This is a genomic window from Streptomyces sp. NPDC102283, assembly GCF_044766265.1.
GTDB lineage: Bacteria > Actinomycetota > Actinomycetes > Streptomycetales > Streptomycetaceae > Streptomyces.
In genome coordinates this window covers 170,976-228,646 of the sequence record NZ_JBIWLQ010000005.1, presented here as the reverse complement: position 1 = coordinate 228,646, position 57,671 = coordinate 170,976, and the positions used below count along the sequence as shown (strand labels likewise).

Here is a 57,671-nt window from a genome sequence, read left to right as displayed (position 1 = left end):
GTTGCGGCCGTGTCGCAGGTCGTCCCAGAAGCTGTCCGGGTCACCGGCCCCGGGGAAGCGCAGCGCCATGCCGATGACGGCGACCGGCTCCTCGGCGTCCGTCGCGCGCGGGTGGGGCCGCGTGCCGGACGCCGATGGGCCGGCGGAGACCGGGGCCGGGGTGGCCGGGGCCGGGGTGGCCGGGGCCGAGCCCAGGTGGGCCGCCAGGCGCGCGATCGTGTGATGCTCGAACAGGGCGGACATCGGCAGCTCACGGGCGAACTCCCGTTGCAGGAGCCGGCTCAGCCGCCCCAGCATCACCGAGGTGACGCCCAGCTCGCGCAGCGGAACACGGTCGTGCGCGGCGTCCACGGCGGCCCCGTCGTCGAGCACCTCGCGGACCGCCCGCCGTACCCGCTCGACCGTGCCGGGGGCCGCGGCCGCCCCCGGTCCCGAGGCGCTCCGGCGCTCCGGCTCCCCGCCGGGCGCGGGGAGCAGCGCGGCGAGGGCGGCCCGGCGGATCTTGCCGCTGGAGGTGCGCGGCAGCTCGGCGGCGGTGAGGCCGACGACGTGACGCGCGACCAGGCTCAGCCGTCGGGCGAGCTCGGCGCGCACGGCCGTGATCACTTCCGGCGCCGGGGCCCCGCCGCCCGTGCCGGCCAGGAACACCGCCAGCGCCTCACTGCCCGTCGCCGGGTCGGGGACGCCGCACACGGCGACGGCCGTGCCGGACACCCCGGGCACGGCGGCCACCACGGCCTCGATCGCGTGGCAGTAGTGGTTCTCGCCGTTGAGGACGACGATGTCCTTCCGGCGCCCGGTCATGACGACCCGGCCGCCGCTGACGTAGGCCAGGTCACCGCTGTCGAACCATGCTCCCGGCGCGGTCCCCCCGGGGAAGGCCAGGGAGTTGGCCTCGTCGTCCCCCAGGTAGCCGGGGGTGATCCGCGCCGATCTCACCTGGAGCCGGCCCACGGTCTCCTCCGGCAGCACGTGTCCGTGGTCGTCCACGACGCGTACGTCGGCGCCCGGTGCCGGGCGTCCCACGCCGACCAGACGCAGGGCGTCCGGCGCCGGGGCGTCCAGGTGCCGGACCCGTCCGTCCGGCCCGAGCGCCACTCGCTGGACGCTGCCGGGTTCCCCGTATCTGCCCCAGGTGATTCCGGTGCAGGTCTCGGACATGCCCCAGCCCGCCACGAAGCAGTCGCCGGGCACGCCGAAGGGCGCGGTGGCGGCCAGCAGAGCGTCCACCACCTCCGGCAGGATCTGTTCCCCGCCGCTGACGAGCGTGCGGATGGCCGACAGGTCCCAGTCGCGGCCGGGCTGTTCGGCCAGGGCCCCCCTGAGCAGTTGGTAGCCGAAGGTGGGCGCCCAGGTGTGCCGTACCCGGTGCTCCGCGCACAGGTCCAGCCAGGACAGCGGGGCCCCGAGCACCAGGGGCGCCGGGACGTGCACATTGGTGCTGTGGGTGTGCACGGGCAGCAGGTGGTAGAGCAGCAGGCTGGCGCTGTGGTCCACCGGCAGCCAGTTGAGCGTGGCTTCACCGGTCCGCCAGCCCAGGGCCTCGCGCGAGCCCTGGACGAAGTCGAGCAGCCCGGCGTGGGTCAGCGGAATGACCTTGGCGCGCCCCGTGCTCCCCGAGGAGAGCAGGAGCAGCGCCGTCGACGCCGGATCGGCGGGGGCTCGCCCGGCCCGGGCGGCCGGCCGGGGAAGGGCTTCCGCCTCCTGGCGGCACCGGTCGGCGTCGAGCAGCCGGACACGGGCGTCGAGCCCCGCCGCCCGGAGTCGCGCCGCGCCGGCCGCGTCGGTCACCAGCCGGGGGCCGTCGAGCAGCGCGCAGGCCTGGACGGTTCGCTCGGCCGTCCGGAGCCGTGCCGCCTCGTCGCCGCCCTCGACCGCCAGCGGCACCAGCCCGCCGCCGAGACACGCCCACAGGAAGGGGAAGAAGTCCGGCAGGGCCAGGCCGTGGAGGACCACCGTGTCTCCCGGCACACAGCCGTGCTCGCGCAGGACGGCGAGCAGCGCGTGGGACCGCTCCAGCAGTTCCGGATAGGGGGTCAGCACCGCCCGGCCGTCCTCGTCCACCGTCAGCACGCCCCGGTCCGGGGCCTTGGACGCGGCTTCGGCCAGCAGCAGGCCGACGTCGGCGGGCACCGGGTGGTCCCGGGTGAGCGCGGGACCGCTGCACAGGGCGGGCGGCGGCGTACGGTCGGTCGGGCCGGTCGTCTCCCGCGGGGCCATGTCGTCCGTCTCCCTCACGGGCCTCACCGGGTCCGGCGCCAGTAGGCGCCGACGCCGTCGATGTCGTGCAGGGGTTCGGTGACGCCGTGCCGGTCCCGGAAGTCGTGCACGGCCTGCCGGCAGACGTCGATGATGTAGTCGTCGACGATCACGAATCCGCCGGGCGAGAGCTTCGCGTACAGGTGGTCCAGGGCGACCGTGGTCGACTCGTACAGATCGCCGTCCAGCCGGATCAGCGCGAGATCACCGACCGGGGCCGAGGGCAGCGTGTCCTTGAACCAGCCGGGCAGGAAACGCACTTGGTCGTCCAGTAGACCGTAGGTGCGGAAGTTGCGCCGTACGGTGTCCAGCGGGACGCCCATGACGTCGTTGAAGCGGTGGGTGCCCAGGGCCACGTCTCCGGGGTGGGCGCCTTCGGCGACCTCCGGCATGCCCCGGAAGGAGTCCGCGGCCCAGACGGTCCGGTCGGTGACCCCCCAGGCCTGGAGCACCGCCCGCATGAAGATCGAGGTCCCGCCGCGCCACACCCCGGTCTCGATGAAGTCGCCCGGGACGCCGTCGCGCAGCACCTGCTCCGCACAGAACTGCACGTTGTCGAGGCGCCGCGCTCCCACCATGGTGTGCGCCTGGCTCGGCCAGTCGAGGCCGGTGCTGCGGCTGACGGGGTCGAAGACGGCGTTCGGGGACCACTCGCTGGGCAGCGGGGCGTCCTCGTACACGACGTTGGTCAGGACCTTCTTCATCAGGTCCAGGTACCGCTCACGATTCGCGTCCGGGCCCATGTCCACCTGTCCCCCGCTCAGTTCCTCGCTCAGTTCCTCGCTCAGCATGCGTGCCATCTCCTCGGGGCGCTCCGTGACCAGGGAGTGCCCCGCGTCGGCGATGCGCCGTACCCGTAGTGGCCGGCCCGCGGCCTCCTGCCACTCCGCGGCGGTCCCTCCGTCGGTCAGCGGGTCCGCGGAGCCGAGGAACAGCGCCAGGGGGAAGCCGAGCGGCTCCCCGGCCGGGTCGTACCGGTATCCGGTGAGCAGCCGCGCGTCCTGTCGGACGAGCCCGGTGAAGTAGCCGGCCGCGTCCGCGTCCGCGGCGACCTCCCGGGGTAAGCCGCCCAACGCCACCAGCCGTTCGGCGATCTCCCGGTCGGAGCCCCAGCCGGCCTCGGGCCCGGCGGCGGTGGAGTGCCACCGGGGCCCCGGACAGGCGGAGAGCAGCAGCCGTTCGGGCGGGTCCAGCCCCAACGCATCGTGGTTCCGCGCCACTTCGTAGGCCAGCAGACCGCCCATGCTGTGGCCGAGGAGCGCCCATCCGCCCGGCGGCGCCGCCTCGCGTATCTGCCGGGCGATGTCACGTATCGCCTCGGCGAAGTCGGTGCACGGCCGCTCCCTGGCCCGGGCACCGCGTCCGGGAAGCTCCAGCGGACGCACCTGGAGAGCCCCCGCGAGGTGCCGGGTCAGATCCTGGAAGACGCCGGCGGTGCCACCGGCGTGCGGAACGCAGAACAGCGTCGCTGTCATGTCGGGCTCCTTCGCAGTTCCCCGTCGCTCAGTTGCCTGGATACGCGGTGCTCATGCCCGAGGTCCGGCCCCTCGCTCGCGATGGGGGCCGGACCTCGGTCGCCGGACTGTGCTCCGCTACACCCGCAGGTGGACGCCGTCGGCGCCGAAGCGGTCCGTCACCGTCCGGACCAGGAGGTCCAGCACCCCGTTGAACTCCTCGGCAGGGCGGGCCGGTTCGCTGTCGAAGCGGAGCAGGTAGGTCACCGAACGCCGGCCCGGGTCGCCGCGGTCCGGGAGGAAGACGTCGGCCACGTCGATGGAACGCACCCACTCCGGTGCGGCCGTGCGGAGGGTCTCCCGTACCTGGTCGTTCGACACGGCGCGGGGCATGACGAAGTCCAGCATCCGCTCGACCGCCGGGTCCTCGCGGAAGGGTGCGGTCGCCACCCGCCCGGTACGCACGGACCACACGTCGAAGTCGAGCTCCACGTAGACCGGACGCTTGCCCCCGAGACCGGCGCGGTGCCGGACGTCGGGGTGCACCTCGCCGCAGACACCCGCCGGCGCCCCGTCGATCAGGAGCAGCGCGCTGCGGTGCGGGTGGAGGGAGTCGGCCAGGGGGTGGGTCCCCGGAAGCCGCTCGACGGTGAGGCCCACCCCGCAGCGGAGCGCGGCCTCCTCCACGACACCGCGCAGGAAGAAGAAGTCCACGGGGCCGGACTTGCCGGTCCACAGGCCTTCCTCGCGCTCACCGGAGGCGATCGCCCAGAGCACGGGGCGCTCCTCGCAGAGCCCGTTCGCGGCGGTGGGATCGCTCCGGAAGGTCCGGGTCACCTCGAAGAGACGGATACGTTCCTGCTTGAAGCGCAGGTTGGCGCCCACCGCGGAGACCGCCTGTGCCAGGCAGTTGTTCTTGAGCATCGAGTACCGGCGGTCCTCGGCGTTGGCGATGCCCACGTGCGCCGCGAGGGGGTGGTCCGCCGCCGGGGAGATGATCTTCAGCGTCTCCTTGGAGTAGAAGCCGTCGGTGAAGGTCTCCATGAACCCGAAGCCGACGAAGGTGTCGCCGAGCACCTGGACGAGTGTCTCCCGGGGCGTGAGCGACGCTCCGTGACTCGCGGGGAGGGGTCGGGCGGGCAGGACGTCGAACCCGATGTGCCGCGCGATCTCCTCGTACAGGTCCTCCGTCTCCTTAACGTCCCAGATGCGGGCGCCCGGGACCTCGTAACGGCCCTCACCCGCCTCCCGGAAGCCGTACGCCGCCAGGCGCTCGGTCACCTCGGCCCGGTCGAGCGCGGTGCCGAGGAACGCCGAGGCGCTCGCCGCCTCCACCGGCAGGACCGGCAGGGTGCCGTTCCACGGCTGGGGCTCGGCGGTGGAACCGCTCCGGACGGCGGCCTTGGACTCGCCGAGCAGGCTGAGCGCGCGGCCCGCCCCCCGGTGGACGGCCGTGGGGTCAGCGCCCCGCTCAAAGCGCTGCGAGGCGGGCGTGGAGACGCCCAGCGCGGTGGCGGCGAGCCGGACCGCCACGGGGTCGAACGCGGCGGACTCCAGGAGTACGCGGCGGGTCCCCGCCGTCACCCGGGAGTGCTCGCCGCCGATCACTCCGGCCACCGAGAGGATCTTCTCCTCGTCGGCCACCACGGCAGTGCCCTCCGCCAGTTCCCGGGGCTCCTCCTCACCGATGGGGGTGAAGGTCTCGCCCGGACGGCTGGCGCGGACCTCGACCATGCCGAGGACCTTGTCCGCGTCGTAGGTCTGGAGCGGCTGGCCGAGCTCCAGGTTGGCCGCCTCGGCCGCGTCCACGACGGCGTGCCCGCTGCGCAACCCCGACGTCGTGAGCCGCTCCGCGCTGTCCGCGGGCAGCTCGGCGGTCGCGTCGAGCACCTCCAGCGGGGTCAGCGTGTACGCGAGGCAGTGCGTCGTGGTGACCGAGACCGATGGACCGTCCGGGCCCACCACCAGCGGTTCCACGGGGACGTCGGAGAGGGTGAGGCCGAGCCGCGCGGCGAGTTCGAGCGCGACGCCGAAGTAGCTCCGGTGGTCTCCCCGGTTGGCGAGGAACTCCAGGGTCACGGACGTGCTCGGGCCGTCCGCGTCGATGGACTTCACTTCCAGGCCCGACTCGTCCAGGGCGTCGCGGAAAGCGGTGGGGTCGTCCTGCAGACCGGGGAGGAAGGTGCGGAGACCTGCGGTAGTCAGTTTCACTCGTGGCCTCGGTGAAGGTAGTTCAGCAGACGTTGGTCCGACCCGTAGAGCGGGCGCACCTTGGTGACGCCCAGCCACTGCGAGGTCATGCGGGTGGTGCCCCAGCCGAAAGCGATGCCCGTGATGCCGTCGCGGTCGTAGCCGAACTCGCGCAGGACGGCGGGGTGGACCATGCCGGCGCCGATGATGGTGACCCAGCCGATGTGGTGGCAGGCCTCGCAGCCGTCGCCGCCGCAGTTGGTGCAGGCGATGTCCAGGCCGAGGGACGGTTCGGTGTAGGGGTAGTACTTCGGCTTGAAACGGAGCTTGACGTCCTCGCCGTACAGCTCTTTCGCTACGAAGCCGAGCAAGCTCTTGAGGTGTCCGACGTTCAGGCCCGGCTCCAGCCAGAAGCCCTCCAACTGGTGGAACATCGCCAGGTGGGTGGCGTCCACGGCCTCGTTCCGGTAGACCCGGCCGGCGGCCGCGACCTTGATCGGGACGTCGCGGCCCTCGCCGAGGACCCGCGCCTGCACGGTTGTGGTGTGGGAGCGCAGCAGCTTCCCCGCGTCCAGCCAGAAGGTGTCCTGCATATCGCGGGCCGGGTGGTGCTGCGGAATGTTGAGGGCGTCGAAGTTGTGGTAGGCGTCCTCGACTTCGGGGCCCTCGGCGCGTTCGAAGCCGAGCTTGCGCAGGACGGTCAGGCAGCGCTGCTCCACCTCGGTGAGCGGGTGCCAGGACCCCACGCGGCCGGCCTGACCGGGCAGGGTGACATCCAGCCACTCCGCTTCCAGCTGCTTGGCCGTCTCGGCCTTGCGGGCGGCATTCACCCGGGCGTCGATCTCGCCCTGCATCTGCTGCGAGAGCTCGTTCAGCCGGGCGGCGTACGCACGACGCTCCTCTTCGGGAAGCCCCGGCAGGCGACGAAACTCTTCCTTGATCAGACTGCGGCGGCCCAGAAAAGAGGTCCGCAAAGTCTCGATCTCGGACTTTTGCGATGCTTTGGACAATTCCTCCAGGAAGGATTGCCGCAAACTCTCGATGTCGGTCAACTCACCCACTCCGTAGTTCTCTGTGCAGCCCACGGCACGACGGGGAGCGGAATCGACAAACCGTCATTTGCCCAACTCCCCCAGGATCTTCGCCAAGCCTCGACCTGCGGCCAGGCTGCCGTAGCGCAGCCTACCAACGGTCCTGATCGCGTCGGCCATCTCGTGAAGCAGCAGTTCGCGGGCCGAGATCAATGAAGGGAGTTCAGCGGTTCGCACCACGAAATCCTGTTCCAGAGAGACCCTTCCGTCCGCGACCCGTATCCGGCTGCCGGCGCCCAGGAGGTCGAGCCGTTCGACGCGGTTCGCCGACCGGGACGTCACCGCGAACACGAACCGGCATCCCCGGGCGAAATTGACGATTCCGACCCCCGTGCCGTCGTCGAATCCCGAAACGCACACCGTCTCGGGCGCCCCGAGCAACTGACAGGCCAGGTCGAGATGGAAGGCCACCGCCCGCAGCGCCGCCTGGGTCTCCGGATTCCTGGTCAGCGGCGCCCAGCGCGCCCAGCGATGCGCCTCCACGGGCCGGCAGTCCGAGACCTCCAGGACGCCGTACGCGAACGGGGTGGCGGGGGAGGCCGTCTCCGCCCCGTGCAACAGGGCTCGGTGAGGGGCCAGGACGCCGATCGGCCGCCCTCCCGCCGCTTGGAGACGGATCAACTCCTCCAGCTCTCCGGCGGTCATCGGGAAGGGCTCGGTCAGCAGCACGGCCTTGCCGGCCCCGTGCAACTGGCGGACCAGCTCCGGCCGGTCGTCGCCCGCCGCGTCCAGCACCACCAGATCGAGCCCGGGCGACGCCACCAGACCCTGCCACGCCCGGTCGTCGCCCCGGTCCAGATCGACGACGTCGGCCAGGCCGAACGCGCTGCTCTCCTCGACCATGTGCGCCGTTTCGGAGAGCGTGGACCACGTGCCGGCGACCGCGGCGGAGAGGGTCGGCTGCGACACGGATCACGACTCCACGGAAGGGGGATCGGCAAGCAGCGTCGGCGGTCGACCGCGTTCATGGCTGCGCCTCCAGCATGGCATTCGCCCACGTGGGGAGGCCAGCACTCGCCCTGGCGGCTGAACGTCATGGCGAGCCCTCGCACCCGGCCGAGCCGTCCCGCCATGTAAGACCACGCGTGCGAGCAGGTGTCCGGGATGTGAACAGCCCACCCCGCATGGCGGCGATCGGCCATGGCCAGCGGGCGCAGCGGCCAGCTATGGACCGGCGGCCGTGGGGCTGGCCAGGATGGTGCAAGACCGTAACCCCCGGGGGCCCCAGGAATCGGTCGGAAGCCATTCGTGTAGCAGTCGACAAAGGACTCCCATGTCTGAGCAGACGGTTTTTGCACCCGGTTCGTGGAAGAAGCCCGACGAGCACTACCTCACCGTTCTCGAAAATCCCTGGTACGCGAATCTGACCCTTCTCCAGGACGTCATCGCGCACCGCACCACGTCTTTCTGGACTGCTCGCAAGGCCCGCTATCTGCACCTCCCCATCACGACCGGATCGATTTCCAGCCCCATGGGGCGAGGCAGCGACAGCAGCCCGGTCAAGGTCGAGCTGGAGGGAAGTCCGACCTATCTCGCCGATTCCATGCAGTTCATGCTGGAGTTCGGCTGCCGGCTCGCCCCCGAGGGCGCCTACTACCTGATGCCCTCCTTCCGTGGTGAGGCGGCCGACCAGACGCACCTCTGCCAGTTCTTCCACAGCGAGGCCGAGATCGTCGGCGGTCTCGACGACGTCATGGAAACGGTCGAGGACTACCTGTCCGACCTCGCGGCCGGTCTCCTCGAGCACGGCGGGGACGCCGTTCGCCAGATGGCGGGCGACGTCACCCACCTGGAAGAGCTCGCCGGCGCCAAGGCGCTCCCGCGGATCACCTTCGACGAGGCCGCGGCCCGTCTCGACTCCGACCCCGCCTACGTGAACGAGCTGGAGCCCGGCTGCCGCAGCCTCACCAGGGCGGGCGAGCGCAAGCTGATGGACCAGTTCGGCGGCTACGTGTGGGTGACCCACCCGGACCACCTCAGCGTGCCGTTCTACCAGGCGTTCGCGCCGGAGGACTCGACCAAGGCCCTCAGCGCGGACCTGCTCTTCGGTATCGGTGAGACCGTCGGCGCGGGCGAGCGCCACGCGGACGGCACGACCCTCGCGGCGGCGCTGGACCTGCACGAGGTGTCCGCCGCGAGCTACGAGTGGTACACGGTCATGAAGGAGCGCCACCCGCTGCGGACCGCCGGCTTCGGCCTCGGCGTCGAGCGCTTCCTCCTCTGGGCGACCCGGCACGACGACATCCGCGACCTCGCACTGCTGCTGCGCTTCAACGGCACCACGATCCTTCCCTGATCACGGGAGGCCACCACGGATCCCCGTACACCAGCACGCCTCGAGAGGACTGCCCAACCCATGAACGACACCACCGCCACCGCCACCGCAGGCACGGACAACGCCGAGCTGATCGACTACTTCCGCAACAAGGCCGACGGCTACGACCGGGTCGACGAGCAGGTGTACTGGCGTCTCTCCGACGAGCTGCTGTGGGAGGCCATCGAGCGCTACGTGCTCCCCGGCATTCCCCAGGGAGGCCGGCTGCTGGACGCGGGCGGCGGCACGGGCCGGTGGACCGACCGGCTGCTCACCGCGCGCCCGGACCTCACCGGAGTGCTCTACGACCTGAGCCCCGACATGTCCAAGCACGCGCTGGCGAAGGCCGGGCGACACGGTTACGAGGACCGCCTGACCGTCGTCAACGGCGACCTGATGAACGTCGCCGAGGACCTGGCCGGGCAGACCTTCGACCTGGTCATCAGCTTCCACAACGTGCTCGGGTTCGTCGCGGACCCGCGCGAGGTGCTGCGTCAGCTGAGCACGCTCATGAAGCCGGGCAGCCAGATGGCCCTGGTCCTGCCGAACCGCTATCACGCCGCCTTCTTCAACGTCATGGTCGGCAACCTCGAAGAGGCTGAGTCCGCGGTCACCCAGCGGTCGGGCCGCTTCACGCCGGACATGCCGCCCATGCACCTCTTCACCCCCACCGAGCTCCAGGGCGACCTGGCCGGGGCGGGTCTGCACACCACCGTCCGCACCGGCTTCCCCGTCCTCGTCTACCCGGGCTACCAGGAGACGCAGCTGGACGGATCGAGCACCGGCGTGATGCGCACCCTGTCCGACCCCGAGCACTACGCGCGCATCCGCTCGATGGAACTGCGGCTGCTCGGCGAGACGGGAATGGCGGAGCGGGGCAACAACCTCCTCTTCGTCGCCAAGCGCGGGGTCTGACCACCCGAGGCCGCCGCCCTTTTCCACCCGTTAGCCCGGGCCGGACCCGGCCCGGGCATCGACCGAGGCAGTCGCATGTCTGAACCCCACACGAGGCCCGCCCAGATGATCCCCTCCGCACCCCTGCGGCCCGGGGACACGATCGGAATCTGCGCGCCGTCCATGGCGCACGCCGCGCGCTACCCACGTCGCAGGGAGCGGGCGCTGGCGCACCTGCGGGAGCTCGGCTACCAGGTGCGCGGCAGTCGCAACTGGCTGCGGGACACCGGGCACACGGCCGGTACGGCCGCCGAACGGGCGGCGGACCTGCACGAGTTGTACGCGGACCCCCAGGTCCGCGTCATCATGACCTCGATCGGCGGCCACAACGCCAACCAGCTGCTCGACCTGCTGGACTACGACCTCATCCGGGCTCACGCGAAGCCGCTGGTCGGCTACAGCGACACCTCCGCCCTGCTGCTGGCCATCTGGCAGCGCACCCGGGCCGGTGTCGTCCAAGGGCCCCAACTGCTCCCGCAGTGGGGCGAGTACGGCGGATGCCATCCGGACACGCTGCGGTCCTTCCGGCAGATCCTGGGGAACGGGAGGCCGGCCGGCCGGATGACCTTCCCGACCGAGCGTGTGATCGAGTTCCTGCCCTGGGACGAGGCCGACGACCGGCCGCGCGAGAGGCTCGCCGCCGACGCGCCCCGCGTCCACGTCCGGGGCCGCGCCACCGGTCATCTCATAGCGGCCAACCTGGAGACCCTCCTCTCGCTGGCCGGGACCCCGTACTGGCCCGACCTGGACGGAGCGGTCCTCCTCCTGGAGAGCACGACCACCGACCTGGCCCCGCTCACCGCCCGCCTCACCCAGCTCCGTCAGATGGGAGTGCTGGACCGCCTCGCGGGCCTCGGCCTCGGGCGGTTCGCCGACGCGGACTTCGACCGCTCGGACGACCTCGCCGAGCTGATCGCCCAGGAGACAGCCGGCTTCGACGGGCCGCTGGTCACCGGTCTTCCCGTCGGCCACACGGACCCGATGCTGTGCATCCCGTTCGGCGCCCGGGCCACGCTCGCGGCCGCGGACACCGCGTGCGAGCTCACCGTTCTGGACAGCGTGGTGACGGCATGACCGGACGCCGGGGGCCTTCCGTGCACCCCCTCGCCCTGCTGACGGGCGCCGTTCTGGCCGGGCTGACCGCGACCCAGTTCGTCCACACGGTGCGGGACCGCAACCGCTGGCCGATCTGCTCCAACAACATGTTCAACCGTCCGCTGCCCCAGCGCGTGGAGCAGTTGAGGGTGCGGCTCAGGGACGGGACGCGCTGGACCGAGCCGCGGTCGGTCTACGGGCTGCTGCCCCTGGAGTTCTTCCGCGTGGTCGACATCTGCGACGCCGTACTCGTCGACAACGAGGACCCGGAGGTCCGGGACAGGTTCTGCCGCCGGGTCGTCGAGCGGCTGAACTCACGGCCGTGGAGGGGCTTCGACGAGATCAGCGCTTCGGAGCGGGCGAGCGACCCCCGCGGATTCACCGGCCTCGAACTGCTGGTGGTCACGGTGGACCTCGCCGACTACTGCCGGGCCACCGACTCACCGCTCCACGACATCGACGTACTCCACCGCTGGGAGGCCCCCTGATGCTGCGCAGGATCACCGACATCCTGTTCCGGCAGGCCGACGCTCCTGCCCGACTGCGGCTGACCACGACCGCGCTGGGCGCCGTCGCGCTGAGGACCTTGTGGCACATGCCGGACGGGGCCTTCCTGGACGAGCACCGCGACACCGTGATGTCCGAGCAGGTCCGGGGCAAGCGGACGTTCCAGCTCAGCCGACGGCAGTACGACGTCCTGCGCGGCTCCGCCCTGGCGGGGATGGCCCTGTGGACCGCCGGCGTGCGCCACCCGGCCGTCCGCGCGGTCGCCGCCACCGGCTTCATCGGCTCCAGCGCCTACGTCGCGCACTTCCACCCGCGGTTCTGGAACTACAACAGCCACCTGAGCCTGTTCGTCCTCGCGGCGGCGGCGGCCGATGTCCGCGAACCGGCGGGCGGGTCCCGATCGGATGCGGTGGAACAGCTCCAGTCCGTGGCGATCGCCTCGATGCAGCTGGGCGCGGCCACCATCTACAGCCAGGCCGGCCTGTCGAAGCTCCTGCACGGGGGCAAGGAGTGGTTCACGTCGGGCAACACGGTACGGGGCTCTCTCGTCCTGCTCGGCACCCCGGCGGGAGTCGAGGTGAGCCGGCACGACCGGCTGATGCGACTGGTCGCGGTGGCCACGGTCCTGGGGGAGACCGCGATGCTGCCCCTCCTGATCGCCCGCTGGGGCGACCGGCGGCTGATCGGCGCGGCGGCTGTCGGGTTCCATCTGTTCACCCGCCGCTATCTGGGCATCTCCTTCTGGCACCTGTGGTGGCTGCACCCGGCTCTCTTCGTCCTCCCGCTGGACGGCGACGAAGCCACCTCCGCCCTGATCCGCCGGCTGGGTCACGCGCTGACCGGGGCGACCGGGGCCGCACGGCCCCACCTCACCGCCACCTCCAAGGGAGTCTGACCATGCGGCAGGAAGGCCTCACGACGTACGGACCGGAAGCGGCCCGGCAGGCCCGGGAGCGGCTGAACGCGTGGGCGAGCGGCTTCGCCGACTGGTTCGAGGCGGCCGGCGCGCAACGGCTCGCCCCTGAGCCGCCCGTCCCGACCACGGACCGGACGATTCTGTTCACCAACTCGGCGGTGGTCCCGTTCAAGCCGTTCATCCGCGGCGACACCCCTCTCGGAGACCGCTGGGTGGCGGTACGGCAGCCCTGTATCCGCAGCCAGAACCTGCGGGCCACCTTCGTGTCCGACTTCCACACCGAGTTCGTCCTGCACTTCGAGATGCTCGGGGCGATGGCTCCCGCCGACCAGCTGACCTCCTTCACCGAGGCGATCGCCGGCTACTTCGGAACCCACCTCGGTCTGGAGGGCGACGGGGTGGCCTTCAAGGTGCACTCGCGTCACCACGATCTGAGCGGCGCGTGGAAGGAGGCGTGGACCGGGCCCATCGGCTACGACGGCGAAGCCGACGGCTTCTACAACTGGACCTTCGGCGACGACGGGATGACCGGCCGGGGAGCCACGTTCTGCCTGGTGCAGCCCGACGGACACTGGCGGGACCTCGGCAACCTGATCGCCTTCGAGTGGAACGGCGAGACCGTCGCCTACGGCTTCGGCATCGGGGTGGAGACCCTGGCGGCCGGGCTCACGGCCGAGCGCTGGGTCATCGACTCCACCGCGGAAGGCCGGATCCACCACGCCAAGACGTCGCAGGAGGCCAAACTCGCGGACCTGACGGGCCTGCTCGTGCAGCTGTACCGGGCCGGCATCGTCGTCTCCAACCGGGCCCAGGGCTACATCATGCGCAAGGCGCTGGTGTACGTGGAAAGACTCGCGGGCCGGCTCGGTGTGGAGGACGAGGTGCTCATCGGCAGGCTGGCCGCCATCGCGGCGGTCGAAGCGCCCGGCACGGAGGTGGAGGGCCAGTTCCGGGACCATCTGGAGCAGCTCCGGCACGAGGCCGTCGTCACCCGCTCGGTCGATCTGTCCTTCTTCTGCGACACCGCGCTGGAGCCCGAGGTGCTCTGCGGTGCGATCGAGGAGGAGTCCCGTCCCGAGCTACTGGCTCTGGAAGCCCGGGTGACCGACACCTGGGAGGGCCCCTCACTCCCGGCCGGGCGCCGGTCGGTGACGCTCGGCCTCACCCTGACCTCCCGCAGCCAACTGGCGCCCGCCGCGCTGCAGGCCCTGCTCAGGGAGGTCGCCGGCAAGCTGTCGGACCGCTTCGACGTGGTGCTTCGCGGCCGGTTCCAGGACGATCCCCCACCGGCCTCGGCGGAGCGGGCCGAAAAGGACTCCGGCGACGGAGCGGTGGCTCCGTGAAGCAGAAGTTCGGTAGGGGCTACTGGATGCTGCTCGCTTCCGTGACGGTCTCCAGCCTCGGTGACGGCATACGCCTCATCGCCATGCCGCTGCTGGCCTATTCGCTGACCGGCAATGCCGTCGACATCTCCTTCATCATGGTGATCGCCGCGCTGCCGGGGCTCGTGCTCGGACCGCTGGTCGGCGTCCTGGTCGACCGGTTCGACCGCCGTTTGATCCTGATCGCCGCGAACCTCGCGCGGGCCGTGCTCGTCCTGGTCTTCGCGGCCGTGATCCTGGCCGACGCCGCCGAGATGTGGCAGGTGTACGCGATGACCGCGGCGCTCTCGATCGCCGAGCTCTTCGCGGAGTCCGCCACCTTCACGATGGTCTCGGCCTCCGTGCCGGTCGAGCGGCTGGAGAAGGCCAACTCCCGTCTGTTCTCAGCCCGGATGCTGACGCAGCAGGTCATCGGTTCGCCGGTGGCGGGCGTGCTCTTCGGCGTGGCGATGAGCGCGCCCTTCCTCGCCGAGGGCGGGCTGTTCCTCGTCGCCGCCGTCGTCACGCTGTTCATCCCGGCGGGAAAGCGGCGGCTTCCGCGGGCGGACGCGGAGGGACGGGAGGACGCCGAGGCGGCCCGGGCCCCGATGACGGAGCAGATGCGCGAAGGGATCCGGATCATCCGGCGGACTCCGATGCTCAGCACCATCCTGCTGAGCGACGCTCTGCTGAACTTCTGGATGCTCATCTCCACCGCCTTGATGGTGGTGTACGCCAAGGGGGAACTGGGCGTCACCGACACCCAGTTCGCCCTGATGTTCACCGTCGCGGCCGTGGGCAGTGTGCTCGGTGGCCTGTTCCTCCCGCCGCTGGTGCGCCGGGTCGGCGTCCGGTGGACCATGGCGCTCGCCCTGGTCGTGACCGGGGCCAGTCGCCTGGCCCTGGGCCTCACCTCGGATCCCTGGCTGGCGATCGCCACGTTCTTCACCGGCGGCGCCTCGTACTTCATCTGGGACATCGCCATCGCCTCGTACCAGCAGCGCGTCACCCCCAACCACCTCCAGGGCCGTGTTCACGCCACGACCGGCAGCTTCCTCTACGGAGCGGCGGTGGTGGCCGCCCTCACCGGCGGTCTGGCCTCGGAACTCATCGGCGTACGTGCCGTCTTCGTGATCGGCGCTGTCGCCATCCTGCTGCTGAGCGTGTACTGGGTGGTCCTCGCCCGGCGCGGCGCGGCCTCCGTCGAGGAGGACGCACAGGAACCGAACGACGCCGTATCCGTTTCCTGACCCGGTCGGCTCCCTGCTCCGCGCGCCGGCCCCGATCGGCCTGCCGGCGCTGATGACCCCGAACCAGAAAGGACCCCAGAGAGAATGAACAGCACAGCGGAGCGGCCCGAGCAGGTCATCGTCTGCAAGTGGAACCACGACCTGATCGCCACGCTGCTGGAGCACACGCCCGAGGTCTACGTCATCCTGGACGACTTCGACGTGGAGCACATGGGCCCCGACTGGGAACTCCTGAAGGGAGCGGCGAAGGTCTACCGGGTCGGCGAGTTCGACTCCCTGGAGGAGATCGCGTCCGTGGCGGCAGACCTGTCCCTGCGAGGGGTGTCCGGCGACCGGGTCGTGAGCTTCACGGAGTTCAGCCAGTACGGTGCCGGCTACCTGTCCACGCTGCTGGGGGACAGCGACGACCCGCTGCACCATGTGGCCTTCCGCGACAAGCGGCTGATGAAGCAGCGCGTCGCCGCCGCGGGGATCGCCGCGGCCAACTGGGTCAGTCTGCCGAACCGTTCGGACGAGCACGACCTGGCCGCGGTGACCGAACGGCTGGAGTTCCCCGTGGTGGTCAAGCCGGTGGCGGGCGCCGGCACCATCGGCACGTTCACCGTCCGGTCCGCCGAGGAGTTGGCGCCGCGCCTCTCGGCGCTCGATCCGATTCCGTTCTTCAAGTCCCGTCAGCTCATCGCCGAGGAGTTCGTGGTCGGCCGTGAGCTCCACGTGGACGCCCTCTGGGACGGGGACGAGCCCCTCTTCCTGGTGGTGAGCGCCTACTTCGTCAATGTGCTGTCGGTCCTCGAAGGGCTGAAGGACGCAACGGCCGCGACCGGTACCCCGCTCGACGGCAGCTACGTGATCAGCCGCGAGGACGCGCCGGACCTCTACAAGCAGGTGCTCGATGTGCACCGCAACGTCAACCGGGCGCTCGGCATCGACCGGGCGGTCACCCATCTGGAGCTGTTCGAGAAGCCGGACGGCGAGCTGGTCTTCTCCGAGATCGCCACCCGGCTGGGCGGCGCCTACGTCGGCTCGATGCTGACCGAGGTCCTCGGCCGGGACGTCTTCCAGGTGGTCGGCGAGGGCCTGGTGCGAGGCTCCCTGCGGGAGACCCGGGGCAAGCACCGGTATGTGGGCGCGGTGCACCTGCGGCCCGCCCGTCCCGGGCGTATCACCGCCCTGCCCTCCGAGGAGGAGATGCTCGCGATCGAGGGTGTACAGCAGGCACAGCGCGTGGCACGCGTCGGATCGGTGGTGGACTTCTCCCATCCGTCCGAGTGGTGCGTCTTCGTGATCCTGGGCGCCGAGACGGCCGAGGAGTTCGACGCGCTCGTCGCGCGGGTGGGCCGTGAGCTGACGGTCGAGGTCGAACCCGTCGACTGAGCCACTCCCGACGACCGTCAAGCCCGCGTCTCACTGTGCGAGACGCCACCCGCTCCTGTCGTATGCACGCCACGACGTTCCCCGGTTCGCGGAAAGCATGGAATACCTCGCCGCATTGGAAGATAATTCCAGGACACAGACTTCGACGGATTGGCGCACTTCGAACGGGGCGAGGGGGAGAACATCACCATGATCAACGGCTGGTGGTAGGAAAGCACTTCGCATCTCGCGCGGGCCGGGTCGGCGGTTTACGAGTCTTCCTCACCGAAGCAATTACCCGTAGAACACGCAGGTGTTCGCGCCGACCCGGAACGCCCTCGTCCGTCAATCGTCCCGGGTGTCCAACAGCCCGGCCTTGGCGAGCTGAACAGCGACCTGGAATCGGCTCTGCACGCCGATCCGGTCGAGCATCGCCGAGATCGTCCGGCTGAGTGTGCGGGGAGAAATGCTCAGCTGCCGGGCGATCGCCTCGTCCTTCGCCCCCATGGCGAGCATGCGGACGATCGCCTGCTCCTGCGAGGTCAGCGAGAGCCGATCGGCGGCCTCGTCCTCGCACCTCTCCTGAAAGGGAGACGCGGAGTGCCAGTGGAACTCGAAGATTTCCGTGAGACAACGCACCATCTCGCAGCTCTGGATCGCGAAGGCGCCTTTCGACGAGTCCTTGGGGTCGATCGGGAGTACCGCGAGGTGCTCGTCCATCAGGATCATCCGAATAGGCAGATAGGGCGCGAGCCTGATGCCGGCGCCGTGGTGCGCGGCTTCCGCCAGATAGTCCCTGACATAGTCGGTGTTCGCTATGTGGTGCGGATACAGCGCCCTGACCTCCACACCGCGGGAGATCACCTCGGCATCGCGGAGAATCATCTCGTCCGCCAGATTCTGCGGCGGCGCCCCGCCCGGGTGCATGGCCAGCTGGCGGCGTTCGATGCCGTCCATCCGCTCCTCGATGAAGGAGTTGACCTCCCCACCGGACAGCAGCAGCTCGACATGGGCTCCCGTGTCGGCCTGATTCCGCACCGGGAAATTGCGCATCAGGACCCGGATCATGTCCCGACTGCAGGCGAGGCGGCTTCTGCTTTCCTCAAGGATCTGCTCCTCGAGCGCGAGCAGTCGGGTCAGCGCCTGCTCGGGCCGTGAGATGGCGTAGCCCGACGGCGTGCCCGGAGCGGGTGCGAGCAGCCCCAGATCGGCGAGCCTGCAGACCGCCTGCTCGACCCGCCAGGGCTCAGCCCCGACCTCGGGGCCCACCGCGGTGGCATCCCAGTCCTGCCGCTTGTTCGCTGTCCAGTACAGCATTCGAGCCAGTTCATCCATCCCACCCCCCTGTTCTCCCATGATTGTTTTCCCCCTGAGGACTCACGACCACGTGGCCGAATTTTTACCGAACTTACACACCCATGTGAACACCCATCAAGCATTGGGGATTCTCGGCTCGTTATGTCCCCATCCGTGCCCGATGTGAGCCGGTACGAATCAGGCCTCCCACGACCGCGTTGCGGCACAAGAGCGACCGAGCGCACCAGGGGCGAAATCGCGCCAGTCCATTCTCTCGAATCAAGAGAAGTCGCGGGGTGTGAATCGGACGGCGTCGGTCATCGGGCGGCGACGGATGTACGGGAAGGCTCCCCCGCCGGCCGCCGGCCGGCTTCCCTGGACAGGAGAAGGGGACGCGCCACCACTTCTCCGTTCTGCCAGCGTGCGCTGGCTCGTTCGCCGTAGCCCCCGAACGGCTGGTTGCCGTCCTCGGCATCGAGGGCGGTGCGCGCACCGCAGTTCTGGGACGTCCCGAGGACCGGGTCGGACAACGCGGGCTCCCCGTACACACTGACGTACATACCGCGTGCCTTTTCCGTCCCGCTCTCCAGCCAGGCACGGACCTCGGACGGTTCCGAGTAGCCGGCCAAGCACAGGACCGGGGAGAAGAGTTCCGGCGGATGGGTCTCCGCCAGGTCCGTGAACTCAAGGACGGTGGGCTCCAACCAGCGGCTGTGCGCGTCGACATGTCCACCGCTGCGGACCTTGTCCCGATGCCTCTCGACGAACTCGGCGGCCGCGTCGAAGGCATCGGCGTAGAAGAGAGCGGGAGAGACGAGGCCGGTCCGCTCCCGGGGAGCACGGGGAACCCGGCCGAAGGCGGCGGACAGCCCTTCCGCGATCTCCCGGTACACCGAGGTGTGGGCGATCAGGAGGTCGGGGCAGAGACAGTCCTGTCCGCCGTTGAAGAGACGGGCCTCGACCGTCGCGCGGACCACTTCCGGGACGTCCGCACGAGGCCCGGCCACCACGGGGTTGGGGCCGGACCCGAATCCGAGTATGGGGATGTCGGCGGGGATCGATTCCCTGATGTGGAGCAGGTTCTCGTAGCGCCCGGTGAAGACCACCATCCCGGCGGCGCGGCACAGTTCCACGAAGTTCCGCTGGGAGACGTCCACCAGGGAGACCGGGCTGTTGGGCAGGTCCCGCAGCAGCTCCTGGAGGGGAATCACCACGTCCCGGGTCCGCGCCGACGGCCGTAGCAACACCTCGTCGCTCCACAGTCCGGGCATCAGGCCGAAGAGAACATACGAGTAGAGCACGTTGTTCGACGGCAGGAAGGTACAGACGCGACCCCCGCACCGGCCGGTGAAGCGCGCCACCTCCTCCCGGCCGCCACGCAACACGTCGACAGCGGAGTTGAGTTCGGCGACAGCACTGTCCCTGGTGGCCATGCCCGTCAGCACGCCGATCAGTTCCTCCGACCGGTCCAGCAGCCACTGTGCCCACGTGGAACACAGGAGATCCACGTGGTCCAGGTCGAGCCCGGGGCCCGTGACCCGGCGGCCGGAAGACGCAGCGTGCACGGTTTCCTCCTCGAATGGGATGACCTGCTGTCAGGCCCGCCGCGTGAAAGCGATGGTCGCCGCACCGAACGCGCAGGCGATGCCGGCCGCGAGGTAGGCGAGGTGGTAACCGGTGAGGTCGTCACCGCTGGTCGCCGCGACCAGGACCATGACCGCCACTCCGACGCTGGCGCCGATCTGCTGGGCCACGACGTTCACCGCCCCGGCGACCGCGTGCTGGTGCGGCGGGACGCCGGACAGCGCGGCGGACGTCATCGAGGGGAAGTTCAGCCCCTGGCCGATGCCGCTGACCACCAGGCCGGGCAGCACGTGCAGCAGATAGTCACCGTCCTGGGGCGTGCTCATCCACAGCGCCGTTCCGCCGCCGATCAGGAGGAGCCCGACGACCATCAGGGTGGGCGGAGCGTACCGGGCCAGCAGACGTCCGGTGGCGTAGTTGGCGGTGAGGAACACCGCCAGCGACATCGGCACCATGGCGAGACCGGACTCGAGCGGAGAGTAGTCCAGCATCCCCTGCAGATACAGGGGCGCGAAGAACAGCATGCCGACCGAGCCCATGTACTGGAGGAACGCCGCCAGGCTGGCTGCCCGTACCGATGAGATCCGGAAGAGGCCGAGAGGAAGCACCGGGTCGACGGTGCGGTGTTCGCACACGACGAAGACCGTCAACGAGGCCACGGCGGCGCAGACCGCGATCCACGCCAACGTGCCGCTGCTGCTCACCCCGACGACCAGCAGGGTGAGACCGAGCGTCCCCGATATCGCGCCGGGCAGGTCCAGCCTGCCACCCCGCCCGACGCCCCGGGGGAGGCCGGCCCGCGTCACGGCCAGCACGGCCGCACCCACCACGACCGAGAACCACAGCACCGACCGCCAGCCGAGGAGCTGGGTCAGCACTCCGCCCAGCAGCACCCCGCCGCTGAAGCTGGCCGCGCCCACCGCGGCGTACACGCTGAGCGCCCGGTTCCGCGCCGGACCCGCCGGGAACACCTCGGTCAGCATGGCCAGCGCGGCCGGACCCGACAGGGCCGCGCCGATGCCCTGGACCGCCCGCGCACCGAGCAGCACCGCGATGTCCGGCGCGAGAGCTCCGGCCAGCGCGGCCACGGTGAACAGGGCGACACCGGCGGCGAACACCCTTCGCCGGCCCAACACGTCGGCGAGGCGGCCCCCCACCAGCAGGAAGCCGGCGAACGTCACCGCGTAAGCGATCATGACCCACTGGAGCGTGGTGTCGGCCAGGTCGAAGCGTGCTCCGATGGACGGCAGGGCGGCGTTGAGCACCCCGAGACCGCTCACGTCCAGTGCGAGCGCCCCCGCCAGCACGCCGAGCGCCAGGCCGGGGCGGTGCTGCGGCTTCACGTCGGTACCGGTCATACGGGCCGGCCCGGGAACGCGCCGACGGCTATACCGGCGGCGTCGGCCCGCACTCCGGGCGCCACGGCCGGGAAAAGCCGACGCGGACTTCCGAATAACGTCCCCCCGACGGCCAAGACCTGCCGTGCGATGGCGCGTTCCATCTGTCCGGTTTTCGCCAGCATGACGGCAGATTCGGCCGACACCGGTTCGTGGTTCACGGATTTCATGCCGAGCAGCTTGCAATGCCGGTCGCCCGCTGTCCAGAGCGCGCCGGAATTGCGCCGATACTCCCCCGCGACCTCGTTGTTCAGAACCGATTGAGTCGCGGATTCCCCTGCGATCCGGGCGATTTTCCGGTACGGGCCCGGGGCGCGTCGGAGTTGTCTCGCGTTGAACGAAGTCGGCCTCCGATGCCCTTGCCGTCCGAACCGTCTCACGGCCGGATGAGGGGGAGCGAAAATCAGTCACCCGAGGGGCTGGATTCGGCCAGCGCACCTTCTTACTCACGAATCACACTTGTCTCGCCATTCGCGGAATGGCACTCTGAGCCCGGCGGGTGAGCGAGCCACTCTCGACCCGCCCATACCGGTCCGCACAGTTCTCGGCTTCGGCTGACGGGCGTAAAGATCTCTGCCTGCCCTGTTCCGGAGACAACGCGGTCACGGATCAGCTCGGCCAGGAGATGGATGACTTACCCCGGCAGCCGGACTGCCGGGAAGTGATCGTGAACCCGATCTCGATCGGGTTCAGCCAGGACGGCTTGACGGGGGTTGAGTCTCAGTGCGCTTACTGACCTTTGGGCAGTCATGCCTTCCTGTTCGGGAGGGGAAGGGCCACCCGGCAGGACACGGGTTCCCTTCTCCCGAGAAAACTTCCTCCTGGCTCCGCGCAGCACTCGACATGGCGTAGCGAATTCTCCCGTTCACACCATCCGCATAGCCGACCGCTCCGGCGAGCCGGCTCGGCCACCTGAGTGCCGTCATCGTTTCGACCTCTTCTCTGTCGCACAGTTGACGGAGTTTCCGCGCCCTTTGACCATCGGCCGCGAGCTCTGGCCGCACCCCATAAACATCCCTGCCGAGGAGCCGAAATGCCCCAGGAGCTCGGAGCGCGAGATCAACGCGCCACAACAGATTTCATTGTTTCTCGCATTGCCGAGCTGATGGGCGTATCCAAGGATGCGGTGGATCGCTATGTTCCGATGCACCAGTACGGTCTGGACTCGCTGAAGCTGACGGCCGTCGCCACCTCGCTGTCCGAGTTCCTCGGCCGGCGCGTGCCGGTCACCTGGATGTGGCAGTACCCGACCGTCGACGAGCTGTCCCGGGCCCTGCTCGACGGTCCACGCGCCGCGGAGACCGCGTCGGCCGGCGATCGCCGGGCGGCCGTGCACGAGCCCATCGCCATCGTCGGCATCGGTTGCCGGTTCCCCGGCGGACCGGATCCGACCGCGTTCTGGCAGCTGCTGTCGGAGGGCCGCGACGCCGTCGGCGCGGTGCCGGCGGCGCGGCGCGAACTCCTGGGCGACAGTGCGCGGTGGGGCGGGTTCATCGACGGCATCGACCAGTTCGATCCGCTGTTCTTCAACATCTCCCCCCGCGAAGCGGTCCAGATGGACCCGCAGCAGCGCCTGATCCTGGAGCTGGCCTGGGAGGCGCTGGAGGACGCGGGGGTCGCGCCCGACAGCCTCATCGGCACCGAGACCGGCGTGTTCATGGCCTCCTGCTGGGGCGACTACGCGGCCCTGGCGCACTATCGCGGCCCCGATGCCCAGATCACCCCGCACACCGCGACGGGCATGCACGACGGCATCATCGCCAACCGCGTCTCCTACGTCCTCGGCCTGCAGGGCCCCAGCATGGCCATCGACGCCGCCTGCGCCGGATCGCTGGTCTCGGTGCACGCGGGATGCCAGTCCATCTGGATGGGCGAGAGCGAACTGGTGCTGGCCGGCGGTGTGAACCTGAGCTTCGTCTCCGACTACTACACCGCCATGGACGCGATGGGCGCGCTCGCCCCGGACGGCCGCTGCAAGTCGTTCGACGCCCGGGCCAACGGCTACGTACGCGGCGAGGGCGCCGGGGTCGTCGTGCTCGCCCCGCTGAGCGTGGCCCTCGAACGCGAGCTGCCGGTGTACTGCGTGATCAAGGGCAGCTCCTCCCAGAACGACGGTCTGAGCAACGGCATGACCGCGCCGAACCCCCAGGCGCAGGAGCTGATGCTCCGCAACGCCTACCGCCGGGCCGGCATCGCACCCTCCCAGGTCGACTACATCGAGTGCCATGGCTCCGCGACGCCGCTGGGCGACCCGATCGAGGCCAACGCCATCGGCGCGGTGCTGGGCGGTGACCGCGGGTATCCGCTGCGGCTCGGTTCCGTCAAGTCCAACGTCGGGCATCTGGAGGCGGCGGCCGGCATCGTCGGCCTGGTCAAGCTCGCCCTGTCGATCCGCAACGGCGTGCTGCCGCCGAGCCTGCACTACGCCACTCCCAACCCGCAGATCATGTTCGACGAGTACAACCTCACCGTCCAGGACCGGTTGACGGCCTGGCCCCGCCGGTCCGACGCCCGCCGCGGGGGCGTCAGCTCGTTCGGCTTCGGCGGCGCGATCAGTCACGTCGTCGTCGAGGAGCTGCCGCGTCCCGAGGGCTCACTCCTCCTGCTGGCCGCGGAGTCGAAGGAAGCGCTGGCCGAGCGGGCCGCGGCGCTGTGCGCGGAGACCGATCTGCGGACGGTGTGCCGGCAGAGCCCCGGCGACGGCGGGTTCCGGCTCGCGGCCGCCGCCCGCGACATGACCGAGCTCAGGGCGCAGCTGGGCTCCCTCGCCACCGGCGCGCCCACGGCCGGGATGAGTGTCGGGGAGCCGGCCGCCCGCAGGCCGCGGGTGGCGTTCCTGTTCTCGGGCAACGGCTCGCAGTGGGTGGGCATGGGCCGGCAACTGCTCGCCGGCAACCCCGTGTTCCGGCGGTCGCTGATGCGCTCGGACAAGCGGATGCGGGAGCTGCTGGGCTTCTCGGTCGTCGACCAGATGCTGGCACCCGACGGCCGGATCGACGACATGGACGTCTTCCAGCCGCTGCTGTTCTCCCTCCAGGTCGCCCTCGCCGACACCTGGCGCTCGTTGGGGGTGGAGCCGGACGTCGTCACGGGACAGAGCGTCGGTGAGTTCGCCGCCTCCCACATCGCCGGGGCGCTCGACTTCGAGGACGCCTCCCGGCTGGCCGCCCACCACGGCCGCCTCCTCCAGCAGCTCGCCGTCGGACGCGGCGACGGCATCGTGGTGATGGCCGACGCGGAGGTCTCCGCGCGGTACCTGACCGGTCAGCTCACCGTCGCCGGCCACAACGGCCTGAACTCCACCCTGGTCACCGGTACCCCGCAGGAGATCGAAGGACTGGTCCAGCGGCTGACCGAGGAGGGCATCACGAGCCACCAGGTGCGGATGGGGCACGCGCCGCACTCGCCGCTGGTCGACCACGTCCTCGCCCCGCTGAAGGCCGAGCTCGACGGCATCACGCCGCGCACCACGCGCATCCCGATGATCTCGACGGTCACCGGTGAACTCGTCGACGGCGCGGAGCTCGGACCGGACTACTGGGCGGAGAACCTGCGCCAGGAGATCCGGCTGGTCGACGCCCTGAAGGCCCTGCGCGACCACGACGTCGACGCGGTGATCGAGATCAGCCCGCATCCTGTCCTGCTCAAGTCCGTGTCGGAGATCCTGACGGCGACCACCCTGCCCTCGCTGCGGCGCGGCACCGACGAGTCCTGGACCCTGCTCAGCTCGCTCGGCGCGCTGTACACCGCCGGCCACCCCGTCACCCCCGGCCCGTTCCTCGCGGGCGACCGCGGACGCCATGTCCCGCCCGGCCAGGGCCACATCGCGGCCGACGAGCAGACCCAGCTCGTGCCCGTCACGGCCCGCACGGCCGCCGCGCTGGCCGACACCTGCCGTGAGCTGTCCAGCCATGTCGAGCGGGACACGGGCCTACGGGTCTCCGACCTGGCCTACACGCTCACGACCAGACGCGCTCACCACAACCACCGGACGGCGCTGCTCGTCCGCAACCGCCAAGAGCTCCTGGACGGGCTCGCCCGGGTGGCCGCCGGCGAGCCGCACCCGGACGTCCTCACGGGCACGGTCGCGGCCAGCACCGACCGCCGTGTGGCCCTGGTGTTCTCCGGCGGCGGCACCCAGTGGGTCGGCATGGGCCGGGAACTCCTGGACTCGCACGCCGGATTCCGCGGGTGGATGCGGGCCTGCGACGCCGCCGTGCGCGCGGCCGGCGGCAGCTCGGTGCTCGACCAGCTCGCCGCCCCGGCCGAGGAGTCCCGGTACGAGGAGATGGACTTCCAGCAGCCGGTCCTGTTCGCCCTCCAGGTGTCGCTGGCGAAGGTCTGGCTGGAACTCGGCATCCGGCCGACCGCCGTCGTCGGGCACAGCCTCGGCGAGGTCGCGGCCGCGTGTGTCGCCGGCTCGCTGTCGCTGGACGACGCCGCCCGTGTCGTGGTCGCCCGGTCGCACCTGCTGGAGCGCAAGGCGGCGTCCGGTGCCATGATCTCGGTCGATCTGCCGGAGCGGGAACTGCTGCCCAGGATCGCCCCGTACGCCGAGCACGCGGCCATCGCCGTGGTGAACAGCCCCACCAGCGCGGCGGTGTCCGGCTCGCCCGAGGCCATCGACGCCCTGGAGTCCGACCTCGAGCGGGCGGGGATCCCGACCCGGAGGATCCGGGTCGAACGGCCGGTGCACAGCCCGGGCATGGACTCGCTGCTCGAACCCCTGCGCGAGCTCATCGACGGCATCACCCCGCTGGCGAACACCATCGAATTCCGCTCCACGGCACTGGCCGGCGCCGTGGACCCGGTCGCCGACGTCGAGTACTGGGTGCACAACCTGCGCAACCAGGTCCGGTTCGCCGAGACGATCGGCGCGCTGGTCGACGAGGGTGTCGGCACGTTCATCGAGATCGGCCCGCACGAGACCCTGCGCGGCTCGGTCGAGGAGATCGCGCTGACACGTGGCGCCCAGGTGCACGCGATCAACTCCCAGCGCCGCGACGGGAGTGACGTCCGCTGCCTGCTGGGTGCGGCCGCGTCGCTGTTCGTCAGGGGCCTCCCGCTGACCTACGACTCGTTGTTCACCGACGACGTCGAGGTCGTGGAGACCCCGCTCGTGCAGTGGCAGAAGGAACGCTACTGGCTGGACACCGCGCCCAGCCCCCGGGCCGTCGCGGCGACGGTCGCCGCACCGGCCCCCGTCGTCGTGGCCGAGGCCGTGGCCGTGGCCCCTCCCGTGGAGAGCAGGTCGCTGGAGGACGTCGTCCTCGGTGAGATCGCCGACGCGCTGGGCGTACCGGCGAACAGGTTCGACGAAAACGCGAGCCTGCGCGACTTCGGCCTCGACTCGATGCTGGCGATCCGGCTGGTCAACCGGCTCCAGTCGCTGTTCGGCCACCGGGTGTCGCCCGTCGTCTTCCTGGACGGCCGGCCCCTGTCCGAGGTCGTCGGCCACTTCGCCGAGACCGTCGGCGGGTCGGCCACGACCGCCGCGGCCACGACGGCTCCGGCACCCGAAGCCGTACCGGCGCCGCTACCGGAGGCCGCACCCGTGCGGGCATCCGGGACCGAGCAGACCCGGTCCTACCTCGACGACCTCTCCGAGCTGGACACCGAGGAGCTGGTCGAGGAGCTGGCCGCGCGCGGCTTCCTGGAGACCACCGACGTACCGGCGTCGGAGCAACTGCGCGGCGGCGGCCTCGGCCTGCACGTGGCGCCGGCGTCGCACGGCCAGGCCTCACTGTGGTTCATGCAGCAGATCTCACCCGACGCCGTGCCCTACAACTTCATGGTGGCCGCCCGGATCAGGACCGCGGTCGACGAGCAGAGGCTCGACGCCGCCGTACGGGCGGTGATGGAGCGGCACCCCGCCCTGCGCACCCTCTTCGTCGAGGCGGGCGGAAGGCCTCACCAAGTCATCCTGGAGGAACCGCAGTACGAGTTTCTCGTCGTGGACAGCACGGACCTGGACGACGAACAGGCCCGCGAGGAGCTGGCCGAGTACGGGCACCTGCCACTGGACCTGGACAACGGCCCGCTGGTCAGGGTGGTGCTGATGGCGCGGGGGCCGGCGGACCACTACCTGCTGGTGCTCGTGCACCACATCGCGTCGGACGCGGCCTCGGCCGACGTCATGATCCGTGAACTCCAGGAGCACTACGCGGGCGTCGACCTCGCCGCACGCGAACCAGTCGCCCCCTACACGGAGTTCGTCGAGTGGGAGCGGCAGTGGCTGGCCGGTCCGGCCGCCGAGGCGGCGCTGGACTGGTGGTCGCGCGAGCTGGCCGACCCGCCCGCCCACCTCGACCTGTCCACCAAGGAGCGCCCGCCCGGCGTCACCTATGAGGGCCGCGACCTGTACCTGCGCTGGAGCGCCGAGGAGACGCGGCTGCTCCGGGAGTTCGCGGTACGCGAGGGCGTATCGATCAGCACCGTCGTGCTCGCCGGATTCTTCGCCACGCTGAACCGTGCGGCCGGAGCCGAGGACTCCGTGCTCGCCACCGCCATCGCCCAACGCGGGGAACCAGGCTGGGAATCCGCCATCGGCTACTACCTGAACACCGTGCTGGTACGGGCGCGTCCCACCGGTGAGCGCAGCTTCCGCGACCTGCTGGCCGAGGTCCACGCCTTCTCGCTCGGCCTGCTGGAGCACATGAACTACCCGCTGGACCTGTTGGCCTCCACGCTGAAGCCGACCAGGGCCGAGGGCCGCTCCCCGTGGTTCGACGTGGTGGTGAACTGGCTCTCCTCGGACGCGTTCCCCCGGTCGGTCAAGCTCTTCCACGGCCTCGGCGAGACCATCGCCCCCGACAGCGCCCTGCCGCTCGAACCGCTCCAGGTACGCAGGCACCTCGCCAAATTCGACCTGGAGATCTCGATGGCCGACATCGACGGCGAGGTCGTCGGCCACATCCAGTACAAACCAAGCTACCTGGAGAGGCAGACCGTGACGGCACTGCTCACGCTCTACCGCACTGTGCTTTTCGACTCGATCGCCCGACCCGACCTGCCGCTCGCGGACATCGCACCGGGCGCCGGCGCCGAGGAGACAGACCGGTGACCGAAGCTCTGCACGCCGAGTTCATCGAGCAAGCGGTCAAGAACCCCGGGGCCACCGCGGTCTACTCCGAGGCCGGCATCCTCAACTACGGCGAACTGGACGAGCGGTCCCGGACGCTGGCCGAACGGCTCGTCGCCGAGGGCGCCGGCCCCGGAGTCCCGGTCGGCATCTGCGTCGAGCGCACACCCGACCTGCTCGTCGGCATCCTGGCCATCCTGCGCGCCGGCTCCTGCTACCTGCCGCTGGACCCGAACTATCCAGCGGAACGACTGGACTTCATGGTCCAGGACAGCGGCACCCACCTGCTGCTGACGACGCCCGCCTCCCGGGCCAACTGCCCGGCCGGCCCGACGGTGGTCGTGCTCGACGCGACCGTGCGGACCGAACCGGGCGAGCGGCCCGTGCCGGTCGTGCCCGGCGACACCGCGTACATCATCTACACCTCGGGGTCCACCGGCCGGCCGAAGGGCGTGGCCATCCACCACAGCGGCTGCGTCGCCATGCTGTCGGAGATGGACCGCGTCTTCGAGGGCCGCGACCTGAGCGGCGTCTCGGCGGCCAGCTCGGTCTGCTTCGACATGTCCGTGATGGAGATCTTCGCCGCGTTGTGCCGGGGCGGCGCCGTCATCCTGGTGGAGAGCGCCGTGCACCTGCCGGACAGCCCGTACGCCGACCGGATCACGCACCTCAACGTCGTCCCGTCGGTGATGAACGGCCTGCTGGACGCCGGAGCCCTGCCACCGAACGTCCGCACGGTCGTGTTCGGCGGCGAACCCCTGCGGCGCAAGCTGGTGGACCGGGCGTACCGGGAGACCAGCGCCGACCGGGTGTACAACGCCTACGGACCCACCGAAGGCACCGTCTTCTGCTCGCACAAGTGGGTGCGCGAGGACGAGACCGGTGAACCCACCATCGGCACGCCGTCGGTCAGCGCCCGCGCCTACGTGCTCGACGAGGACCTGAAGAAGGTGCCGGCCGGCGTGTCCGGCGAGCTCTTCATCGGTGGCGCCGGCCTGGCCCACGGGTATGTCAACCGGCCGGAGGCCACGGCGGAACGGTTCGTGCGGGACCCGTTCGTGGACGGCGAACTCATGTACCGCACCGGTGACATCGTCACGTACACCGAGGACGGCGAGCTCCAGTTCGGCGGCCGCACCGACCACCAGGTCAAGCTGCGCGGCTTCCGCATCGAGCTGGAAGAGGTCGAGGCCCGGCTGACCGGCTGCCCCGAGGTCCGGGAAGCCGCCGCCGTCGTACGGGACAACCGGCTCATCGGTTACGCCGTGCCCCAGGGCGCTCTGCGGGACGGCGTCTGGCTGGACACCGGACTCCGGACCGCCGTCATCGGCCGGCTCTCCGGCGAGCTGCCCGAGTACATGGTGCCGGCGACGGTCGTCTTCCTGGCCGCCCTCCCGCTGGCGCCCGGCGGGAAGCTCGACCGCACAGCGCTTCCCGAGCCGCCCGCCGACGAACCCGGCCGGCCCGCCTCCGTCGCCGGTACGCCGACCGAGGTGGCGCTGGCGGAGATCTGGGGCGAGCTGCTCGGCCTCGATCCGGCGGGCATCGACGTACAGGCCGCCTTCTACGACCTCGGCGGCGACTCGCTGCTGCTGGTCCGGCTGGCCCGGCTGATGACCCGGCGGTTCGACCGGCGCGTCCGTGTGCCCGACCTGTTCAGCTTCCGTGACATCTCCTCCCTCGCCCGCTGGCTCGACGACGAGAGCGGCGAGACCCCCGAGATCGTCCGGTCGGCCCGCCTCCGCGCCGGCACCCGCCGCGCCGCCCTGCGCGGCCGCTCCACCTCCAGCGGCAGCTGAGCCACCGCCACCCGACCCGAAGCAGGAGCCTTCCCATGACCGAAACGCCCCAGCAGGAGTACGACCCGGGCGACGTGGCCATCATCGGCATGTCGCTCCGGGCCCCCGGCGCCCGTGACAAGCAGCAGTTCTGGGACAACCTCGTGCACGGCAGGGAGTCCGTGTCGTTCCTGACCAAGGACGAGATCCTGGTCGACGAGACCTTGATCCACAGCCCGTTCTACGTACGGGCCTGCGGTGTGCTCGAAGGGTACGACCAGTTCGACCCGTCGGTGTTCGGCATCAGCGACCGGATGGCGAAGGCGATGACCCCGGAGAACCGCCTCTTCCTGGAGAGCGCGTGGGAGTCGCTGGAGGACGGCGGTTACGACCCGGAACGGGTCGATGCCGAGATAGGCATGTACGGCGCCAACAACCCGCAGACCGCGGCGCTCTACAGCTCTCCGCCGGACCGGGTCTCCGTCGGGCCCGAGGCGATCGAGGCGAGTCTGGCCTGGTCGCCGGACACCATGACGTCCAACGCGCTGTACTACCTGGGGCTCACCGGCGAGGCCGTCACCGTCGCCGCCGTCTGCGCCGGCTTCCACTACGCGGTACACCTGGCCTGCCAGTCCCTGCTGCTCGGCCAGACCGACATGGCGATCGCCGGTGGAGCGATGGTCCGTCTGCCGCACCCCCGCGGTCACCTGTGGGAGGAGAACCGCGTCCTGTCCAAGGACGGCCACTGCCGCCCGTTCGACGCCAAGGGGACCGGCACCTCGCTGTCCAGCGGTGTCGTCACGCTGCTGCTCAAGCCGCTGGACCGGGCCGTCACCGACCGCGACCACATCTACGCCGTGGTCAAGGGCACGGCCATCAACAACAACGGCGTCAGTGCGATGGCCTACGGTCTGGCGCAGCCCGAGCGGCTGAGCGCGTGCATCGCCAACGCGATGGAGGTCGGCGGCGTCTCACCGGACAGCGTCTCCCTGTACGAGGCCAACGGCCTCGGCATGGTGATGACCGACGAACTCGAAGTCCACGCGGCGAGCATGGCGTTCGGCAAGCAGACCGGCACCACCTCGATCGGCGGGGTCAAGGGCAACGTGGGCCACGGCGGTGTGGTGTCGGGCGGCTTCGGCGCGATGAAGGCCGTCATGTCGCTCTACCACAAGAAGCTCGCGGCGACGATCAACCTGACGGAGGTCAACGAGGACCTCGACCTCCCCAGCACCCCGTTCGTGCCGCAGGTGGAGTCGGCGGACTGGGAGCCGGAGTCGGGCGTGCGCCGCGCGGGCATCACCTCGATCGGCGGCGGCGGCTACAACGCGCACCTGGTGCTGGAGGAGCCGCCGACCGTCACCGAGCGCGCCCCCGAGGCCGCCGGGAGGCCGCGCCTGGCCACGCTGTCCGCCCTGGACGACGCCGCGCTGGCCCGTCAGCGTACGAAGCTGAGGGACTGGCTGATCGCCGACCCCGACCTGCGTCTGGACGACATCTGCTTCAGCCTCAACGTGGGCCGCAAGGTGATGGAGCGCCGGTGGGCCGCTGTGGTCCGCAGCCGTGAGGAGCTGATCGAGGTCCTGTCCTCCGACGTCCCCCGCGGTCCGGCCGTCACGACCGGCAGCGCGCCGCAGGTGAACACGGACTCCCTCTCGCGGGGCGACAACGGGATCGTCCGGTCCGGAACGGACGTACGGGCGCTGTCCGATCTGGCCGCCGCCTGGGTGAACGGCCATCGGGTGGACTTCGGCTCCCTGCACCTCGGCGAGGCCAGCCACCGCGTGCCCCTGCCCACGTACCCCTTCCAGCCGCGCCGGTTCTGGCGCACGGACTGGTGACCCGTGGGTACACCGGCACTGGACACCCTGGACCTGGGCGATCCGAACACCTTCGCGGACCACGACCTCGACGCGTTCTGGCGCACACTGCGGGACGACGCCCCGGTGTACTGGAACCCTCCGGTCGACGGTCGCCGAGGGTTCTGGGTGCTCTCCCGCTACGCCGACATCATGGCCACCTACCGGGACGACGTGAACTTCACCTCCGAGCGCGGCAACGTGCTCGTGACGCTGCTGGAGGGCGGTGACGCCGGCGCCGGCCGGATGCTGGCCGTCACGGACGGCCGCCGGCACCACGAGCTGCGCAAGATCCTTCAACGGGTGCTCTCCCCGAGGGTGCTCGACGAGGTCGCACGGACCGTGCGGGCCAACACCCGGAAGTGGATCCGCGAGGCGGTCGAGTCCGGCGGCTGCGAGTTCGCCGAGGAGATCGCCGGCCGCATCCCGATGACCACGATCTCCAGCCTGCTCGGCGTCCCCGAACAGGACCGGGACTTCCTCCTCTCCCTGACGAAGACCGCACTGTCGACCGATGACGAGGGTGTCGACGACGTCGACTCCGAGGTGGCCCGCAACGAGATCCTGATGTACTTCATGGACATCGTCGAGGAGCGGCGGGAGGCGCCGGGCGAGGACGTGATCAGCATGCTGATCGCCAGCTCCATCGACGGGGTGCCGCTGTCCGACGAGGACGTCGTGCTCAACTGCTACAGCCTGATCATCGGCGGCGACGAGACCAGCCGCCTCACGATGATCGACTGCGTACACACCCTCGCGGGCCGGCCCGAGCAGTGGCGGCGCCTCAAGCACGGCGAGGTCGCGATCGACACCACCGTGGACGAGGTGCTGCGCTGGGCCTCCCCCACGATGCACTTCGGGCGGAGCGCCGTCAGGGAGACCGAACTGCACGGGGTACGGCTGCGCCCGGGCGAGATCGTCACGCTCTGGCACGCCTCCGGCAACCGGGACGAACAGGTCTTCGACCGGCCCGGCGAGTTCGACCTCGGCCGAACCCCCAACAAGCACCTGGCCTTCGGCTACGGCCCGCACTTCTGCATCGGCTCGTACCTGGCCAAGGTGGAGATCGCCGAACTGCTCCTGGCCCTCCGGGACTTCACCACCGGATTCGAGCTGACCGGCGAGCCGCAGCGCATCCGGTCCAACTTCCTGACCGGGTTCTCCACGATGCCGGTGCGGTTTCGTCCCGACCACTCCGGACTGGAGGACACCGGCCGATGAACGGTAGCCCCTCCCCGACCAGCGACCGCTTGGAGCGCGAGTGAACATCTACATTTCAGGACGAGGGGCATTCGCGGTGCAGGTCGCGGACGCCCTGCTGGAGGAGGGGCACCAGATCGTCGGCGCGGCCGCCCCGCGGCTCCGCCAGGGGCATTCCGACGAGAACAACACGTTGGCCTGGGACCGCCTGCGCTCCTGGGCCTACCCCAGGAGCATCCCCTGGACGGACTCGGAGGAGTTGCGTGCGACGCATGTCCCCGACGGGGTCGATGTCATCGTCGCCGCGCACTCCCACGCCTTCATCGGCCGTCGGACGCGTGCCAGGGCCGCTGTCGCCACCATCGGCTACCACCCCAGCCTGCTGCCCCTGCACCGCGGGCGGGACGCGATCCGATGGACGATCCGCGACGGTGACAAGGTCACGGGCGGCAGCGTCTACCACCTCACCGAGCGCACCGACGGCGGTCCGCTCGCCGCTCAGGAGCACCTGTTCGTCCCTCCGGGCTCGACCGCGCAGAGCCTGTGGCGCGATCATCTGGCCCCGCTCGGTGTGCGGTTGCTGCTGAGAGTGGTCACCGACCTGGCCAAGGGCAGGCTGGTCGAGGTCCCGCAGGACGAGTCGTTGGCGACCTGGGAGCCCGCGATGGGCGCGCCGCCGCTGTTCAAACCCGAACTCATCGCGCTGCCCGGAACGACGTCGGTCGACGGCAGCAGGTGGGCCATCCACGCTCAGTGACGCCCTGGGGCCGGTCGGCCGCGCGTCTCCTCAGGGCGCCGAGCCCCGTAAGCACGGGATCCCGGTCGGACGATGGCCGTCTGACCGGGATGTCGTGAACCGTTCCCGGGAGGAACCCGTGAACGGCCCCTGCCCCGCCGGGCGTTCACGAGCGCGTCCGCCCCCATCAGCCCTGCCGGATCAGCGGTACGACATCCCGAGTTCGACCTCGTCAACCTGCGCTGGACCCACGGCGATTCGGATCAAGCCACCGGCGAAGCGATACCCAACGGCCCTGCCGGCACCCCGGCGCCGGCGCCGCATGCCGTGTCACCACCGCACGGGCCTCTGGTGCCGCACGGAGCCCATGATGAAGTATCGGGACCATGGCTGAACTTGTGGATTGTGTCGACGAGCGTGACCGGGTCATCGGCGTGGTGGATCGAAGTGAGGCTGTAGCGGCTGGATTGCTGTACCGCATGTCCATGGTCCTGTGTCGGGACGAGGCGGGTCGCTATCTCGTGCACCGGCGGCCCGAGAGCAGCTCGCGCTTCCCGGGCGAGTACAGCTGGCTGGTCGCCGGTGCTGTGCATACGGGGGAGTCGTACGCGGAGGCTGCCGGCCGTGAACTCCTCGAAGAGATGGGGGTCCGGGCATCCGTACGCCCGCTGTTCAAGTTCCTGTGCCGGGGCGAGCTGAGCCCCTACTGGTTCTCCGTACACGAAGCCACCGTCGACCAGGGGTCGGTAGCCCCGCAGGCGGCCGAAGTGGCGTGGCACGGCTGGCTGTCCGGTACTGAGCTGAGGGACGCGATGACGAGCTGGAAGTTCGTGTCCGACAGCCGCGATGCCTACCGCCACTACCTGGAACTGACCATGGACGCCGCTCAGTGAGCCTGTCGGTGTGAGCTCGCCTGCACGCAGAGTCTCGAGCAGACCCAGCGCCCCATCGGCGAGGAGCCTCACGACCGCGGCCGTGCAGGCGTGGACGCTACCTACGGGCATGCCGAACCCGGCGGCCATCTCACGCCGGAAAGACGCAGCGGTCCGCGCAGGGAGTTCGGGCCGATTCGCTCTTCGCGGAGATGCCCTGTGCAGCGTCAATCCGGCAGGCGGGTCGACACACCGGAGCATCCGGGCCATGAAGGCGTCAGCGTCGGTTCCGGGCCGGTGATGGGCATAGCCCGCCAGGACCACCGCCCAACGATCTCCCTCGACGGCGGCGAGCGCGCCTGCCTCGGTCAGCGTCGGGAGATAGCCGCTCGCGGGACCGGGGCTGGAGTGGGCGATGACCGTACCGCCGAGTTCGCTGCCGCGCTCGAAGGCGGCCGTGGCACAGCCCAGATCGATGTGCATACGGTCGGTCGCCGGACCCTCCCAGCCGTGCTGGGCCAACCAGGCGCCCAGTCGGCTCGACCGGCCCATGGCGTCAACGACGAGCCCTGCGTCGATCACTTCGCTGCACGTACCGTCAGGAGCCGCCGTGACCACGCCGGCCACCCGGCCACATCGAAGACGAGCCCCCGGGCTTGCAGGCGGAGGATACGGACGTTCTTGAGGCTCGTGACCCGGCGGCGCAGGTGTCTCCAGGAACGGTCGCGTGACCCCGAGCATGCGTGCACCGCCCACGGGAGCCTTGAGTCGGCCATCCACGGAGAACCGCACGTCGTCGCCCTCGCCGAGCGGCGCCCCACCATCGACCAGCTTCCTGAGTGATCGCCGGGAACCAGGCCTCCAGCTGTGCGAGCCCATGGCCAGCAGGGCATGTAACCGCTGGCGCTGGGGCGCCCGGCTACCGAACCGGGCTTCCCCGAGCGGCATCCGCGTCGCACCAAGCCCGAAAACCACGAAATCCCGCCCAGTTGAAGTAACTGGACGGGATCTCGCAAACCCTTCACGAGATAACTCGCGAACGGCCCTTGTCTTGTGGACCTGTGGGGATTTGAACCCCAGACCCCCTCGATGCGAACGAGGTGCGCTACCAGACTGCGCCACAGGCCCTTGCGACGTGTGAAACTCTAGCACCCCTACAGGGGTGCTCGGAAATCCGTTCCTCCGCTGGTCAGCGGCGTCGGGATTTCCGGGCTCCGCCCGCCGCCTCACTCGTTGGCGGCGCGCGGCCGGTCCTCGTCGTCGTACTGGTCGAAGAGCGGGGTCCGACCCCGGTCGCGGTGGCGGCGGGACTGGTTCGTGCGCTGGCGCGGGGCCGGGTCGACCGCCGGGGTGGCGGGGTGCGAGGTGCCCGTCTGGGTGGGCTCGGCCGTGCTGGAGCGGGCCGCACTCCACGTCTCCGGGTCGCCGACCTCCACGCCGCCCGTGGCCCGGGGGGCGACGGGCGCGGTGACGTAGGTGGGCAGCGGTACGGGAACGGGCTCCCAGCTGTCGCCCTGGACACGACCGCGCTCGCGCTGCTGGTCCACCCACTCCGCGTGGTCCGTCTGCTCGACGAGGGCGCGGCGGCCGGCCTCCTGGGGGGAGACCGTGGGCGTGGGCTCCGGCTCCGGGTGGTGCGTTTCGGAGTCGTCGTCGGGCTCGGCGGGTGCGGGGGCCGCGGGCTGGTGCCTGCGGGGGCGGTTCTCGCGCAGCCGCTGTGCCGCGACCTCGGCGCGGCGGCGGTCCATGGTGAAGGCGAACCGCCGGCGTTCCTGGGCGCGCAGATGCACGATGTACGTGCTCAGCAGCACGGCAGGCACCGCGGGCGCCCACAGGAAGCCGAGGCCGCCGACCGCCGCGACGACCGCTCCGAGCGTGAAGGCCAGGAAGAGGACGACGGTGGTCCGCCTGCGCCGCGCCAGGACCTGGGAGCGCTGGGCGCGCCGGGCCCGCTCGGCGTCGGCCGCGCCGGAGCCGAGACGGCGACGGGCGTGAGGGAGGTGTTCCGCGGGACGCTCGCCGGACCGGCGTTCGTGCGTCTGACGCTCCGGGGGCTGATGCCCCGCCCGCCGGTCGTGCGGCTGCCGGTCGTGCGCCGGGCGGTCGGGGGGCTGGTGTTCCGGGGCGCGCTCGGGCGTGTGCGCCGGATCGGCCAGCCTGGCTTCGGTGTGCGCCGGAGGCGCGGCGAAGGCCCGGACGTCCACGGATTCCATACGGTCCGTTTCCCGGTCCGGGTCGACGTCGGGCGCCGCCTCCTCGGCGGTGCGCTCACGCAGCTCCTTGGCGTACCGGCGCTCCATCGCCGCCCGTCCGGACAGCAGCCGGATGGCGGTGCTGAAGCGTTCCGTCGGACGGGCTTCGTTGAGCTCGTCCTGCCTGCGGAGCCACATCGGCACCAAGTAGGCGGCCCAGGCCCCGACGATGACTGCGTAGATGAGGCCGCTGCTGCTCACGCTCACACCGTAGAGGGGTTTGCACGGAAGGATCCGCCAATTGGCCCGGTGTGTCGCACGATCCGGCTGATATCACGGACTTTTTTTGTGATTGTTCGGGTCAACAGACGCCGATAGCCCGACTCCATGCGGTCATCCGGCGATCAAATTCGAACACTTATCTTATTTCGCCGGACGGCTCGGGGCCCCGCGGCGGCGCGGGGCGCGACCGGCGCCAGCGCCGGAGCATCCCCTCGGGCACTTCCTCGGCGGTGAGGGCGAAGATCAGATGGTCGCGCCAGGCGCCGTCGATGTGCAGATAGCGCGGGCGCACGCCCTCCGAGCGGAATCCGAGTTTCTCCACCACCCTGCGGCTGGGCGCGTTCTCGGGGCGAATGCAGACCTCGATGCGGTGCAGGCCCACGGCGCGGAAGCAGTGGTCCACGGCGAGCGCCACGGACGTCGGCATGACCCCGCGCCCGGCGACGCTCCGGTCGACCCAGTAACCGATGTGACCGGAGCACATCGAGCCCCAGGTGATCCCCGCGACCGTGAGCTGACCGACCAGCCGGCCCTCGTACTCGATGGCGAACGGCAGCATCCGCCCCGCGTTCGCCTCCGCGCGCAGGTGGCGGACCATCTGCCGGTACGTGGGCCGCTGCGCCATCGGGCCGCCCGGGGCGGGAGGCGGGACGGTCGCCTCCCAGGGACGCAGCCAGTCGCGGTTGCGCCGGTTGACCTCGCGCCACATCCGCTGGTCACGCATCTTTATCGGGCGCAGAACGATCTCGCCGTCGGTCAGCGTCACCGGCCAGGTAGCGATGTTCAGCTCGGGCTCCCCGGTCGGGGGTGGTCGCCGCCGCGGAGCTGGTCGACGGCGTGCACCAGGAGGCGGCCGAGGACCGCGAGCCCGTCCTTCACCCCGCCGGTGGAGCCGGGGAGGTTGACGATCAGGGTGCGGGAGGCGACGCCCGCGAGGCCCCGGGAGAGAGCGGCGGTCGGGACCTTGGCGAGGCCCTCGGCCCGGATCGCCTCCGGGATGCCGGGGATCTCGTGGTCGAGGACGCGACGGGTGGCCTCGGGTGTGGCGTCGGTGGGCGAGATGCCCGTACCGCCGGTGGTGACGATCACGTCGTACCCGGCGGCGACGCCCGCGCGCAGGGCCGCCTCGACCGGGTCACCGTCCGGAACGACCTGCGGGCCGTCGACCGTGAAGCCGAGGCCGCTCAGCGCTTCGGCGATCAGCGGGCCGCCCCTGTCCGCGTACACCCCGGCGGAAGCCCGGTTGGAGGCGGTGACGACGAGCGCGGTGTACGGGGAGGGGAGTCCGGCGCCGGTGGGCTCGGCCGCCGTCTGCTCGTGGCCGGGCGCGCCCGCCCCGGGCGCCCGCCGCTCGTGGCCGGGGGCTGTGGGCCCGGGCGGCGTCACCTGTCCGTTCCCTCCGGCGCGGTGCGCCGGTAGTCGCCGGACTTGCCGCCCGACTTCGCCTCGACCCGTACGTCGGTGATGACCGCGCTCTTGTCGACGGCCTTGACCATGTCGATCACCGTGAGCGCCGCCACCGAGACCGCGGTCAGGGCCTCCATCTCGACGCCCGTGCGGTCCGTCGTCTTCACGGTGGCCGTGATCTCCACCGCGTCGTCGGCCACGCTCAGGTCGACCTTCACGCCGGAGACGGCCAGCGGATGGCAGAGCGGGATCAGGTCCGGGGTGCGCTTGGCCCCCATGATCCCGGCGATCCGGGCGGTGGCGAGGGCGTCGCCCTTGGGGACTCCCTCACCGCGCAGCAGCTCGATCACGCGCGGCGAGACGAGCACCCGGCCGGCGGCGCGGGCGACGCGGGTGGTGACGTCCTTCTCCGACACGTCGACCATGCGGGCCGCGCCCGCCTCGTCGATGTGCGTCAGCCTGTTCTGCGTACTCAACTCACTCCGCCTAGCGGTAGGGGCGCCGGTGGACCTCGGGGAACCGGAGGGGGTCCCCCGGAAGGCACGGCGGCAGATACCGTACCGCCACCGGGCGGCGGTCAGCCGAGCAGGATCACGTCCGTCTCCGTGCCGGGCTCGACCGAGGTGACGTCCTCGGCCACCACGATCAGCGCGTCCGCCTGGGCGAGGGCGGCGATCAGATGCGATCCGGAACCGCCGACCGGGGTGACCGTGCCCGCCTCCGCGTCGTAGCGGCCGCGCAGGAACTGGCGGCGGCCGTCCGGCGACGTGAGCGCCTTGTCGGCGCTCAGCCGGGCGCGCGCCGTGGGGCGGTGCACGTCGGTGAGGCCCATCAGGGCACGGATGGCGGGGCGGACGAACAACTCGAAGGAGACGTAGGCGGAGACCGGGTTGCCCGGCAGGGCCAGCAGCGGGGTGTGGTCCGGGCCGATCGAGCCGAAGCCCTGCGGCTTGCCGGGCTGCATGGCGAGCTTGCGGAACTCGACCCCGCCGCCGTCCTCGTCCTCGTCCCCGACGGAGGACAGAGCTTCCTTGACCACGTCGTACGCGCCGACGCTGACACCGCCCGTGGTGACGACGATGTCCGCGCGGATCAGCTGGTCCTCGATCGTGGCGCGCAGCGTCTCGGCGTCGTCGGTCACCGCGCCGACCCGGTAGGCGATGGCTCCGGCGTCCCGGGCGGCGGCCGTCAGCGCGAAGCTGTTGGAGTCGTAGATCTGGCCGCCGGTCAGCTGCTCGCCGGGCTGGACCAGTTCGCTGCCGGTGGACAGGACGACCACGCGGGGACGGGGCCGTACGACCACGGTGGCACAGCCGATCGCCGCGAGCAGCCCGATCTGCGGCGGGCCGACGACCGACCCGGCGGCCAGGGCCAGGTGGCCCGGCTCGACGTCGCTGCCGCGCTCGCGCACATGGGCGCCGGCCACGACGGGCCGGTGCACCCTGACCTCGCCGGCGGCGTCCTCGGGCGCGTCGCTGTGGGCGCGCATGGCGGCGGCCGGGCCCTCGCCCGTACCGCCGTCGGTCCACTCGACCGGAACCACGGCCTCCGCACCGGCGGGCAGCGGCGCGCCCGTCATGATGCGGGCGGCCTGTCCCGGCCCCACGACCTGGTCGTCGGCGAGCCCCGCGCTGCCCGCGGCGACGTCGCCGATGACGGTGAGGACCGCGGGGAACTCCTCGCTCGCGCCCTCGACATCGGCGATCCGGACCGCGTAACCGTCCATGGAGCTGTTGTCGAACGGCGGCAGGGCCACCTCCACCACGACGTCCTTGACGAGGACACAGCCCTGGGCGTCCGGCAGCTGCAGCTCGATGGGCTCCAGCGGCCTCACCGCGGCGAGGATGTCGTCCAGGTGCTCGTCCACCGACCAGATCGTGCTGCTCACGGGGTTACATCTCCTCAGCGACGTACTTGCGCAGCCAGGTCCGGAAGTCCGGCCCCAGGTCTTCACGTTCGCACGCCAGTCTGACAATGGCGCGCAGGTAGTCGCTGCGGTCGCCGGTGTCATAGCGGCGGCCCTTGAAGACGACGCCGTGCACGGGGCCGCCGATCTTCTCGTCCGCGGCGAGCAGCTGGAGCGCGTCGGTGAGCTGGATCTCGCCGCCTCGGCCCGGCTCGGTGTGTCGCAGTATGTCGAAGACCGCGGGGTCCAGGACGTACCGGCCGATGATGGCGAGGTTGCTGGGGGCGTCGGCCGGGTCCGGCTTCTCGACCAGGTCGGTGATGCGGACGACGTCGCCGTCGACGGTGGCGTCCGCGGCGGCGCAGCCGTAGAGGTGGACCTGCGAGGGGTCGACCTCCATCAGCGCGATGACGCTGCCGCCCTCACGCTCCTGGACCTCGACCATCCGGGCCAGCAGTGCGTCGCGCGGGTCGATCAGATCGTCGCCGAGGAGGACCGCGAAAGGCTGGTCGCCGACGTGCGGGGCGGCGCACAGCACGGCGTGGCCGAGGCCGCGGGGGTCGCCCTGTCGCACGTAGTGCATGGTGGCCAGGTCGCTGGACTCCTGGACCTTGGCGAGGCGTTCGGCGTCGCCCTTGCGGGTGAGCGCGGACTCCAGCTCGTAGTTGCGGTCGAAGTGGTCCTCGAGGGGACGCTTGTTGCGGCCGGTGATCATCAGCACGTCGGAGAGGCCCGCTGCCACGGCTTCTTCGACGACATACTGGATGGCGGGCTTGTCGACGACAGGCAGCATCTCTTTGGGAGTGGCCTTCGTGGCGGGCAGGAACCGGGTGCCGAGACCTGCTGCCGGGATGACGGCCTTGCTGATCCTGGGGTGCGACTGAGTCATGTGCAGACCTTAACGGCTGGACACGGCCGGAAGCTGATATTCCGGTTAACTTCGTCCTTAAATATGCCCATAAGAGAATCGTGCGAGTCACCATTGAACACCGACAAGTCCGGAAAGCCGTCCGCGAAGAGCTCCCTGCGGCGCGAACTTCTCGCCGCGCGGGCCCTCCTGACGAAGGAGGACGCCGCCCGGAGCGCCGCGGTTCTTGCCGGGGCTGCCCTGCGCCTGCCCGAACTGGCCGACGCCCGTACGGTCGCCGCGTACGTCTCCGTGGGGCGCGAACCGGGCACCCGCGCCCTCCTGGAAGCGCTGCGCGGGCGCGGCGTCCGGGTGCTGCTGCCGGTCCTCCTGGCCGACAACGACCTGGACTGGGCGGCCTACGAGGGCCCGGAGCACCTGCTCCCCGCCGGTCGGGGACTCCTTGAGCCGAAGGGCGCGCGCCTGGGCCCCGCCGCCGTCCTGGAAGCCGACGCGGTGCTGCTTCCCGGCCTCGCGGTGGACGGGGCCGGGATGCGGCTGGGGCGCGGCGGCGGCAGCTACGACCGGGTGCTGGCCCGGCTGACGGCCGCCGGGGCGCGTCCCTCGCTCGTCGTGCTCCTGTACGACGACGAAGTGGTCGCGCGGGTCCCCTCGGAACCGCACGACCACCCCGTGGACGCCGTGGTCACGCCGGCCGGAGCGCGGCGCTTCGTGAACCCTCGATAGCCCTACGGTTTCAGCGTCAGCGTGTCGACGGTGGACGCGTCGACCGCGCCCTTCCCGAAGGACCAGTCGAGCAGTTCACCGTCGACCCACTTGTCGGTCTGGTCGGTGTAGTGCGCGTTGAACGCGTGCCCGGAGGCACCGCTGAGGTTGATCCAGCGGGACTTGTCCCAGTCCCCCACGTTGACGACCATCCGCATCGACGGCACCCAGACGACCTCGTAGCCGCTCGCCGCGTTCCAGCCGGTGGCGTTGACCGCCGCCTCGCCGCCGCCGAGGTTCCAGGGGCCGCGGTTGAGCGCGCGCTGGAGCAGGCCGGGGCCCTCGGTGCCGAGCGTCTGGTTCTTCAGCGTCAGCCGGTGCAGGCGGCCCCAGCTCCAGGTGGAGATGTTCTTGCCGAGCTTGGACGTCAGCTCCCAGCGGGCGTCCTCCATCGCCCGGGCGAACAGGTCGTCCCGGCTCTCCAGGGCGTCCTCGCGGCCCCGGGCGGGCGCCTTCCACCACTCGTTGTCCTGGTCGTCCACGATGTCGCGGACCACCTGGAACCAGCGGTCGCCGCCGTCCGGCTGCGCGGTGTCGCCGTCACGCTGGCCGCACTCGCGGACGAGCTTCCTCTGCTGGTCGGCCGGGCCGCTGTTCTTGACCGGCGGCACGTTGATGCAGTCGCCCTCGACCCGCATCTCCTTGGGCAGCTTGTTGCCGAAGGCGAGCTTCAGGATGTTGCGCCAGACGCCGTTGAAGTACGCGGCGGCGGCAGAGTCGGGTTCCTGGGTGTAGTCCCAGCCCTCCAGCAGCTTCTGGGCCTCGCGGACGCTCGGGTCGGAGATGTTGATCTTCTTCAGCTCGGGCACCAGCAGCGCGGCGATCTCGCTGAAGTTGTCCATCTGCATCTTCTGCATGTCATCGGTCGAGACCTTCTCGCCGCCCTTGATCTTCTGGGTCAGGAGGTCGTTGATCCGCTGACTGCGTGCTCCGTAGCCCCAGTCCTTGGTCAGGAGGTGGGGGTACTTCTCCTCGTCGATGACGGCCTGGTTGGCGGTGACGATGAAGCCGCGGTCCGGGTTGTACTCGTAGGGCAGTTCCTCGAAGGGGATGTAGCCCTTCCACGCGTACTTCGGGTCCCAGCCCGGGGCCGGGGCCGTGCCGTCGTAACCCTCGGAGCGGACCGGGATCTTGCCGGGGGCCTGGTAGCCGATGTTGCCCTCGGTGTCGGCGTAGATGAGGTTCTGCGAGGGGACCTCGAAGTTCTCGGCGGCCTTCCGGAAGGTGGTGAAGTCCTTGGCCCGGTTGAGCGCGAACACGGCGTCCATGGACTTGCCGGGCTCCAGCGCGGTCCACTTCAGCGCCACCGCGTAGCCGTCGGCCCGGTCAGGTGCGGAGGCGCCGACGGGTGCCTTCTGGCCGACCTTGTCCAGTTCCTTGCTTCGGTCGGAGACCAGGGGCCCGTTGTTCGTCTCACGGACGGTGATCTTCCGGTCCCTGCCGCCGGCGACCTTGATGGTCTCCTCGCGGGTCTTGAACGACTTGGTCCGGCCGTCGTACAGATAGCCGTCGCCGGAGACCTTCTCCAGGAAGAGGTCGGTGACGTCGGCGCCCAGGTTGGTCAGGCCCCAGGCGATGTCCTGGTTGTGACCGATGATCACACCGGGCATGCCGGAGAACGTGTAGCCGGCCGTGTCGTACTGGCAGGTCTTGGAGAGCTCCCGGCAGTGCAGGCCCATCTGATACCAGAGGGAGGGCAGCATCGGCGCGAGGTGCGGGTCGTTCGCGAGCAGCGCCTTGCCGGACGTCGTGTGCTTGCCGTCGACGACCCAGGAGTTCGAGCCGATGCCGTTGCCGTTGGGGCCGAGCAGCGCCGGGATCTCGTCGAGGGTGTCCGAGAGGGCGGCCATCTGGGTGTCGAGGCCCTCGGTGGCGCCCTCGGGGGTCGCGGAGCCGATGGTGTCCGACGGGATCGCCTCGGGGTCGAACTTCCCGGTGACCGGGGAGATCGCGCCGTTCTCGACGATCGGCTTGTTCTGCTTGTACGGGTACCCGGGGTACAGGTCCTCGATCTGGTCCTTGTCGAGGCGGCTGGTCAGCAGCGAACGGTCGATCTCGTCCTGCATGTTGCCGCGCAGGTCCCAGGCCATCGCCTTCAGCCACGCCACCGAGTCGACCGGGGTCCACTCGCCGGGCTTGTAGTCGTTGGTCAGCCCCAGAGCCGCGTACTCGACCGAGATGTCCCGGCCGTCCTTGCCCTTCAGATACGCGTTGACGCCCTCCGCGTACGACTGGAGGTTCTTCTTGGTGCCCTCGTCCAGGACCTCGTCGTACTCCTTCTGCGCCACCTTCCGCCAGCCGAGCGTCCGCAGGAAGGAATCGGTCTCCACCTGTCCGGAACCGAACATCTCGGAGAGCCGGCCGGACGTCATGTGCCGCCGGACGTCCATCTCCCAGAAGCGGTCCTGGGCCTGGACGAAGCCCTGGGCGCGGAAGAGGTCGGCGTCGGAGTCCGCGTAGATCTGCGGGATTCCGTAGGAGTCACGTTTGACCTCGACGTCGCCGGAAAGGCCGTCGAGAGTCATCGACCCGGTGGTCTGCGGGTACGAGGCCCGCACGGTGGACACGGACCAGTACGCCCCGTATCCGACACCCGCGACGAGCGCCAGCACCAGGACGAGCACGAGCAGGCGGGCGCGTCGCCCCTTCTTCCTGCCGGGCTTCTTCGCGTCGGAAGGGCCGGAAGAGGCGGTTGTGTTGGCGGGCATCGCTGTCCTTCGAGGGGCAGGGTGGTCCTGGGAGTGCAGGAGCAACCATAGGCGCAGCGGAGAAGCCACTCGGACGCGGTATGGGGATGCATCCATTTGCGTCTTCCTCGTACGAACACTCGAACCCGTCAAGGAATCGTTAACGATTAGGTAAGGTAACGAAGTAACTGGCTGCCGGAGGACGATCCGGCAGGCGCACGCAGGGAAGGAACGGCCCTGACTGTCCACGCGCTCAACGAACTCCTGCTCGTCTGCTCGCTCGTCCTGCTCGTCGCCGTGGCGGCGGTACGGATCTCCTCGCGCAGCGGGCTCCCCAGCCTGCTCCTGTATCTCGGCATCGGGATCGCCCTGGGGCAGGACGGCATCTTCGACGTGAAGTTCGACAACGCCGAGCTGACGCAGGTGTTCGGCTATGCCGCCCTGGTCGTCATCCTGGCCGAGGGCGGACTCGGAGCGAAGTGGAAAGAGGTCAAACCCGTCCTGCCCGCGGCCGCGGTGATCTCGACCGTCGGCGTCGCCATCAGCGTGGGCATCACCGCGGCCGCCGCGCACTATCTGGTCGGCCTCGACTGGCGCCAGGCCCTCATCATCGGCGCGGTCGTCTCCTCGACCGACGCGGCCGCCGTCTTCTCCGTGCTGCGCAGAGTGCCTCTGCCGCCCCGGATCACCGGAGTCCTGGAGGCCGAGTCGGGCTTCAACGACGCCCCCGTCGTCATCATGGTCGTCGCGTTCTCCGCGGTCGGCCCGGTCGAGCACTGGTACATCCTGGTCGCGGAGATCGCCATGGAGCTGGCCATCGGCGCAGCCATCGGCATCGCGGTGGGCTGGCTGGGGTCCCTGGGGCTGCGGCACGTGGCGCTGCCCGCCTCCGGCCTCTACCCGATCGCCGTGATGGCCATCGCCGTCTCCGCCTACGCGGCGGGCGCCATGGCCCACGGCAGCGGGTTCCTCGCCGTCTACCTGGCCGCGATGATCCTCGGCAACTCCAAGCTGCCGCACTGGCCCGCCACCCGGGGCTTCGCCGACGGGCTCGGCTGGCTGGCCCAGATCGGCATGTTCGTGCTGCTCGGCCTGCTGGTCACCCCGCACGACCTGGTCGACGACTTCTGGCCCGCCATCGTCGTGGGCCTGGTGCTGACCATGGTGGCGCGACCGCTGTCGGTCTTCCTGAGCCTCGCGCCGTTCCGGCTGCCGGCCCGCGAGAAGGTCCTGATGTCCTGGGCCGGGCTGCGCGGAGCGGTGCCCATCGTCCTGGCGACCATTCCGATGGTGTCCGGGGTGGAGGGCAGTACGAGAATCTTCAACATCGTGTTCGTCCTGGTCATCGTCTACACCCTGATCCAGGGCCCGACGCTGCCCTGGGTCGCGAACAAGCTGAACATCGCCGACGATCCCGCCGAGGCCGCCGACCTGGGCATCGAGTCGGCCCCGCTGGAGCGGCTGCGCGGCCACCTGCTGTCGGTCGCCATCCCCACGAAGTCCAGGATGCACGGCGTCGAGGTCGGCGAGCTCCGGCTCCCGGCCGGCGCCGCGGTCACGCTGGTGGTCCGCGAGGGCAAGAGCTTCGTGCCGTCCCCGGCGACCGTGCTGCGGCGCGGGGACGAACTGCTGGTGGTGGCCACCGATCCGGTACGCGACCGGGCGGAGGAACGGCTGCGGGCGGTCGGCGAGGGCGGCAAACTGGCCGGCTGGCTGAGCACGGGCAGGTCTCCCGCTTCCGACGCGTCCGGCACGGCGGGACCTCACGGCGCCTCGGCCATCCCGCAGGCGATGAAGCTGGCCAAGAAGCTCGGCGGTGCCGGTGCCCGTACGAACGCCAACGGAAGTGGACATGGCCCTGGAAAGGGAAATGGACACGGCAGCGCGAACGGGAGCGGCGGCGGGACGAGGACCAGCCCCTGAGAACCTGAGAACCCCTGAGGCTCTCCGGAGCCGCGCGAGACTTCCCGGCACTCCTCCGAGGCGACGACTCAGGTGCCGGGCAGCGGACGCGTCGCAGATCACAGGCCGATACGGAAGCCCTGTGTGCAATCACAGGCATACAGGGCTTCCCGCCTGTACGATGAAGGCAAACCTGATCGACCAACTCTGCCTGAAGCAGAGCTGGCGCGACCGTATGGCGGTCGTGGTGTCTCTTCGCCCGGCGTTTCTTCGCCGATTGCAGCGAGTCGCCCGGCATCTACCGCAGTTCCGCGCGAAGAGGACAGCTCTCGGCCGCTTCCGTCCGACCAGCCCCACAAGGGCGCCGGGAAGCAGGGCCACCAGGCGGCAGAAAGGCAAGGACCGTGGCGACCACGGTCTCCGACCGCCCCGGATACGGGCAACTGCTGCGCACCCCCGGTGCGTGGACCTTCCTCCTCCCGGGCTTCGCCGCACGGCAGCCGTTCGCGATGCTCACCATCGGCATCGTCCTCCTCGTGCAGCACACGACCGGCTCGTACGGCAGCGCGGGCGCCGTCGCGGCGGTCTCCGGCGTCGCCATGGCGCTGTTCGCCCCGCAGAGCGGCAAGCTCGCCGACCGTTTCGGCCAGCGCGCGGTCCTGCTGCCCGGGGTCCTTCTCCACACCGTCTCCGTGAGCGCGCTGACCGTGCTGGCGCTGGCGGACGCGCCCCTGTGGGCGCTGTTCGTCGCCGCTGTGCCGACCGGCGCCTCGATCCCGCAGATCGGCCCCATGGTGCGGGCCCGCTGGGCGGCGATGCTGGGGGCGACCCCCGACCGGCCCGCATCTCCGCTGATGTCCACCGCGGCCGCTTTCGAGTCGGTGACGGACGAGTTCACGTTCGTCCTCGGCCCGGTGATCGCCACCGCGCTGTGCACCGGCGTGCACCCGGCGGCCGGACTGATCACGGAAGCCGCCCTGACCCTGATCGGCGGCCTGTTCTTCGCCGCGCAGCGCGCCACCCAGCCCGCCCCTCGCGACGCGGCCACCGCGGCCGAACCGCACGCCTCGGCGCTCTCCGTACCGGGTGTGCGCGTGCTGGCCGTCACCTTCCTGGGCATCGGCGCCGTCTTCGGCGGCATGCAGGTCTCACTCACCGCGTTCTCCGAGGAGATCGGCCACCCCGGGGTGAACGGTGTCCTCTACGGGATCTTCGCGGCGGGCAACATGCTGGCGGGCATCGCCTGCGGCGCCATCGCCTGGAAGAGCAGCCCGCGCCGCCGGCTGATCGTCGGCTACGTGGCGCTGACCCTGACCGCGTCCGGCCTGTGGGCCGTGCACTCGGTGCCGCTGCTGGCCGGGCTCGGCCTGCTGGTCGGCCTCTGCATCGCTCCGGCGCTGATCAGCGGCTACACCCTGGTCGACGCGCTGGTGCCGGCCACCGCCCGCACCGAGGCCTTCACCTGGCTGACGGGCGCCGTGGCGCTCGGACAGGCGGCGGCCGTGACCGTGGCGGGGCAACTCGCCGACACCCATGGCGCGAGCACCGGCTTCCTGGTGCCCCTGGCCGGAACCACGCTGGCCCTGGTGACCCTGCTGGCCCTGCGTTCGCGGCTGACTCCGAAGCCCTCGGGACGCACCGTGGCACGTGGGATCGGTCACCGCGAGCCGGTCACGGTGGACTGATTCAACGGAATACGTCAGTATGGACCGTCGTTAGCACTCATTGAGTGAGAGTGCCAGGAGGAGCAAGTGCCGACCTATCAGTACCAGTGCACCGAGTGCGGCGAGGGCCTCGAGGCGGTGCAGAAGTTCACCGATGATGCCCTGACCGTGTGCCCGAGCTGCGACGGACGCCTCAAGAAGGTGTTCTCCGCGGTCGGCATCGTCTTCAAGGGTTCCGGTTTCTACCGGAACGACAGCCGCGGCTCCTCGTCGAGCAGCACGTCGGCGTCGACGGCATCGAAGTCGTCCGACTCCGCGTCGTCCTCGTCGTCGGGTTCGGACACGAAGGCGAGCGCATCGTCGTCGTCCTCTTCGTCCGCCTCCTCCTCGTCGTCGGCCTCCGCGCCGGCCTCGTCGAGCGGTACGTCGGCCGCCTGAGCCCGCGTACGCCCCACCTGCTTTTCACCGGACCCCGCCGAGGCCACTCGGCGGGGTCCGGGCGTTCGCCCCGGGAAACACTCCTTTGGATACGGTGACCGCATGGCGAACGCACTTGACGAAACGGGCTCCGGTACGGGTACGGCGGGTACCGGAAGTTCCGCGGAGATCGGTGTCATCGGCGGCTCGGGCTTCTACTCCTTCCTGGAGGACGTCACCGAGGTCTCCGTGGACACCCCTTACGGGAAGCCGAGCGACTCGGTCTTCCTCGGCGAGCTCGGCGGTCGGCGGGTGGCATTCCTGCCCCGCCACGGACGCGGCCACCACCTGCCGCCGCACCGCATCAACTACCGGGCCAACCTGTGGGCGCTGCGCTCCGTCGGGGTCCGGCAGGTGCTCGGCCCGTGCGCGGTGGGCGGGCTGCGCCCGGAGTACGGGCCGGGCACCCTGCTCGTCCCCGACCAGCTGGTGGACCGCACCAAGGCCCGTGTGCAGACCTTCTACGACGGTGAGCCCCGGGCCGACGGGACCGTGCCGAACGTCGTCCACCTGGGCTTCGCCGATCCGTACTGCCCCGAGGGGCGCAAGGCCGCGCTCGCCGCGGCCCACGGCCGCGGCTGGGAGCCGGTGGACGGCGGAACGCTGGTGGTCGTGGAGGGCCCGCGCTTCTCGACCCGTGCGGAATCGCGGTGGCACGCGGCGATGGGCTGGTCCGTCGTGGGCATGACCGGACACCCCGAGGCTGTCCTCGCCCGTGAGCTGGGCCTCTGCTACACCACGATGACCCTGGTGACCGACCTGGACGCGGGGGCCGAGGCGGGCGAGGGCGTCTCGCACGAGGAGGTCCTCCAGGTGTTCGCGGCCAACGTGGACCGGCTGCGCTCGGTGCTGTTCGACGCGGTGGCCGGGCTTCCGAAGAGCGAGAACCGCAACTGCACGTGCGCCCACGCCCTGGACGGGATCGACACGGGGATCGCCCTGCCCTGACGGGGATCGCCGCTGCTCGGGCAGGGTGGTCGTCGCCGGAGGGGGTGACGGAGTTATCCCCAACGCGAGGGCTGTCCACAGGCCTCAGCGGGATCTGCGGGAACGGTGGAAAGTGAGGGGAGTGCGACCGGATCAACCGGTCCGGACTCCCCTTTCGCTTGCCCTCGTCCGCCCGAATCCAGGTGGTGCCATGTCCACGACCGTGACCACGTCCGCTCCCACATCCACGCCTCCTCTCCCGTCTCGACCCCCTTCCCCGTCCCGATCCCCTTCCCCTTCCCCTTCCCCATCCCGGTGCCCGTCTCCGTCGCGGTCTCTGCCTCCGCCTCCGGCGTCGGTGCCCGCGCCGTGCGGGGTGGGGCCGTTCGGGCCCCTGCGCGTGCGGGGCGGCGGCGCGGACCGGCTGCGCCGGATGCTGCGCCGACAGCGGCGTGCGGCGGCCGCGGGGCTCGCGCTGGCGGGGGCCGCGCTGGCCACCACGGGCCTGAGCAGCTCCGACGGAGAGGCCGGCCCACCGGAGGTTCCACCGAGGGCCGACCGGTCGTCCGTACGGCTGGTCTCCGCGCCGGTCAGGATCGCGGACCCGGAGACGGTACGGCTGTTGCGCCCCGGGGACCGGGTCGATGTGATCGCGGTCGGTGACGCCGGCGACGAAGCGCGCGTGGTGGCACGAGGGGTGCGCGTGGCGAAGCTGCCGTACGCGGCGGCAGGACCCGGCGGTCAGGCGGCGGACTGGTCCGACGCCGGGGCGGGTGGCGTGGAAGGCGCGGACCGTGCGGGAGGGGCGGATGGCATCGGAGGAACGGGGGCCCGGGCCGGGGCGCTGGTGGTGTTGTCCGTGGAGCGGTCGACGGCCACGGCGCTGCTGGGCGCGGGCGCTTCGGGGCGGCTGGCCGTGGCGGTGTCCGATGCGAACTGACGTCTTCTCAAGTCACCCGGGAAAAGCAGCGGGTCAGCGCCGCCCTCAGCTTCCTGATCACCGCTGCCGTCGTGTATTTCCTGATGGTGGTGCCGATGGCCAGGTATCTGGCCAGGCGGGCGGCGGCGCAGGCCGCCAAGGAAGGCGTGCGGGAGACGCTGGAAGTGAGCGAGCTGGAGGTGCTGAAGGAGATCCGCGACGCCCTCGTGGCGCAGCGCTCCGGTGGCACGCCCGACTCTCACGGGCCGGACTCGGACGAGGGCCCGGGGGGAATGAGCGGAACGGGCGGGACCGGCGGGGCGACTGCCGGCCCGCGCGAGGACCGGTAGCCCTCCGGGCCCTCGCTCAGATGTGGTGGGGCGGCTTCTCGTCCAGGAAACGCGAGAGGTCCGCGGCACTACCGCCGGGGAGAGACCGCTCGCCCCACCCCTGGTCCGTATCGTCCGCGGACTGCCGGTCCAGCGGATCGTCGAAGTCCAGAACCGGCTTGGGCTTCGGTTCCTTGTGCGGCTGCTCCTGTGGCTGCTGCTGCTTCGCATCGCGCGGGCTGGGGGCGGGGGCGGCGCTCATGTCTCCAGGGTACGGCGGCTCACCACGAGGTGTGAGCCGCCGTGGAGCCGGGCGGCGGGCGTCAGCGGTCCTTCGGATCGATGAGCCACAGGCCCAGCACGACGAGGAACGACAGGCAGAGGAAGCCGGCCCCCCACCAGGCGGTGCCGGTGTTGCCCTCCATCCACTCGTCGATCAGGACCGTCAGTCCCCAGAGCTGGCCGATGACGACGGTCATGGCCAGGGTGAGCCGGGCGGTCAGCTTCGAGGAGCGCTCGGGGTCCTGGTCGGTGCCCGCTCCGGGCCCGGGACCGGTGTGCCGGACGCGGGGGTCCCCGTATCCGCTGGTGGGGCGGATCTGCGGATACCGCTCGTGGACGGGCCTGTTCAGTCCGGGGTCGGCGCTGCCGGGGTGGTACGTCGGGTAGTGGCTGCCGGGGGGCGGCAGCGGTTGCTCGGGGTGCGGGGTGTCGCTCATGCCCGCCCGCCCGGGTTCTCGGCGGTGGCGGAGGTCTCGCCGGCCCTCCGCCCCGGACCGGGTGCGGGGCCGGTGGCCCGCCGGCCGGATTCCGTTCCGCCGTCGGCCCGGGGCGCGGGCCGCTCACCGGTGTTCCGGTTGCGGGCTCGTGCACCGGCGGCCCGGGGCGGGGATTCGGCTCCGTTGCCGATGTCGGGGCAGCCGATGCGGGACGCGAGGTCGGGGCGGTCGCCGCCGAGCTGGCGGCAGAGGCCTCCCTCGATGCTCTCGCCGGAGCGGGTGGTCCCCACGGCCCAGATGCTGCCGTCGTCCAGCTCGATGACCACGACCTTGGGCAGCCCGCGCGGCGGCGGTCCCGCCGTGACCTCGCCGGACCGGGCGTCGAAGACTCCTTCGTGGCAGGGGCAGTACAGCTCGCCCTCCGTCCCCCGGTCCTTGCGCCAGAGCACGGCGCAGGCGAGGTGGGTGCAGACGGCGGAGTAGCCGACGAGGGTGCCGTCGTCGAGGCGGACGGCGACGGCCCTGTCCTCCTCGCCCGGGTAGCGGAAGGCGATCGACTCGCCGGGCTGGAGTCGCCCGGCGATGCGCTTCGCCTCGGGGGCCCCGCCCTCCTCGCCGTCGCCGTGACGGTGGAGCATGCCCGCGGCCACCCCGATGCCGCCGACGGCGAGACCGCCGGAGACGGTGGTGACGATCCGGAGGTAGTCGCGCCGGGTGGTGAGGGAGTCGGCGGCGATCCGGTCCTGGAGCGCCTCGCGCGGGTCTCCCCCGGCGGGGTGCTCGGCACCCTGCTGCTGATCGGTGACGCTCATCGGCGGACGTCCTTCCCGTTGATCTCGACGACGGGAAGCCCGCCGGGGACCGGCCACTGGACCCGTTCGGCGGGGACCACCATGGCCACGCCGGTGCGGACCTCGGTCTCGCCGAAGACGAAGGTGTCGGCGACCTGGACGCCGGGGCGCTCCGCCTGGAGCTCCTCCACGGTTCCGTAGAAGAGGGCTCCGGTCGGGCAGACGGTGGCGCACATGGGGGCGAGGCCGTAGGCGGTGCGGTCGTAGCAGAGGTTGCACTTCATCTGCAGTTTCGCCTGGAGATCGATCTTCGGTACGCCGAAGGGGCAGGCGTTGACGCAGTTGGAGCAGCCGATGCAGCGGGTGGTGTCGGCCTGCTGCACCACGCCGTCCGCGGTCACCAGGATCGCGTCGGCGGGACAGACCTCGGCGCACGGGGCGACCGGGTCCTCGCAGTGCATGCACACGGTGGGGAGGGAGGCGACGGAGTGGCCCTCGTCGGTGTAGTCGAGGTGGATCATCGATTTGCCGCGGTGGGAGTCGCATTCGCGGCAGGCGGAGACACAGGCCTGGCAGCCGATGCAGCGCCCCGGGTCGATGAAGATCGTTCTGCCCATCATGGGGACTCAGCTCCTCTCCGAGGTGCCACGGCCCTGGGGGGCCGTGGGAGGCAGCGGGTCGGTACGGGAGACCTGGGTCTCCGGGTAGGCGACATGGCCGGGAGCGACCGGCGGGGCGGGGACCTCGTCGATCCGCTCGGCGTGCTCGATGCGGCAGGCGCACACCTTGTACTCGGGGATCTTGGACCGGGGGTCGAGGGCGTCGATGGTGAGGGCGTTGGCCGCGGTGGGCACCGGCCAGTGGTACGGGATGAACACGGTGTCGGGACGGATCGCCTCGGTGACCAGGGCGGGGAAGACCTCGCTGCCGCGCCGGGTGACGACGCGGACGGGCTCGCCGTTGCGGAAGCCGTGCGAGGGGTGGATCTCGGCCCAGGGGCGCGGGGTCTGCTCGACGAGGGCGCCGAGCCTGCGGGTCTGGTTGCCGGAGAGGAAGTGGGCGACGGTGCGGCCGGTGGTGAGCGACATGGGGTGCTCGTCGTCGTAGGGGTCCATCGGCGGGTGCCATTCGACGACCTGGAGGTGGATCTTCCCGTCGGGGTGGTAGGTCTTCCCGTCCTCGAAGAGGCGGGGGGTGCCGGGGTGATCGGTGGTGGGGCAGGGCCAGGCGATGCCGCCGGTCTCCTCCAGGCGTTCGTAGGTGATGCCGTAGTAGTCGTTGACGGTGCCGGCGGAGGCGACGCGCAGCTCGTCGAAGACCGACCGGGAGTCGGGGAAGTCGAATTTGTCGCCGGCGCCGAGCCGTCGGGCGAGTTCGCACATCGCCCAGGTGTCGGTGCGGACGCCGGGCGGCGGGTCCTGGGCCTTGTTGTGCTTGACGACGCGGGCTTCCGCGTTGGCCATCACCCCTTCGTCCTCGGCCCAGGTGGTGACGGGGAAGACGACGTGGGCGTTGGCCGCGGTCTCGGAGAGGAAGAAGTCGAATTGCGCGTGGAACTCGATGGTGTCGTACCCCTCCTTGACCACCTGGTAGTTGGGCAGGGAGACGAAGGGGTTGTTGCAGATGCCGATCAGGCCGCGGATCTCGCGGCGCTGCATCTGCCAGACCATTTCCATCATGGAGGTCCCGGCGGGCGGGAGCTCGGACTCCTCGATGCCCCAGATCTCGCAGATCTGACGGCGGTGCTCCTCGTTCATGATGGAGCGTCCGCCGGGGAGGAGGTCGGACTTCTGGCCGTGCTCGCGGCCGCCCTGCCCGTTGCCCTGGCCGGTGATGGTGCCGTAGCCGGCGCCGGGTTTGCCGATGTGGCCGGTGGCGGTGCAGAGGTTGATCACGGTGAGACAGTTCTCGACGCCCTGCGAGTGGTGCTCGATGCCTCGGGCGTGCCAGGCCATGGCCTTGGGCGCGCGGGCGAAGGTCCGGGCGACCTGGACGATCTGATCGGCGGGGATCCCGCAGATCGCGGCGGCACGGGAGGGCGGGTATTCGGCGGCCTTGGCCTTGACCTCCTCCCAGCCGGTGGCGTGGGCGGCGAGGTAGTTCTCGTCGGTGAGGCCTTCCTCGATGACGACGTGCAGGACGGAGGTGAAGAAGGCGGAGTCGGTGCCGGGCTTGAGGGCGACGTGGATGTCTGCGGTCCGGGCGATGGCGGTCTCGCGCGGGTCGATGACGATGAGGCTGGCCCCCCGGTCGCGGGCTCCCCAGACGTACTGGGTCATCACGGGGAAGCACTCGCCGACGTTGGAGCCCGCGATGAGCAGGCAGTCGGTGAGCAGGATGTCGGAGAAGGGGTTGCCGGCCCGGTCGATGCCGAAGGCCAGCTTGTTGGCGCCCGCCGCGCTGACCATGCAGAGGCGCCCGTTGTAGTCGACGTGCCGGGTCTTGAGCGCGACCCGGCCGAACTTGCCCACCAGATAGGTCTTCTCGGAGAAAAGGCTGGCACCGCCGAGGAGCCCGAAGGCGTCGTTGCCGTGGGTCTGCTGGATGCGCTTGATCTCGGAGACGGTGAAGTCGAGCGCCTCCTCCCAGGAGACCTCTCGGAACTCCTCGTCGCGGGAGCGGCGCATGAGCGGGGCGGTCAGCCGGTCGGGGTGGTTGACCTGCTGGTAGGCGTTGATGCCCTTGGGGCAGAGCCGCATCCGGTTGATGTCGTGATTGCGGGGTTCGACGCCGAAGACCTTGCCGCCGCGGTCCACGCGCAGATACATCCCGCACTGGACGCCGCAGAAGCAGCAGTGGGTCGGCACGAGCGTCTCGCCGTTCTGATCGGCGTGCCACTGGTCGGCCGGGATGCCGCCCGCGTCCCGGAAGGCTCGGGTGCCGGGAGGAGCGAGGGAGGGGTCCAGGGGGATGAACGTCCGGCGCTCGGCGGCAGCTCGCGGATCCGCGGTCACTTGAAGCCCTTCTTCACATCGGAGAGATAGGCGCTGCCGCGCAGCACCCGCTTGCAGCGCGGGCAGTATTCGGCCCAGGAGTCGAAGTCGAGCCGGAGGTCGCGCATGGTTCCGCGCAGGTTCTCGACGTAGGGGCCGGTGTCGATGGGTTCCTCGCAGCGGCGGCAGGCGAACACCTCGTCGTCCTTGCGGCCGGTGTATTTGAACAGCTGCATGCCGACCGCGGCCGGGCGCTGGACGATGTGGAAGAACTTGCCGAACGGGATGTAGATGAGCGTGAAGACCACCGACACCATGTGCAGGATCGCGAGGAACTGGTAGCCGCCGCCGTGCAGGAAGATCGAGGAGAAGGTGAGCAGCAGCCCCGTGACGGAGATGACGATGAGCGCGATCAGCGGCACCAGGTCGTAGGCGAAGCGCTGGCCGGTGGCGGCGCCGCGGTCCTTCATGCGGCGCCACAGGAAGTACGAGGCGCCGGGGATGACGAGGACGGCGGCGATGTCCAGGCCGTGGAACATCAGCCAGCCGAGCACGTTGAGCGAGTCGAATCCAAGGATCTTGAAGCCCCAGATCCGCATCTCGTAGCCGGGCCCCGATCCGCTGCCGGAGGTGAAGGTGAACCAGCCCCAGGTGAGCGGAAAGGTGATCAGGGCCGCGAGGATGCAGCCCCAGAAGATCAGCTGGTGGGCGGCCCAGCGGGCGTGGGAGCGGGCGCCGAGGAACTTCTGGAAGCCCAGATAGGTGGCGATCATCGTCGGCAGGGCGGTGGGGGCCCTGCGGAAGTTGTCCAGGGAGAAGAGGCTGCGCCAGCCCTGTTTGAAGAGGCGCCGGGCACCCGGAGCGGAGATCCATACGGTGTACCGGTAGGCGACGCCGAAGGCGAGGAAGACCGTGGCCACGGCGTAGGGGAGGAGAGCCGAGTCGAAGTTGCGGAGCATGCGGCTGCCGAGCACGATCGCGAGGATCAGCAGGGCGGAGACGGCCACTCCGGCGAGCGTGGCCCGGGTGGTGACGGACCGGGGGCCGGTAGCGGCGGGAGGCGTGGCCGCGGGGTCGCCGGGGGCGTGGGGCTCGGCTGCTGCGGTGGCTTCTGAGGGCTCGGTCACCCGGCCACCGTAGGACTGTTTGGGTTGATTTAACCCGTTTTAGGGGGTGAGAGGGTGAGAGGGTCGCCCGGACAGTCGCACGGGTCGCCTTGCCGGGGCGGGGTGCCTCGGGCTCACCGCGCCCGGCTCCCGCGCGCGCTCACCGGTACGTTCGTCACACATCGGCTCGCACTCCCCGCGGGCCCCGAGCACGCCCCCCCGGCCCCGAGCCCAACCCCTGCCCCGACCTAGACCTCGACCTCAACCTCGACCGGAGGAACCGCACGATGATCCCCATGGACCCTGCGGACGACCCCGCGGACTCCGTGAACCTCGCGGCCCCCGAGGCCCTCGCGGCCGGAGCCCCTGAGCGAGCGCCCTTGTCGGATGCGCTGACCGATGTGGCCGGGGTGCGCGTCGGCCACGCAGAGGTCGCCGGTGCGGGCGCGTTGAGCGGCACGACCGTCGTCCTGGCGCCCGAGGGCGGGGCCGTGGCCGCCGTGGACGTACGGGGCGGCGGGCCGGGCACGCGGGAGACGGACGCGCTGGACCCGCGCAATCTGGTGCAGCGGGTCGACGCCGTCGTCCTCACGGGCGGCAGCGCGTTCGGGCTCGACGCCGCGTCCGGCGTGATGGCCTGGCTGGAGGAGCAGGGCCGGGGCGTCCGGGTCGGTGCCGGACCGACCCAGGTGGTACCGGTCGTTCCGGCCGCCGCCCTCTTCGATCTCGGCCGGGGCGGCGACTGGCGGGCCCGCCCCGACGCGTCGACCGGCCGCGCGGCGGTGGAGGCCGCGGCTGCCACCGGGCCCGGGGAGCCCGTGGCCGAGGGGTGCGTGGGCGCGGGCGCCGGCGCGGTGGCCGGGCAGCTCAAGGGCGGCATCGGCACGGCGAGCGCCCGCCTCGCCTCCGGGGTCACGGTGGCCGCGCTCGTCGCGGTGAACGCGGCGGGCTCGGTGGTCGACCCCCGGACCGGGGTGCTGTTCGGGGAGTACGGAGCCGGGGACCCGCCGGCCCACCCTCCGGCCGAGGTCCACGCGGCGGCGGAGCGGCGTCTCGCGCGGGAGCGGGAGGCGACGGAGGCGGCCGGAGGCGGGGCCCCGCCGTTCAACACGACGATCGCGGTCGTCGCCACGGACGCGGACCTGACCCGGGCGCAGGCCCAGAAGCTGGCGGGCACCGCACACGACGGGCTGGCCCGCGCGGTGCGCCCCGCCCATCTGCTGACCGACGGGGACACCGTGTTCACGCTG

General features: G+C 70.8%; 42 protein-coding genes, 1 tRNA gene and 1 pseudogene (2 of these 44 cut by a window edge). 22 read left to right on the top strand and 22 right to left on the bottom strand.

The window, feature by feature from the left end; genetic code table 11:
- From ACIRJT_RS12505 to ACIRJT_RS12485, 5 genes are all read right to left on the bottom strand, one after another.
- Positions 1–2,238, bottom strand: the beginning of a protein-coding gene (locus ACIRJT_RS12505) for an amino acid adenylation domain-containing protein (RefSeq protein WP_403907859.1). 7,653 nt of this gene lie to the left of the window's left edge; only the first 2,238 of its 9,891 coding nucleotides appear in the window; it begins with the start codon at positions 2,236–2,238; the stop codon falls past the left edge of the window.
- Positions 2,239–2,243: 5 nt separating this feature from the next.
- Positions 2,244–3,734 (bottom strand): alpha/beta fold hydrolase, encoded by a 1,491-nt coding sequence (locus tag ACIRJT_RS12500; RefSeq protein ID WP_403907857.1) that lies wholly within the window; start codon positions 3,732–3,734, stop codon positions 2,244–2,246.
- Between the two features lie 117 nt (positions 3,735–3,851).
- Complete coding sequence (locus ACIRJT_RS12495) at positions 3,852–5,924, bottom strand: phenylalanine--tRNA ligase subunit beta (protein ID WP_403907855.1); 2,073 nt, start codon at positions 5,922–5,924, stop codon at positions 3,852–3,854.
- Positions 5,921–6,964, bottom strand: coding sequence for a phenylalanine--tRNA ligase subunit alpha (gene pheS / locus ACIRJT_RS12490; RefSeq protein WP_403907853.1), 1,044 nt, complete (start codon positions 6,962–6,964; stop codon positions 5,921–5,923). Before pheS ends, ACIRJT_RS12495 begins: the two co-directional genes overlap by 4 nt.
- Before the next feature lie 54 nt (positions 6,965–7,018).
- On the bottom strand, positions 7,019–7,903 hold the full coding sequence (locus ACIRJT_RS12485) for a hypothetical protein (protein ID WP_403907851.1): 885 nt from the start codon (positions 7,901–7,903) through the stop codon (positions 7,019–7,021).
- Positions 7,904–8,267: 364 nt separating this feature from the next.
- Here ACIRJT_RS12485 and ACIRJT_RS12480 point away from each other — a divergent pair, with 364 nt between their 5' ends.
- From ACIRJT_RS12480 to ACIRJT_RS12445, 8 genes are all read left to right on the top strand, one after another.
- Positions 8,268–9,290, top strand: a complete 1,023-nt coding sequence (locus tag ACIRJT_RS12480; protein WP_403907849.1) for an amino acid--tRNA ligase-related protein — start codon at positions 8,268–8,270, stop codon at positions 9,288–9,290.
- A 60-nt stretch (positions 9,291–9,350) separates the two neighbouring features.
- Positions 9,351–10,223, top strand: a complete 873-nt coding sequence (locus ACIRJT_RS12475; protein ID WP_403907847.1) for a class I SAM-dependent methyltransferase — start codon at positions 9,351–9,353, stop codon at positions 10,221–10,223.
- 75 nt (positions 10,224–10,298) lie between these two features.
- Positions 10,299–11,336: an LD-carboxypeptidase gene (locus tag ACIRJT_RS12470; protein ID WP_403907845.1), complete on the top strand. Its 1,038-nt coding sequence runs from the start codon at positions 10,299–10,301 to the stop codon at positions 11,334–11,336.
- Positions 11,333–11,845 (top strand): hypothetical protein, encoded by a 513-nt coding sequence (locus tag ACIRJT_RS12465; protein ID WP_403907843.1) that lies wholly within the window; start codon positions 11,333–11,335, stop codon positions 11,843–11,845. The genes ACIRJT_RS12470 and ACIRJT_RS12465 overlap by 4 nt, the downstream gene beginning before the upstream one ends.
- On the top strand, positions 11,845–12,759 hold the full coding sequence (locus ACIRJT_RS12460) for a hypothetical protein (RefSeq protein WP_403907841.1): 915 nt from the start codon (positions 11,845–11,847) through the stop codon (positions 12,757–12,759). The genes ACIRJT_RS12465 and ACIRJT_RS12460 overlap by 1 nt, the downstream gene beginning before the upstream one ends.
- 2 nt (positions 12,760–12,761) lie before the next feature.
- On the top strand, positions 12,762–14,123 hold the full coding sequence (locus ACIRJT_RS12455; RefSeq protein WP_403907839.1) for an alanine--tRNA ligase-related protein: 1,362 nt from the start codon (positions 12,762–12,764) through the stop codon (positions 14,121–14,123).
- Positions 14,120–15,391: an MFS transporter gene (locus ACIRJT_RS12450; RefSeq protein WP_403907837.1), complete on the top strand. Its 1,272-nt coding sequence runs from the start codon at positions 14,120–14,122 to the stop codon at positions 15,389–15,391. The genes ACIRJT_RS12455 and ACIRJT_RS12450 overlap by 4 nt, the downstream gene beginning before the upstream one ends.
- 84 nt (positions 15,392–15,475) lie before the next feature.
- Positions 15,476–16,765, top strand: coding sequence for an ATP-grasp domain-containing protein (locus ACIRJT_RS12445; RefSeq protein ID WP_403907835.1), 1,290 nt, complete (start codon positions 15,476–15,478; stop codon positions 16,763–16,765).
- Between the two features lie 324 nt (positions 16,766–17,089).
- Here the strand turns inward: ACIRJT_RS12445 and ACIRJT_RS12440 are convergent, their stop codons facing one another.
- The 3 genes from ACIRJT_RS12440 to ACIRJT_RS12430 all read right to left on the bottom strand — a co-directional run bounded on the left by ACIRJT_RS12440 (position 17,090) and on the right by ACIRJT_RS12430 (position 20,982).
- Entirely contained in the window at positions 17,090–18,079 is a 990-nt protein-coding gene (locus tag ACIRJT_RS12440; protein WP_403907833.1) for a LuxR C-terminal-related transcriptional regulator, read from the bottom strand.
- A 278-nt stretch (positions 18,080–18,357) separates the two neighbouring features.
- Complete coding sequence (locus ACIRJT_RS12435) at positions 18,358–19,605, bottom strand: aldehyde dehydrogenase family protein (protein ID WP_403907831.1); 1,248 nt, start codon at positions 19,603–19,605, stop codon at positions 18,358–18,360.
- A gap of 30 nt (positions 19,606–19,635) precedes the next feature.
- Positions 19,636–20,982: an MFS transporter gene (locus ACIRJT_RS12430; protein ID WP_403907829.1), complete on the bottom strand. Its 1,347-nt coding sequence runs from the start codon at positions 20,980–20,982 to the stop codon at positions 19,636–19,638.
- 1,072 nt (positions 20,983–22,054) lie between these two features.
- Here ACIRJT_RS12430 and ACIRJT_RS12425 point away from each other — a divergent pair.
- The 6 genes from ACIRJT_RS12425 (at position 22,055) to ACIRJT_RS12400 (ending at position 34,568) form a co-directional block, all read left to right on the top strand.
- Positions 22,055–28,084 carry an acyltransferase domain-containing protein gene (locus tag ACIRJT_RS12425; RefSeq protein WP_403907827.1) on the top strand — a complete coding sequence of 2,010 codons (6,030 nt, stop codon included), beginning with the start codon at positions 22,055–22,057 and terminating at the stop codon, positions 28,082–28,084.
- Complete coding sequence (locus tag ACIRJT_RS12420) at positions 28,081–29,901, top strand: amino acid adenylation domain-containing protein (RefSeq protein WP_403907825.1); 1,821 nt, start codon at positions 28,081–28,083, stop codon at positions 29,899–29,901. Before ACIRJT_RS12425 ends, ACIRJT_RS12420 begins: the two co-directional genes overlap by 4 nt.
- Positions 29,902–29,936: 35 nt before the next feature.
- Positions 29,937–31,721 carry a beta-ketoacyl synthase N-terminal-like domain-containing protein gene (locus tag ACIRJT_RS12415; protein ID WP_403907823.1) on the top strand — a complete coding sequence of 595 codons (1,785 nt, stop codon included), beginning with the start codon at positions 29,937–29,939 and terminating at the stop codon, positions 31,719–31,721.
- 3 nt (positions 31,722–31,724) lie between these two features.
- Positions 31,725–32,960 (top strand): cytochrome P450, encoded by a 1,236-nt coding sequence (locus tag ACIRJT_RS12410; protein ID WP_403907821.1) that lies wholly within the window; start codon positions 31,725–31,727, stop codon positions 32,958–32,960.
- A 40-nt stretch (positions 32,961–33,000) separates the two neighbouring features.
- The gene (locus ACIRJT_RS12405; RefSeq protein WP_403907819.1) at positions 33,001–33,696 is read left to right on the top strand and encodes a formyltransferase family protein; all 696 of its coding nucleotides are present in this window, start codon (positions 33,001–33,003) and stop codon (positions 33,694–33,696) included.
- 365 nt (positions 33,697–34,061) lie between these two features.
- A complete protein-coding gene (locus ACIRJT_RS12400; protein ID WP_403907817.1) occupies positions 34,062–34,568 on the top strand; it encodes an NUDIX hydrolase in 507 nt (168 codons plus the stop codon).
- 1,033 nt (positions 34,569–35,601) lie between these two features.
- Here the strand turns inward: ACIRJT_RS12400 and ACIRJT_RS12395 are convergent.
- The 7 genes from ACIRJT_RS12395 to galU all read right to left on the bottom strand — a co-directional run bounded on the left by ACIRJT_RS12395 (position 35,602) and on the right by galU (position 41,223).
- Positions 35,602–35,675, bottom strand: a tRNA-Ala gene (locus tag ACIRJT_RS12395).
- 98 nt (positions 35,676–35,773) lie between these two features.
- A complete protein-coding gene (glpR, locus tag ACIRJT_RS12390; protein ID WP_403907815.1) occupies positions 35,774–37,000 on the bottom strand; it encodes a gephyrin-like molybdotransferase receptor GlpR in 1,227 nt (408 codons plus the stop codon).
- A 157-nt stretch (positions 37,001–37,157) separates the two neighbouring features.
- Positions 37,158–37,787: a GNAT family N-acetyltransferase gene (locus tag ACIRJT_RS12385; protein ID WP_403907813.1), complete on the bottom strand. Its 630-nt coding sequence runs from the start codon at positions 37,785–37,787 to the stop codon at positions 37,158–37,160.
- 17 nt (positions 37,788–37,804) lie between these two features.
- Positions 37,805–38,407: a molybdenum cofactor biosynthesis protein B gene (locus ACIRJT_RS12380; RefSeq protein ID WP_403907811.1), complete on the bottom strand. Its 603-nt coding sequence runs from the start codon at positions 38,405–38,407 to the stop codon at positions 37,805–37,807.
- Positions 38,404–38,904, bottom strand: coding sequence for a cyclic pyranopterin monophosphate synthase MoaC (gene moaC, locus ACIRJT_RS12375; RefSeq protein ID WP_403907809.1), 501 nt, complete (start codon positions 38,902–38,904; stop codon positions 38,404–38,406). The genes ACIRJT_RS12380 and moaC overlap by 4 nt, the downstream gene beginning before the upstream one ends.
- 101 nt (positions 38,905–39,005) lie before the next feature.
- Positions 39,006–40,316, bottom strand: coding sequence for a gephyrin-like molybdotransferase Glp (gene glp / locus ACIRJT_RS12370; protein ID WP_403907807.1), 1,311 nt, complete (start codon positions 40,314–40,316; stop codon positions 39,006–39,008).
- Between the two features lie 4 nt (positions 40,317–40,320).
- Complete coding sequence (gene galU, locus ACIRJT_RS12365) at positions 40,321–41,223, bottom strand: UTP--glucose-1-phosphate uridylyltransferase GalU (RefSeq protein WP_371624005.1); 903 nt, start codon at positions 41,221–41,223, stop codon at positions 40,321–40,323.
- 93 nt (positions 41,224–41,316) lie between these two features.
- Here galU and ACIRJT_RS12360 point away from each other — a divergent pair, with 93 nt between their 5' ends.
- Complete coding sequence (locus tag ACIRJT_RS12360; RefSeq protein WP_403907805.1) at positions 41,317–41,928, top strand: 5-formyltetrahydrofolate cyclo-ligase; 612 nt, start codon at positions 41,317–41,319, stop codon at positions 41,926–41,928.
- A gap of 2 nt (positions 41,929–41,930) precedes the next feature.
- Here the strand turns inward: ACIRJT_RS12360 and ACIRJT_RS12355 are convergent, their stop codons facing one another.
- The gene (locus tag ACIRJT_RS12355) at positions 41,931–44,675 is read right to left on the bottom strand and encodes a penicillin acylase family protein (protein WP_403907803.1); all 2,745 of its coding nucleotides are present in this window, start codon (positions 44,673–44,675) and stop codon (positions 41,931–41,933) included.
- Between the two features lie 276 nt (positions 44,676–44,951).
- On the opposite strand from ACIRJT_RS12355, the gene ACIRJT_RS12350 reads away from it, so the two are divergent.
- From ACIRJT_RS12350 to ACIRJT_RS12325, 6 genes and pseudogenes are all read left to right on the top strand, one after another.
- Positions 44,952–46,577 carry a potassium/proton antiporter gene (locus ACIRJT_RS12350; protein WP_403907801.1) on the top strand — a complete coding sequence of 542 codons (1,626 nt, stop codon included), beginning with the start codon at positions 44,952–44,954 and terminating at the stop codon, positions 46,575–46,577.
- Between the two features lie 383 nt (positions 46,578–46,960).
- Entirely contained in the window at positions 46,961–48,241 is a 1,281-nt protein-coding gene (locus ACIRJT_RS12345) for an MFS transporter (protein WP_403907799.1), read from the top strand.
- Between the two features lie 66 nt (positions 48,242–48,307).
- Positions 48,308–48,658 carry an FmdB family zinc ribbon protein gene (locus ACIRJT_RS12340; protein ID WP_403907797.1) on the top strand — a complete coding sequence of 117 codons (351 nt, stop codon included), beginning with the start codon at positions 48,308–48,310 and terminating at the stop codon, positions 48,656–48,658.
- 102 nt (positions 48,659–48,760) lie between these two features.
- Entirely contained in the window at positions 48,761–49,645 is an 885-nt protein-coding gene (locus ACIRJT_RS12335; protein WP_403907795.1) for an S-methyl-5'-thioadenosine phosphorylase, read from the top strand.
- Between the two features lie 355 nt (positions 49,646–50,000).
- On the top strand, positions 50,001–50,564 hold the full coding sequence (locus ACIRJT_RS12330) for a hypothetical protein (protein ID WP_403907793.1): 564 nt from the start codon (positions 50,001–50,003) through the stop codon (positions 50,562–50,564).
- 32 nt (positions 50,565–50,596) lie between these two features.
- Positions 50,597–50,893 (top strand): annotated as a pseudogene (locus ACIRJT_RS12325) (large conductance mechanosensitive channel protein MscL); the annotation flags it as partial.
- Between the two features lie 16 nt (positions 50,894–50,909).
- Here ACIRJT_RS12325 and ACIRJT_RS12320 read toward each other — a convergent pair.
- The 6 genes from ACIRJT_RS12320 to ACIRJT_RS12295 form a co-directional block, all read right to left on the bottom strand.
- Entirely contained in the window at positions 50,910–51,134 is a 225-nt protein-coding gene (locus ACIRJT_RS12320) for a hypothetical protein (RefSeq protein ID WP_403907791.1), read from the bottom strand.
- A gap of 61 nt (positions 51,135–51,195) precedes the next feature.
- Positions 51,196–51,591 (bottom strand): hypothetical protein, encoded by a 396-nt coding sequence (locus ACIRJT_RS12315; protein WP_265601073.1) that lies wholly within the window; start codon positions 51,589–51,591, stop codon positions 51,196–51,198.
- Positions 51,588–52,403, bottom strand: a complete 816-nt coding sequence (locus ACIRJT_RS12310; protein WP_403907789.1) for a ubiquinol-cytochrome c reductase iron-sulfur subunit — start codon at positions 52,401–52,403, stop codon at positions 51,588–51,590. Before ACIRJT_RS12310 ends, ACIRJT_RS12315 begins: the two co-directional genes overlap by 4 nt.
- A complete protein-coding gene (locus tag ACIRJT_RS12305; RefSeq protein ID WP_007452552.1) occupies positions 52,400–53,002 on the bottom strand; it encodes a 4Fe-4S dicluster domain-containing protein in 603 nt (200 codons plus the stop codon). The genes ACIRJT_RS12310 and ACIRJT_RS12305 overlap by 4 nt, the downstream gene beginning before the upstream one ends.
- A gap of 6 nt (positions 53,003–53,008) precedes the next feature.
- Entirely contained in the window at positions 53,009–55,336 is a 2,328-nt protein-coding gene (locus ACIRJT_RS12300) for a molybdopterin oxidoreductase family protein (RefSeq protein WP_403907787.1), read from the bottom strand.
- A complete protein-coding gene (locus ACIRJT_RS12295) occupies positions 55,333–56,442 on the bottom strand; it encodes an MFS transporter (RefSeq protein ID WP_403907785.1) in 1,110 nt (369 codons plus the stop codon). The genes ACIRJT_RS12300 and ACIRJT_RS12295 overlap by 4 nt, the downstream gene beginning before the upstream one ends.
- 266 nt (positions 56,443–56,708) lie before the next feature.
- Between ACIRJT_RS12295 and ACIRJT_RS12290 the strand changes: the two genes are divergently transcribed.
- On the top strand, positions 56,709–57,671 hold the 5' portion of the coding sequence (locus tag ACIRJT_RS12290) for a P1 family peptidase (protein ID WP_403907783.1). The gene runs 171 nt beyond the window's last position; the window shows 963 of its 1,134 coding nt (coding positions 1–963); its start codon is at positions 56,709–56,711; the stop codon falls past the right edge of the window.

What these genes read in the sequence shown, in the direction of transcription:
- ACIRJT_RS12475 (WP_403907847.1), top strand. Translation starts at nt 9,351, where the DNA reads ATGAACGACACCACCGCCACCGCCACCGCAGGCACGGACAACGCCGAG.
- ACIRJT_RS12335 (WP_403907795.1), top strand. Translation starts at nt 48,761, where the DNA reads ATGGCGAACGCACTTGACGAAACGGGCTCCGGTACGGGTACGGCGGGT.
- galU (WP_371624005.1), bottom strand. Translation starts at nt 41,223, where the DNA reads ATGACTCAGTCGCACCCCAGGATCAGCAAGGCCGTCATCCCGGCAGCA.
- ACIRJT_RS12415 (WP_403907823.1), top strand. Translation starts at nt 29,937, where the DNA reads ATGACCGAAACGCCCCAGCAGGAGTACGACCCGGGCGACGTGGCCATC.
- ACIRJT_RS12455 (WP_403907839.1), top strand. Translation starts at nt 12,762, where the DNA reads ATGCGGCAGGAAGGCCTCACGACGTACGGACCGGAAGCGGCCCGGCAG.
- ACIRJT_RS12445 (WP_403907835.1), top strand. Translation starts at nt 15,476, where the DNA reads ATGAACAGCACAGCGGAGCGGCCCGAGCAGGTCATCGTCTGCAAGTGG.
- ACIRJT_RS12500 (WP_403907857.1), bottom strand. Translation starts at nt 3,734, where the DNA reads ATGACAGCGACGCTGTTCTGCGTTCCGCACGCCGGTGGCACCGCCGGC.
- ACIRJT_RS12440 (WP_403907833.1), bottom strand. Translation starts at nt 18,079, where the DNA reads ATGGATGAACTGGCTCGAATGCTGTACTGGACAGCGAACAAGCGGCAG.
- ACIRJT_RS12480 (WP_403907849.1), top strand. Translation starts at nt 8,268, where the DNA reads ATGTCTGAGCAGACGGTTTTTGCACCCGGTTCGTGGAAGAAGCCCGAC.
- ACIRJT_RS12470 (WP_403907845.1), top strand. Translation starts at nt 10,299, where the DNA reads ATGTCTGAACCCCACACGAGGCCCGCCCAGATGATCCCCTCCGCACCC.
- ACIRJT_RS12315 (WP_265601073.1), bottom strand. Translation starts at nt 51,591, where the DNA reads ATGAGCGACACCCCGCACCCCGAGCAACCGCTGCCGCCCCCCGGCAGC.
- ACIRJT_RS12355 (WP_403907803.1), bottom strand. Translation starts at nt 44,675, where the DNA reads ATGCCCGCCAACACAACCGCCTCTTCCGGCCCTTCCGACGCGAAGAAG.
- ACIRJT_RS12400 (WP_403907817.1), top strand. Translation starts at nt 34,062, where the DNA reads ATGGCTGAACTTGTGGATTGTGTCGACGAGCGTGACCGGGTCATCGGC.
- ACIRJT_RS12430 (WP_403907829.1), bottom strand. Translation starts at nt 20,982, where the DNA reads ATGACCGGTACCGACGTGAAGCCGCAGCACCGCCCCGGCCTGGCGCTC.
- ACIRJT_RS12460 (WP_403907841.1), top strand. Translation starts at nt 11,845, where the DNA reads ATGCTGCGCAGGATCACCGACATCCTGTTCCGGCAGGCCGACGCTCCT.
- ACIRJT_RS12425 (WP_403907827.1), top strand. Translation starts at nt 22,055, where the DNA reads ATGCCCCAGGAGCTCGGAGCGCGAGATCAACGCGCCACAACAGATTTC.
- ACIRJT_RS12310 (WP_403907789.1), bottom strand. Translation starts at nt 52,403, where the DNA reads ATGAGCGTCACCGATCAGCAGCAGGGTGCCGAGCACCCCGCCGGGGGA.
- ACIRJT_RS12465 (WP_403907843.1), top strand. Translation starts at nt 11,333, where the DNA reads ATGACCGGACGCCGGGGGCCTTCCGTGCACCCCCTCGCCCTGCTGACG.
- ACIRJT_RS12320 (WP_403907791.1), bottom strand. Translation starts at nt 51,134, where the DNA reads ATGAGCGCCGCCCCCGCCCCCAGCCCGCGCGATGCGAAGCAGCAGCAG.
- ACIRJT_RS12305 (WP_007452552.1), bottom strand. Translation starts at nt 53,002, where the DNA reads ATGATGGGCAGAACGATCTTCATCGACCCGGGGCGCTGCATCGGCTGC.